The 57671-nt window shown below is 45.8% G+C and carries 55 protein-coding genes (1 of these 55 running past the window's edge); 16 read left to right on the forward strand and 39 right to left on the reverse strand.

Going from position 1 to position 57671, the window contains the following annotated elements; translation table 11 throughout:
- From AB4209_RS04410 to fkpA, 9 genes are all read right to left on the reverse strand, one after another.
- The coding region (locus AB4209_RS04410) for a GTP-binding protein (RefSeq protein ID WP_240798929.1) at window positions 1–143 on the reverse strand (143 nt) is incomplete at its 3' end.
- Window positions 144–290: 147 nt separating this feature from the next.
- Complete coding sequence (gene fusA, locus AB4209_RS04415) at window positions 291–2387, reverse strand: elongation factor G (protein WP_017061101.1); 2097 nt, start codon at window positions 2385–2387, stop codon at window positions 291–293.
- A gap of 166 nt (window positions 2388–2553) precedes the next feature.
- The gene (gene rpsG / locus AB4209_RS04420) at window positions 2554–3024 is read right to left on the reverse strand and encodes a 30S ribosomal protein S7 (RefSeq protein ID WP_010435163.1); all 471 of its coding nucleotides are present in this window, start codon (window positions 3022–3024) and stop codon (window positions 2554–2556) included.
- 107 nt (window positions 3025–3131) lie between these two features.
- Window positions 3132–3506, reverse strand: coding sequence for a 30S ribosomal protein S12 (rpsL, locus tag AB4209_RS04425; protein WP_004737194.1), 375 nt, complete (start codon window positions 3504–3506; stop codon window positions 3132–3134).
- Between the two features lie 182 nt (window positions 3507–3688).
- Window positions 3689–3964, reverse strand: a complete 276-nt coding sequence (gene tusB / locus AB4209_RS04430; RefSeq protein WP_017063711.1) for a sulfurtransferase complex subunit TusB — start codon at window positions 3962–3964, stop codon at window positions 3689–3691.
- A gap of 8 nt (window positions 3965–3972) precedes the next feature.
- Window positions 3973–4329 (reverse strand): sulfurtransferase complex subunit TusC, encoded by a 357-nt coding sequence (gene tusC, locus AB4209_RS04435; RefSeq protein WP_372054982.1) that lies wholly within the window; start codon window positions 4327–4329, stop codon window positions 3973–3975.
- A complete protein-coding gene (gene tusD, locus AB4209_RS04440) occupies window positions 4326–4715 on the reverse strand; it encodes a sulfurtransferase complex subunit TusD (protein ID WP_017063709.1) in 390 nt (129 codons plus the stop codon). Before tusD ends, tusC begins: the two co-directional genes overlap by 4 nt.
- The gene (locus AB4209_RS04445) at window positions 4709–5434 is read right to left on the reverse strand and encodes a transcriptional regulator (protein WP_004729851.1); all 726 of its coding nucleotides are present in this window, start codon (window positions 5432–5434) and stop codon (window positions 4709–4711) included. Before AB4209_RS04445 ends, tusD begins: the two co-directional genes overlap by 7 nt.
- A gap of 205 nt (window positions 5435–5639) precedes the next feature.
- A complete protein-coding gene (gene fkpA, locus AB4209_RS04450) occupies window positions 5640–6416 on the reverse strand; it encodes an FKBP-type peptidyl-prolyl cis-trans isomerase (protein ID WP_017068826.1) in 777 nt (258 codons plus the stop codon).
- Window positions 6417–6547: 131 nt separating this feature from the next.
- Here fkpA and AB4209_RS04455 point away from each other — a divergent pair, with 131 nt between their 5' ends.
- Together AB4209_RS04455 and AB4209_RS04460 are read left to right on the forward strand one after the other, a co-directional pair.
- Window positions 6548–7525 carry a WD40 repeat domain-containing protein gene (locus tag AB4209_RS04455; protein WP_017063707.1) on the forward strand — a complete coding sequence of 326 codons (978 nt, stop codon included), beginning with the start codon at window positions 6548–6550 and terminating at the stop codon, window positions 7523–7525.
- Between the two features lie 5 nt (window positions 7526–7530).
- The gene (locus tag AB4209_RS04460) at window positions 7531–7758 is read left to right on the forward strand and encodes a SlyX family protein (RefSeq protein WP_009848930.1); all 228 of its coding nucleotides are present in this window, start codon (window positions 7531–7533) and stop codon (window positions 7756–7758) included.
- A gap of 180 nt (window positions 7759–7938) precedes the next feature.
- On the opposite strand, the gene AB4209_RS04465 is transcribed toward AB4209_RS04460, so the two are convergent.
- The 5 genes from AB4209_RS04465 to kefG form a co-directional block, all read right to left on the reverse strand.
- Window positions 7939–8904 (reverse strand): isoaspartyl peptidase/L-asparaginase family protein, encoded by a 966-nt coding sequence (locus tag AB4209_RS04465; RefSeq protein WP_017061107.1) that lies wholly within the window; start codon window positions 8902–8904, stop codon window positions 7939–7941.
- Window positions 8905–9121: 217 nt separating this feature from the next.
- Window positions 9122–9712, reverse strand: a complete 591-nt coding sequence (gene slyD / locus AB4209_RS04470; protein WP_017061108.1) for a peptidylprolyl isomerase — start codon at window positions 9710–9712, stop codon at window positions 9122–9124.
- Window positions 9713–9806: 94 nt separating this feature from the next.
- Window positions 9807–10007: a YheV family putative zinc ribbon protein gene (locus tag AB4209_RS04475; RefSeq protein WP_029235422.1), complete on the reverse strand. Its 201-nt coding sequence runs from the start codon at window positions 10005–10007 to the stop codon at window positions 9807–9809.
- Window positions 10008–10163: 156 nt separating this feature from the next.
- The gene (gene kefB, locus AB4209_RS04480; RefSeq protein ID WP_171732721.1) at window positions 10164–11960 is read right to left on the reverse strand and encodes a glutathione-regulated potassium-efflux system protein KefB; all 1797 of its coding nucleotides are present in this window, start codon (window positions 11958–11960) and stop codon (window positions 10164–10166) included.
- Complete coding sequence (gene kefG, locus AB4209_RS04485; protein ID WP_372054985.1) at window positions 11947–12531, reverse strand: glutathione-regulated potassium-efflux system ancillary protein KefG; 585 nt, start codon at window positions 12529–12531, stop codon at window positions 11947–11949. Before kefG ends, kefB begins: the two co-directional genes overlap by 14 nt.
- Window positions 12532–12704: 173 nt before the next feature.
- On the opposite strand from kefG, the gene AB4209_RS04490 reads away from it, so the two are divergent.
- The 6 genes from AB4209_RS04490 (at window position 12705) to crp (ending at window position 18421) form a co-directional block, all read left to right on the forward strand.
- On the forward strand, window positions 12705–14627 hold the full coding sequence (locus tag AB4209_RS04490) for an ABC transporter ATP-binding protein (RefSeq protein ID WP_372054987.1): 1923 nt from the start codon (window positions 12705–12707) through the stop codon (window positions 14625–14627).
- Window positions 14624–15094 carry a TIGR02444 family protein gene (locus AB4209_RS04495; RefSeq protein ID WP_017066206.1) on the forward strand — a complete coding sequence of 157 codons (471 nt, stop codon included), beginning with the start codon at window positions 14624–14626 and terminating at the stop codon, window positions 15092–15094. Before AB4209_RS04490 ends, AB4209_RS04495 begins: the two co-directional genes overlap by 4 nt.
- A 207-nt stretch (window positions 15095–15301) precedes the next feature.
- Window positions 15302–16294, forward strand: coding sequence for a hydrolase (locus AB4209_RS04500; RefSeq protein WP_019825349.1), 993 nt, complete (start codon window positions 15302–15304; stop codon window positions 16292–16294).
- A gap of 95 nt (window positions 16295–16389) precedes the next feature.
- Window positions 16390–16602 carry a YheU family protein gene (locus AB4209_RS04505; RefSeq protein WP_215406500.1) on the forward strand — a complete coding sequence of 71 codons (213 nt, stop codon included), beginning with the start codon at window positions 16390–16392 and terminating at the stop codon, window positions 16600–16602.
- 77 nt (window positions 16603–16679) lie between these two features.
- Window positions 16680–17549 (forward strand): phosphoribulokinase, encoded by an 870-nt coding sequence (locus AB4209_RS04510; protein ID WP_010435210.1) that lies wholly within the window; start codon window positions 16680–16682, stop codon window positions 17547–17549.
- Between the two features lie 239 nt (window positions 17550–17788).
- Window positions 17789–18421: a cAMP-activated global transcriptional regulator CRP gene (gene crp, locus AB4209_RS04515; RefSeq protein ID WP_004729651.1), complete on the forward strand. Its 633-nt coding sequence runs from the start codon at window positions 17789–17791 to the stop codon at window positions 18419–18421.
- 183 nt (window positions 18422–18604) lie between these two features.
- Here the strand turns inward: crp and AB4209_RS04520 are convergent, their stop codons facing one another.
- The 18 genes from AB4209_RS04520 to pilM form a co-directional block, all read right to left on the reverse strand.
- A complete protein-coding gene (locus AB4209_RS04520) occupies window positions 18605–19396 on the reverse strand; it encodes a DUF1338 domain-containing protein (RefSeq protein WP_004729652.1) in 792 nt (263 codons plus the stop codon).
- Window positions 19397–19653: 257 nt separating this feature from the next.
- The gene (astD, locus tag AB4209_RS04525) at window positions 19654–21111 is read right to left on the reverse strand and encodes a succinylglutamate-semialdehyde dehydrogenase (RefSeq protein ID WP_017085988.1); all 1458 of its coding nucleotides are present in this window, start codon (window positions 21109–21111) and stop codon (window positions 19654–19656) included.
- A gap of 39 nt (window positions 21112–21150) precedes the next feature.
- A complete protein-coding gene (astA, locus tag AB4209_RS04530; protein WP_004729654.1) occupies window positions 21151–22170 on the reverse strand; it encodes an arginine N-succinyltransferase in 1020 nt (339 codons plus the stop codon).
- A 107-nt stretch (window positions 22171–22277) separates the two neighbouring features.
- On the reverse strand, window positions 22278–23489 hold the full coding sequence (locus AB4209_RS04535; RefSeq protein WP_004729655.1) for an aspartate aminotransferase family protein: 1212 nt from the start codon (window positions 23487–23489) through the stop codon (window positions 22278–22280).
- A gap of 465 nt (window positions 23490–23954) precedes the next feature.
- Complete coding sequence (locus AB4209_RS04540) at window positions 23955–24533, reverse strand: aminodeoxychorismate/anthranilate synthase component II (RefSeq protein ID WP_017068833.1); 579 nt, start codon at window positions 24531–24533, stop codon at window positions 23955–23957.
- A gap of 200 nt (window positions 24534–24733) precedes the next feature.
- Complete coding sequence (locus AB4209_RS04545; protein WP_372054990.1) at window positions 24734–27328, reverse strand: ExeM/NucH family extracellular endonuclease; 2595 nt, start codon at window positions 27326–27328, stop codon at window positions 24734–24736.
- A 385-nt stretch (window positions 27329–27713) separates the two neighbouring features.
- The gene (gene trpS / locus AB4209_RS04550) at window positions 27714–28730 is read right to left on the reverse strand and encodes a tryptophan--tRNA ligase (RefSeq protein WP_016796005.1); all 1017 of its coding nucleotides are present in this window, start codon (window positions 28728–28730) and stop codon (window positions 27714–27716) included.
- Between the two features lie 150 nt (window positions 28731–28880).
- Window positions 28881–29567, reverse strand: coding sequence for a phosphoglycolate phosphatase (locus tag AB4209_RS04555; protein ID WP_017061120.1), 687 nt, complete (start codon window positions 29565–29567; stop codon window positions 28881–28883).
- A 102-nt stretch (window positions 29568–29669) separates the two neighbouring features.
- Entirely contained in the window at window positions 29670–30344 is a 675-nt protein-coding gene (gene rpe, locus AB4209_RS04560; protein WP_010435263.1) for a ribulose-phosphate 3-epimerase, read from the reverse strand.
- Between the two features lie 200 nt (window positions 30345–30544).
- Window positions 30545–31393, reverse strand: a complete 849-nt coding sequence (locus tag AB4209_RS04565; protein WP_372054992.1) for a Dam family site-specific DNA-(adenine-N6)-methyltransferase — start codon at window positions 31391–31393, stop codon at window positions 30545–30547.
- Window positions 31394–31462: 69 nt separating this feature from the next.
- Window positions 31463–32980, reverse strand: a complete 1518-nt coding sequence (locus tag AB4209_RS04570; RefSeq protein ID WP_017068836.1) for an AAA family ATPase — start codon at window positions 32978–32980, stop codon at window positions 31463–31465.
- A 79-nt stretch (window positions 32981–33059) separates the two neighbouring features.
- Window positions 33060–34148 carry a 3-dehydroquinate synthase gene (gene aroB / locus AB4209_RS04575; RefSeq protein WP_372054994.1) on the reverse strand — a complete coding sequence of 363 codons (1089 nt, stop codon included), beginning with the start codon at window positions 34146–34148 and terminating at the stop codon, window positions 33060–33062.
- A gap of 25 nt (window positions 34149–34173) precedes the next feature.
- Entirely contained in the window at window positions 34174–34692 is a 519-nt protein-coding gene (gene aroK / locus AB4209_RS04580) for a shikimate kinase AroK (protein WP_017061125.1), read from the reverse strand.
- A 176-nt stretch (window positions 34693–34868) separates the two neighbouring features.
- Window positions 34869–36587, reverse strand: a complete 1719-nt coding sequence (locus AB4209_RS04585) for a type IV pilus secretin PilQ (RefSeq protein WP_372054996.1) — start codon at window positions 36585–36587, stop codon at window positions 34869–34871.
- Window positions 36588–36622: 35 nt separating this feature from the next.
- Window positions 36623–37141, reverse strand: a complete 519-nt coding sequence (locus AB4209_RS04590) for a pilus assembly protein PilP (RefSeq protein ID WP_017063694.1) — start codon at window positions 37139–37141, stop codon at window positions 36623–36625.
- A complete protein-coding gene (locus tag AB4209_RS04595) occupies window positions 37128–37757 on the reverse strand; it encodes a type 4a pilus biogenesis protein PilO (protein WP_017068838.1) in 630 nt (209 codons plus the stop codon). Before AB4209_RS04595 ends, AB4209_RS04590 begins: the two co-directional genes overlap by 14 nt.
- Window positions 37750–38349: a PilN domain-containing protein gene (locus AB4209_RS04600; RefSeq protein ID WP_017061129.1), complete on the reverse strand. Its 600-nt coding sequence runs from the start codon at window positions 38347–38349 to the stop codon at window positions 37750–37752. The genes AB4209_RS04595 and AB4209_RS04600 overlap by 8 nt, the downstream gene beginning before the upstream one ends.
- Window positions 38333–39358, reverse strand: a complete 1026-nt coding sequence (pilM, locus tag AB4209_RS04605; RefSeq protein WP_017061130.1) for a type IV pilus assembly protein PilM — start codon at window positions 39356–39358, stop codon at window positions 38333–38335. Before pilM ends, AB4209_RS04600 begins: the two co-directional genes overlap by 17 nt.
- A 151-nt stretch (window positions 39359–39509) precedes the next feature.
- Here pilM and AB4209_RS04610 point away from each other — a divergent pair, with 151 nt between their 5' ends.
- The gene (locus AB4209_RS04610; RefSeq protein ID WP_032546261.1) at window positions 39510–42071 is read left to right on the forward strand and encodes a penicillin-binding protein 1A; all 2562 of its coding nucleotides are present in this window, start codon (window positions 39510–39512) and stop codon (window positions 42069–42071) included.
- 111 nt (window positions 42072–42182) lie between these two features.
- On the opposite strand, the gene oxyR is transcribed toward AB4209_RS04610, so the two are convergent.
- The gene (gene oxyR, locus AB4209_RS04615) at window positions 42183–43076 is read right to left on the reverse strand and encodes a DNA-binding transcriptional regulator OxyR (protein ID WP_017061132.1); all 894 of its coding nucleotides are present in this window, start codon (window positions 43074–43076) and stop codon (window positions 42183–42185) included.
- Here oxyR and AB4209_RS04620 point away from each other — a divergent pair.
- From AB4209_RS04620 to AB4209_RS04630, 3 genes are all read left to right on the forward strand, one after another.
- Entirely contained in the window at window positions 43075–43254 is a 180-nt protein-coding gene (locus AB4209_RS04620; RefSeq protein ID WP_017096544.1) for a hypothetical protein, read from the forward strand. The two genes, oxyR and AB4209_RS04620, sit on opposite strands and share 2 nt — an antisense overlap.
- Before the next feature lie 44 nt (window positions 43255–43298).
- Window positions 43299–44027, forward strand: coding sequence for a glutathione peroxidase (locus AB4209_RS04625; protein ID WP_017061133.1), 729 nt, complete (start codon window positions 43299–43301; stop codon window positions 44025–44027).
- A gap of 324 nt (window positions 44028–44351) precedes the next feature.
- Window positions 44352–45818, forward strand: a complete 1467-nt coding sequence (locus AB4209_RS04630) for a dihydrolipoyl dehydrogenase (protein WP_017061134.1) — start codon at window positions 44352–44354, stop codon at window positions 45816–45818.
- Between the two features lie 324 nt (window positions 45819–46142).
- Here the strand turns inward: AB4209_RS04630 and AB4209_RS04635 are convergent, their stop codons facing one another.
- Window positions 46143–46490 (reverse strand): RidA family protein, encoded by a 348-nt coding sequence (locus tag AB4209_RS04635; RefSeq protein ID WP_004729674.1) that lies wholly within the window; start codon window positions 46488–46490, stop codon window positions 46143–46145.
- A gap of 87 nt (window positions 46491–46577) precedes the next feature.
- On the opposite strand from AB4209_RS04635, the gene AB4209_RS04640 reads away from it, so the two are divergent.
- On the forward strand, window positions 46578–46826 hold the full coding sequence (locus tag AB4209_RS04640) for a DUF3624 domain-containing protein (protein ID WP_050642919.1): 249 nt from the start codon (window positions 46578–46580) through the stop codon (window positions 46824–46826).
- 243 nt (window positions 46827–47069) lie between these two features.
- Here the strand turns inward: AB4209_RS04640 and argH are convergent, their stop codons facing one another.
- From argH to argC, 4 genes are all read right to left on the reverse strand, one after another.
- Complete coding sequence (gene argH, locus AB4209_RS04645; RefSeq protein ID WP_017061136.1) at window positions 47070–48944, reverse strand: argininosuccinate lyase; 1875 nt, start codon at window positions 48942–48944, stop codon at window positions 47070–47072.
- 347 nt (window positions 48945–49291) lie between these two features.
- Window positions 49292–50503 carry an argininosuccinate synthase gene (locus AB4209_RS04650; RefSeq protein WP_017061137.1) on the reverse strand — a complete coding sequence of 404 codons (1212 nt, stop codon included), beginning with the start codon at window positions 50501–50503 and terminating at the stop codon, window positions 49292–49294.
- 113 nt (window positions 50504–50616) lie between these two features.
- Complete coding sequence (argB, locus tag AB4209_RS04655; RefSeq protein WP_372054999.1) at window positions 50617–51405, reverse strand: acetylglutamate kinase; 789 nt, start codon at window positions 51403–51405, stop codon at window positions 50617–50619.
- Window positions 51406–51417: 12 nt separating this feature from the next.
- The gene (gene argC / locus AB4209_RS04660; protein WP_017061139.1) at window positions 51418–52422 is read right to left on the reverse strand and encodes an N-acetyl-gamma-glutamyl-phosphate reductase; all 1005 of its coding nucleotides are present in this window, start codon (window positions 52420–52422) and stop codon (window positions 51418–51420) included.
- Window positions 52423–52575: 153 nt separating this feature from the next.
- Here argC and argE point away from each other — a divergent pair, with 153 nt between their 5' ends.
- The 3 genes from argE (at window position 52576) to AB4209_RS04675 (ending at window position 57515) form a co-directional block, all read left to right on the forward strand.
- Entirely contained in the window at window positions 52576–53712 is a 1137-nt protein-coding gene (gene argE, locus AB4209_RS04665) for an acetylornithine deacetylase (RefSeq protein ID WP_009848891.1), read from the forward strand.
- Between the two features lie 253 nt (window positions 53713–53965).
- Entirely contained in the window at window positions 53966–56602 is a 2637-nt protein-coding gene (gene ppc / locus AB4209_RS04670; RefSeq protein ID WP_170791819.1) for a phosphoenolpyruvate carboxylase, read from the forward strand.
- Window positions 56603–56975: 373 nt separating this feature from the next.
- Window positions 56976–57515 (forward strand): PadR family transcriptional regulator, encoded by a 540-nt coding sequence (locus AB4209_RS04675; protein WP_372055001.1) that lies wholly within the window; start codon window positions 56976–56978, stop codon window positions 57513–57515.
- Window positions 57516–57639: 124 nt separating this feature from the next.
- Here AB4209_RS04675 and metF read toward each other — a convergent pair whose 3' ends face one another.
- Window positions 57640–57671, reverse strand: the final stretch of a protein-coding gene (gene metF / locus AB4209_RS04680) for a methylenetetrahydrofolate reductase (protein WP_004729683.1). 868 nt of this gene lie beyond the right edge of the window; only the last 32 of its 900 coding nucleotides appear in the window; the start codon falls outside the window, past its right edge; it ends in the stop codon at window positions 57640–57642.

Below are 57671 nucleotides of genomic sequence, written 5' to 3' on the forward strand. Positions count from 1 at the left end.
GCGAAATCTTTAGCAACACCGCCGTATACTTTTGCAAGAGTAGTACAGATAGCAGCAGTTAGAGTTGTTTTACCGTGGTCAACGTGGCCGATAGTACCAACGTTTACGTGCGGTTTCGTACGTTCAAATTTTTCTTTAGACACAATCGTGTTCCTTCCTAGTTATGATTCGCCACGTTCATTATTGAGCGAGACGCGCCAGAAATTGCTATTTTATGCGCCAACTCTCGTTAGCGCAATATTTGGACGCATTGTTCTTTCAAAAAATGAAAAAAAATGCCTTCCTTTTGTTTAACCACGCTCTGCAATGATTGCTTTTGCAACATTGTTAGGCACTTCAGCGTACTCACTAAACTCCATAGAGTAAGAAGCACGACCTTGTGTCGCAGAACGTAAATCAGTTGCGTAACCGAACATGACAGACAACGGAACTTGTGCACGAATTATCTTCAGGCCAGCTGTCCCCTCGTCCATACCTTCGATGATGCCGCGACGACGGTTAATATCGCCAACAACGTCACCCATCCAGTCTTCTGGAGTAGTTACTTCAACTTTCATCATAGGCTCAAGCAGAACCGGTTGCGCTTCAAGTGCACCCGTTCTGAAAGCCATAGAGGCAGCGATTGTAAACGCCATCTCACTTGAATCTGTTTCATGGTAAGAACCATCATATAGTGTAGCTTTGATATCCAAAACTGGATAGCCAGCAAGCACACCATTGTTCATCTGCTCTTCAACGCCTTTAGCAACTGAAGCGATAAACTCTTTCGGTACGATACCATTGGCAATTTCATCCACAAAGACAAAGCCTTCGCCAGCTTCTGATGGTTCTAGTTTCAGCCATACGTGACCGTACTGACCTTTACCACCATGTTCACGGATAAATTTACCTTCCGCTTTCGCTGTACCACGAATAGTCTCACGGTAAGCCACTTGCGGGTTACCAACGTTGCAGTTCACGCTAAATTCGCGCTTCATACGGTCAACGATGATATCTAAGTGTAGTTCACCCATACCAGAAATCAGAGTCTGGCCAGTTTCCGCATCCATATCAACGCGGAACGATGGGTCTTCCGCTGCTAGTTTACCTAGAGCGATAGTCATTTTATCTTGATCAGCTTGAGAGCTTGGCTCTACAACGATCTGAATAACTGGGTCTGGGAACTCCATGCGCTCAAGAACAATCTTATGGTTCTGGTCACAAAGGGTTTCACCAGTAGTCACATCTTTCAGGCCAATGATGGCTGCGATGTCACCTGCTCGTACTTCTTTTACTTCTTCTCGCTTGTTTGAGTGCATTTGAACAATGCGACCTAAGCGTTCACGTTGTTTCTTCACAGAGTTATAAGCTGTTTTACCGCTTTCAACAACACCAGAGTAAACACGGATGAAAGTTAAAGTACCAACGAATGGGTCTGTTGCAATCTTAAATGCTAGCGCTGAGAACGGTTCTTTGTCGTCTGCGTGACGCTCTGCTTCGTTCTCATCTTCATCGATACCTTTAATTGCAGGTACATCGACTGGAGAAGGAAGGAAATCAACAACTGCATCTAGAACAGCTTGTACACCTTTGTTTTTGAATGCACTACCACAAGTAGCAAGTACGATTTCATTATTAAGGGTACGAGTACGAAGACCTTGTTTGATTTCAGCTTCTGTTAGTTCACCTTCTTCAAGGTACTTATCCATCAGCTCTTCATTTGCTTCTGCAGCAGCTTCAACAAGTTCTGTACGATATTCTTCAGCCATTTCTTGCATGTCTGCAGGAATATCTTCGTACGTGAAAGTCATGCCTTGGTCAGCTTCATTCCAGTTAATTGCCTTCATCTTGATAAGATCGACAACGCCTTGGAAGTTTTCTTCAGCACCAATGTTCAGTTGAATTGGAACAGGAGTTGCGCCTAAGCGGTCCTTGATCTGTTCAACTACGCGCAAGAAGTCAGCGCCGGTACGGTCCATTTTATTAACGAAAACCATACGTGGAACTTGGTACTTATCAGCTTGACGCCATACTGTCTCTGACTGAGGTTCAACACCAGATGAGCCACAGAACACAACAACTGCACCATCAAGCACACGCAGAGAACGTTCTACTTCGATTGTGAAGTCAACGTGTCCAGGAGTGTCGATGATGTTAATACGGTGGTCCGAGAACTGAGCTTCCATACCACGCCAAAACGTAGTGGTTGCTGCTGAAGTGATCGTAATACCGCGCTCTTGCTCTTGCTCCATCCAGTCCATGGTTGCTGCACCATCGTGAACTTCGCCGATTTTGTGAGAAAGACCGGTATAGAACAGAATACGTTCACTTGTGGTTGTTTTACCTGCATCTACGTGAGCAACGATACCGATATTACGGTATTGCTCTATAGGAGTTTTACGAGCCACGGTTGAATCCTCTTATTAGAGACTTAGGGACTATTGCTATGTCTAGATTAGGCGTTAAAAGCGATGCTTCGCTAAAAATTGCTTGCCCTAGAAATAGCAATAGTTCCTAGCATAAGCATAGGAACTAAAGAAGTGCTGCAAGGAACCTTGCAGCACTAAAAAGGTATTACCAACGGTAATGTGCGAACGCTTTGTTTGCGTCAGCCATGCGGTGAACGTCTTCACGTTTCTTAACCGCAGTACCTTTGTTCTCAGACGCGTCTAGCATTTCAGCAGCTAGGCGTTGAGCCATAGATTTTTCACCACGCTTACGCGCAGCTTCAACTACCCAACGCATAGCAAGAGCGTTACGGCGAACCGGACGAACTTCTACAGGTACTTGGTAAGTTGAACCACCTACACGGCGAGATTTAACTTCTACCGCTGGGCGAACATTTTCAAGAGCTTCTTCAAATACAGCTAAGTGGTCTTTACCAGACTTCTCAGCCATTGAATCTAGTGCAGTGTAAACGATTTTTTCTGCAGTAGATTTCTTTCCGTCAACCATAAGGATGTTAACGAATTTTGCCAGCAATTCAGATTTGAACTTAGGATCTGGAAGGATCTTACGCTGACCTATTACGCGACGACGTGGCATGGATATTCTCCGTTGTCTTCTTCAGGTTTTTTCCAAAACTTTTCAGAATAATAAATAAAATAGTGTTTGGCCTTACTTAACGATTTCTTTTTAAAAAAGAGAATCAATTAAGACTTAGGACGTTTTACACCGTACTTAGAACGACCTTGTTTACGGTCGTTAACGCCAGCACAGTCAAGTGCGCCGCGAACAGTGTGGTAACGAACACCCGGAAGGTCTTTTACACGACCGCCACGGATTAGTACAACACTGTGCTCTTGTAGGTTGTGGCCTTCACCGCCGATGTACGAAGTTACTTCGAAACCGTTAGTTAGACGTACACGACATACTTTACGTAGTGCCGAGTTAGGTTTTTTAGGTGTAGTAGTGTAAACACGAGTACATACACCACGTTTTTGTGGGCACGCTTCTAGTGCAGGCACGTTGCTTTTAACAACTTGCTTTACACGAGGTTTGCGAACCAACTGGTTAATAGTTGCCATTAACTAGCTCCTGAAATTTACTTGAAAGTAAGCTTTGTGAAAAATCTATCCCTAATCACAAGTCGTAATTAGGGACGCAAAATTCTATTCAGCAGTGGGAGGTGTGTCAAGAAATATACAGATCTTTTTTAGCCGTCTAGAGCTCAGGATGGTCTACTTTTAACCAAACTGATAAAACACAGCTACCAAGTGACTGATTTGTCGTTCAAAACCGTCAGTTTAACGAAGCCATCGAAGTCAACTTGATCAATGGTACTTGAGACAAGTAGTTGTAAACCTCGGCTATCGAGATCTGGTTTTAACACCGACACCTGCTCTACTGCGCAGATTTGAGTGAATAACTCATGATTGGGAAGGCAAACATACACCGCATCTTCCACCAAAAGATACTGATCTTGTGGCTGAGAATAGGTCAATGCGAGTTTAAGTTTGTCGACTGATTTTACAATATGAAGCATAGCGTCCCCTAGAAAGTCAGTATCTGTTGGCACTGAGCTAACTTCTGCGTTAACTCGTCGGCTTCAACGGTGGTCACATCGATCAGCAGGTTGTCTGCTGAAAGACCAAACTGACTCAGACTACGCTGACACACATACACCTGTTCGATGTCGTACAGGTCCATAAGTTTGAATGCAGAGATGTAGTCACGCGATAGTGTTTCGTCGGGCTGCTGCGCTTTGAGAAGCTGTGTCACGCCATCGCCAACAAAGAACACGACAATGTCTTCACTATATGCGGACGCAGCAAGCAGGGCGTCTAACCCTTCTCTACCCGCAGCGGTCGTATGAGGGAAACTGTTAAATATAAAGGCTAACTTTCTCAAAACTGCACAACCCTATCTTGCGTTAGTAGCGCTTCCGATAAGCTCCCTAATCCGGCTTGAGTAAATCCAGTGGCTAGGTTAGAGGCACTTAGTTGATGTTGCTCTGCTTCTTCAGAGCTAATCACTCCGCGTCTTAGTGCAGCTGCCACACAGGTTTCAAGGCTAACATCGTGTTCATCAGCCAGCTTTTGCCAAGCAGAAGCTAAATCAAATTCATCGTTAGCCGGTACGGTAAGGTCTGAGCCGTTACTCACGCCATCTTGATAGAAGAACACACTGTGAAGTTTGTGGCCCTGTTTAATCAGAGCCACGGCAAACTGGTAGGCACTTCTTGCTGACTGTGAGCCATAGACTGGCCCATTCACTAGGAGTGTATAGCTTAGCAACCCTCTTCATCCTCTGTTTTACGTTGGCGGATGTATAGGTACACGGTGTGCTTAGAGATGTTCAGTCGCTCAGCAACGCGGTTGATCGCGTCTTTAATATCGAAAATACCTTTGTCGTACAGCTCCATCACGATCTGACGGTTCTTAGTATTGTTCGATACCGATTTGTCAGCGTTAATTTCTTCAATGGTGCGTTCAACCGTTTGGTCGACAAGTTCTTCAACGTCACTAGCGAAGTTAACCGATGATGCGGCTTCGTCTGCGTCTTGTGTAGGCATGAACGATTGCAGCACTTGTGAGAATGGCGCGTCTAGATTCACGTTAATACACAGTAGGCCAATCACTCGGTCTTCACCGTTGCGGATAGCAACCGTGATCGACTTCATCAACACTCCGCCTTTAGCGCGAGTGAAGTATGAACGTGAGAAGTTACGCTTAGAACCTTCAATATCTTTTAGCATCTTCAATGCAAGATCGGTGATCGGCGAGCCAACCTGACGACCTGTATTTTCGCCGTTGGCAATTTTAATCGCAGAAGTATTGAGGTCTTCTAAAGAGTGCAAAACGATTTCACAAAACGGACCAATAAGGCTCGCAATACCGTCAACAACGGCCTCATAAGATCTTAGAATGATTTTATCGTGTTCACTGAATGGCATAACGTGGACTGATTCCATTTCAAGTAACACATCTGCATTGACTGTTTCTGTAGTAGTCACTTATTCCTTACCTTCGTGTGAAAAATCAACAAATTTATGTAAGTTTATCAGAAAATTTTAATTGCACACCTAGCTAACATTGCAACTAGTGATTTAGAACAAGTTTAAAAATCAAATACTCATCTTCAAATCATAAAAAAAGCCTAACTCAAAGTTAGGCTTTTTATTCAATCAACGTATTTTAGTACGAGGCTTTTAACCGATATTACTGTGCAGGAGCTGCTTCAGCGTTATCGATGTTTAGTAGTTCTACTTCGAATACTAGCGTTGAGTTAGCAGGGATAGTCGGTGTGTCTTGCTCACCGTATGCTAGCTCTGGCGGGATAACGAACTTGTACTTAGAACCAACTTGCATCAGTTGTACGCCTTCAGTCCAGCCTGGGATTACGCGGTTAAGTGGGAATGTTGCTGGTTCACCACGGTCGTAAGAGCTGTCGAACTGAGTACCGTCTGTTAGCGTACCTTTGTAGTGAACTTGAACAGTATCAGTGTCTTTTGGAGAAGCGCCTTCGCCAGCTGTCATTACTTGGTAAAGTAGGCCAGATTCAGTTTGCTCTACGCCTTCAGTCTTTGCGAACTCAGCGCGGAAGTCATCACCTGCTTTCTTAGTTTCAGCTGATTTCTCTGCCGCTTGTGCTTGCATAGTTTCAGCAACACGCTTGTCTAGAGCTTCAAGAGCTGCGCGAGTTTCTTCTTCGTTCAGTGCAGTTTTCTCTGCGAATACGTCTTCGATACCTTGAAGAACCATATCTTTGTCTAGGTTAATACCTAGCTCGCTTGGCTTATCAATGCTTGTGCTTAGGTAGTTAGCGAAAGATACACCGATTGCGTAAGCCGCTTTGTCATCTTCTGTTTTAAAGTTTACTGCTTCAACTTTAACTTCTTCTACCTGTGGAGCTTCTGCCTTTGGTTCTTCTTTCTGACAACCAACTGCTAGCATAACCGTTGCGGCAAGCAGTGATACTTTTAAAACTGATTTCATTGAATTCTCCAATTAATGGCCAAGCCATTGGTTATTGTGCACAAATCTAATGATTAGATTGGTGTGAATACGTTAGTTATAACAATATACTAGTCATATGTCTTTCGACACAAACCGGATTATTAGATGTGATGCGAATATTTTTCCACTCATTGCTATGTACAATTGTCATCACCTTGTTAAATGGTTGCTTTTTCTTCCAAGATGATGAGCAGCGTTGGGAAATTGAGCCCAATGGTGCCACCAGCTTTGCACTCAGCAGAGATGGACGCTTCGCCCTGCTCTACTCTCAGCAAAAGCAACTGCTCCTTTGGGACCTCGCCGAAGACCAAGAGTTGGCTCAGCTTGGTCCACAAGACCAGTTAGAAAACCAAGTATCGCGTATCCGTATCTCGGACAATGGCCGTTTTGCCATTACCGCTAGCCAGATGAACTTCGCCGTTTGGGACTTATCTTGGACTCAAGCACAAGGGCTCTGGTCTATCTCCGACGGCTTGATTCGCGATGTCGATATCTCTAGCAATGGTGAAAAAGTACTGCTTGGCCTTTCTAATGGAAAAGCCATCTATGTGGACTTAGTCACCGGACGCCGTCTGGAGTTCCTTGCTCACCGAGAAAAAGTGAATTCAGTCTCCCTCTCTTCTAATGGCCGCTACGCATTATCAGGCGGCAACGACTACAAAGCTTACCTTTGGGATACCGAGTCGGGCTTGGTGTTGCGCACCTTTGAGCATGAACAAAGAGTAGTACGAGTCGCGCTACAACGCGATGGTGAACTGGCTTTTACCTCTGATGGCGGCAATCAAGCGATGATTTGGGATCTTGAAACGGGCGAACCTCAAGCGCAATTGCAAAGCTGGTCTCGACAGTTGATTTTTTCGAGTGCTCGTTTTTCTGATGACGGCAGCATGTTGGTGACGGGCACGCCATCCAGCCAAGTGAGTGTGTGGAATACTCAGGATGGCAAACGAATTTCTCGCCACGATGCTGAGCCACTAAAAGATGCTCGCCCTCCTCGTGCGGTAGTGTATGATGCAGCCTTTGATGATAAGAACCGTGTGATATCGGGCACCTCTGCGGGCATTGCCCAAGCTTGGAATGTGGATTAAGAACGATGACAGAAAAGCGAGTTGAACAACTAGAAAGCCGCGTAAATGACCTAGAGTGTCAGCTAGCTTTCCAAGAACAGACCATTGAAGAACTCAATGAAGCGCTTAGCCAACAACAAATGTTAATCACGAGAATGCAAGATCAGATGAAGTTCGTGGTTGGCAAAGTAAAAAATATGGATGGCTCTAATCTAGCTGACGCATCAGAAGAGACGCCACCTCCACACTATTAAGTGCGGTTCAAAATAACCAATTAAATCTAACGACGCATATCGTTAGTTTCTCGTCCTCAATGTGTAAACACATTTCAGGACGGGACATAGAAAACTAAAAGGGCGACAGATACTTATCTGTCGCCCTTTTGTTTATTTCATCTCAGTGAATAAGCTAAAGCCAATTAAGCCGATACCAACTTAGTCGTCGGCATAAATCTTCACTTCAACACGACCTTGAGTATCAACGCTTGCACGATACATTCCTGAGCTGTTCATACCAAAATGTATATCGCCTTGGCCATCGATAGCGATCAAGCCACCTTCTCCACCCATGGTTTTCAATTCACCTTGAATGATCGTTTCACAAGCGGTGTGCACATCTTCTTTCAGATAACGCATTCGTGCTGCGACATCACTGGCGACCATTTTACGTAGGAAGAACTCACCCATCCCGGTTGTTGAGACGGCAACATTGCCATTTTCAGCGATGGTTCCTGCACCAATGATCGGAGAGTCACCCACACGACCGTATTTCTTATTGGTCACGCCACCGGTACTGGTTGCTGCCGCTAAGTTACCCGCTTGGTCTAATGCGACCGCACCAACCGTGCCGTACTTTTTATCGTCAGGGTATTTCTCAGCTTGCTGTTCATCATATTTCGCTTCAGACAGAGCAAAGATGCCTTTCTCTTTCATCGACTGAAGTTGGTCATAGCGGCGCTCAGTAAAGAAGTAGTCTTGCTCGGTAAAGGTGTAGTCATGCTCAAACGCAAACTTCTCGGCACCTTCACCAATCAGCAACACATGGTCGCTTTTCCGCATCACATCACGTGCAAGCTCAATTGGGTTTTTGATATGGCGAACGCCTGCAATAGCACCTGCATCCATTTCGCGGCCATGCATCACAGAAGCGTCCATCTCAACAAATTCATCATGCGTCAAAACAGAGCCCCTACCGGCATTAAAGTGCGGGCTGTCTTCCATCACCTTAACCGATGCCACTACCGCATCCAGAGCATCACCACCCGATTGCAATATTTGATAACCAGCCAAAACCGATTTTTCCAAAGCCTCGGTAATACCCGCTTTTAATTCATAGCTCATTTGCTCGCGCAAGATGGTTCCTGCACCACCATGAATGGCAATTGAAAAAGGCTGTGACATACAAACTCTCCACTGACGTCGTCTTATAATGTTGTGCTATCAATACCACATCCATGGTTCGATGTCTGATAACGAAAACCAAACTTTTACGAATGCTTAGATTTGCGGACACTTAGTTTGGTAGAGAAAAGCGAGGTCAAAAAGCGAGACTCCTAAACGCAAAAAGCCTCCACAAGGGAGGCTTTCAAGATTCTTAAACTAAACCGTTAATTCGGTATTAGTGAGAACCACAGCTACCGCCGCCGCAGCAGCCGTCTTTTTTCTCTTCACCGTGGTCATGGCCTTCGCCACCACAGCAACCGCCTTCGTGGTCATGATCGTGGTCGTGACCGCCACAGCCGCCTTCTTGGTGTACGTGACCGTGTTGAACTTCTTCTTCAGTCGCTTCACGAACCGCTACAACTTCAACGTCAAACGTTAGAGTTTGGCCAGCTAGCATGTGGTTACCATCAACAACAACTTCGTCGCCATCTACTTCAGTAACTTCAACTGGGATTGGACCTTGGTCAGTATCCGCTAGGAAACGCATGCCAACTTCGATTTGCTCAACACCTTGGAATACGTCAGCAGGAACACGTTGAACTAGTGCGTCGTTGTGTTCGCCGTATGCATCTTCTGGAGTAACAGTTGCAGAGAACTTGTCGCCAGCTACTTTGCCTTCAAGCTCTTTTTCAAGACCTGTAATTAGGTTGTTGTGACCGTGAAGGTAATCTAGTGGAGCTTCTGCAGTTGATTGGTCAACTACTACGCCATCTTCAAGTTTCACTTGATATGCAACACTAACTACTACGTTCTTTTCAATTTTCATGAGAGCTCCAAGGAGGTTTGGACTAAGCTCGAACAGTTGAGCTTAGGAAAAATTCTGTACCGGGATATTATGGGGATCAATTAACGAAACTCAATCATTCTGGCTTAAAAATACCGATCATTTCTTGATTCGCGTGTTCAGATTTCTCTACAGTTTTCGGTTTACGCTGTTCTGTGAAGTCACAATCGACACATTCCACCAGCTCGATATTATTTTCAATCCACCAACGGAGTGTGTCTTGAGTGTTGCAACTTGGGCAGCTTGCCCCTGCGATAAAGCGTTTTTTCTGTTTCACGTTCATATCCTTTACTGCTCTGGATTCGCGGTTCTTCCCACTCACTTTATTGATAAGTTAAGCAGAGACCGCGTTTATTATTAGGTTAGTTCTATAGTCTGTTATTTCTATGCCCAAGCTCTATTTCTAAGCTCAAGCATGAGTTATCACTTCAAGCTACTGCCAATAGTTTCGAGATTGGTGATCGTTTTCCATCTCGTGTCCAAAGATCTCTTCAAGTTCTTTACGAGCCTCTTTCGCTCTTTGGGCTAACTCGGCATCTTCGTTATGCTGAGGCAGCAACTCTTTCAGCATACCATTATCCAACTTTCTAAAGTGTGCTTCTGCTCGCTTCGCTTTATATGGATGCATGCCAAGTTCAGTCAATGTTTGACGACCTAAATCCAATGCTCCAAGGAAGGTTTCACGCGAATAGTTACTCACACCGTGGTTAAGTAGTTGATACGCTTCAACACGGCTTCGTGCACGCGCCAAGATCTTTAAGCGTGGGAAGTGCTGCTTACATAAATCGACGGTTTTCATGATTTCATCAGGGGAGTCAGTACACAACACAATCGCCTCTGCTTTATCAGCACCGGCTGCGCGTAATAGCTCTAGGTGAGTCGAGTCTCCGTAAAAGACTTTGTAGCCAAACTTTCTAAGGATATGGATTTGGCTGGCATCACTTTCAAGGACAGTGATACGAATCTTATTAGCGTACATCAAGCGACCGATGATCTGACCGAAGCGACCAAAGCCAGCAATGATCACTCGAGGGCTGCGATCAACCACATCCGAAGACATCGCACTTTCGCTGATTTGGTTCAGTTGACGAGCAAAGAACTTATCTTGCAGCTTAAGCATTAGTGGCGTGGTCACCATAGACAGGCTCACTACTACCAGTAAGAACGACACCTGTTCGCCACTTAAGATGCCCTGCGCACTCGCCGCGGTAAAAATAACGAAAGCAAACTCACCACCTTGGCTAAGAATCATCGCCATTCGGCTACGCGCTTTTGCCTGTGTTCCAAAGATACGAGCTAGCGCGTACAGCACTAAACCTTTCAACACCACGAGGGCCATTACAGCTATTAGTATTGCGAATGGGCTTTCTGCCAATAAACCTAGATTTACCGCCATGCCAACCGAGATAAAGAACAGGCCGAGCAGTAACCCTTTGAATGGGTCAATCGCAATTTCAAGCTCGTGTCGATATTCACTTTCAGCCAGAAGGACGCCCGCCAAGAAAGTACCTAATGCCATCGATAAGCCAATCTGCTGCATGATGACGGCAATACCAATCACCAATAACAACGCTGCAACCGTGAAAAGCTCACGGACACCGCTCATCACTACGTATCGGAACAGTGGCCTCAACAAGAAGTGACCACCGACCAGCAGACCAATCACACCGCCTAGCATCCACAGCATGTCAGCCCAACTGCCGCCCGTATTGCCAGCGAGCAAAGGCAGCATCGCCAACATAGGGATAACAGCTATATCTTGGAAAAGCAGTACTGCAAAGCCTGACTGCCCGGCTTCTTTACCACCAAGTTCTCGCTCTTCAATAACGCGTAAAGCAATGGCTGTCGAAGACAACGCTAAACCCATACCTATTACCAGGCTGGTTTGCCAAGTTAATCCAAATAGACAGGCGATGGCGGTAATAATCAGAGTGGTGATCAGCACTTGTGCGCCACCGAGTCCTAGAATCGGCGCTCGCATCTGCCACAGTTTTTTCGGATTAAGTTCGAGACCAATCAAGAAGAGCAGCAGTACCACCCCGAATTCGGAGAAGTGCAGAATCGCCTCTACATCACTGATTAAGCCCAGCCCCCATGGGCCAATTGCCACACCTGCTAATAGGTAACCGAGGACTGAACCCAAACCAGCGCGCTGTGCGATAGGAACCGCAACCACAGCAGCCGCTAAAAATATAACGCTACTTTGTAGAAAATCATTAGTCAGAGCCATCATCTGCTCCTATATCTTGTAGCGGGTCTCGCAACCAATTTCGATACGCTTCGGCGTGTTGGTAACGCGTCATATCGGTGACATTTCGTGCCCAGTGTAAAACCAAAGGGGATATCCAGTTCATTTGACACAAAGCAGCGGTGAGCTCGAATGGTTGCAAGATCTCTTGTAATGGATATTTATTATAACCTGCGGCACCAAACGCCTCTTCTTTACCACCGGTAGTAATCACACTGCGCCAGTGTTTGCCTTTAAGCGCACTTTGCTCACCAAAAGCAAAGCCCTTGCCTAACACGCGATCAAACCACTCTTTTAACAATGAAGGACAGGAATACATGAACAGAGGATGCTGGAACACAATCACATCGTACTGCAGAAGCAGTTCATGCTCATAAGGCACATCAATAAAGAAGTCAGGATAGAGGGCATAAAGATCGTGGATTTTAACATTCCCAAGCGACTCTATCTTTTTAACCATGATCTGGTTAGCGATAGAGGTTTGCGGCTCTGGGTGCGCATAGATCACTAATACCTTTGGCACGGGTTTGTCTATCGAGGGAGTAATACTCATTCCTTTGAAACATTCCTTTAAGGGCTAAACGGTGGCAAGGCCACTAGAATTTAAATAAAAGTTATTAATATGTTATTGGCATCATAACGCAAATTGCATTGTGATCGACTTTTATCTGGATTCAGCCTACTATGCAGGCGTCTGTTCACCTCTAATTTCTATGCTACCTCTATATGATTACTTTCTCTGATATTCAATTGCTACGCGGCGGTAAGCCACTCCTCGACCAAGCATCTGCGACTTTTCATCCTGGCGACAAGATCGGTTTGGTTGGTAAAAACGGCTGTGGTAAATCTACGCTGTTCGCCTTAATTAAAGACGAGCTGTCTATTGATGCTGGCTCATTCAGTAAACCAGCCCATTGGGAAATGGCTTGGGTTGCTCAAGAAACGCCAGCACTAGAAAGAACAGCGATTGAATACGCGATTGATGGCGACCGTGAATATCGTGGCCTTGAAGATCAACTAGAGAAAGCTGAACAAGCCGACAACGGCACATTAGTAGCAGAGATCCACGGCAAAATTGAAACCATTGGTGGTTACAGCATCAAAGCACGTGCTGCTGAGCTATTGGATGGCTTAGGATTTCGCCAAGAACAAATGACATGGAACCTAACCCAGTTCTCGGGTGGTTGGCGTATGCGTTTGAACCTAGCGCAAGCCCTACTGTGTCGCAGTGACCTACTGCTACTCGATGAGCCTACCAACCACTTGGATTTAGACGCAGTAATGTGGCTAGAGCGTTGGTTACAAAGCTACCCTGGCACGCTAGTGCTTATCTCGCACGATAGAGACTTCTTAGACCCTATCGTCAACCGCATCGTGCACGTTGAAAACCAACAGCTCAATGAGTACACGGGTAACTACTCATCGTTCGAAACCCAACGAGCGCAAAAACTGATTCTGCAACAAGCGATGTACCAAAAGCAGCAGAAACAGATGTCTCACATGCAGAGCTACATTGACCGTTTCCGTTACAAAGCTTCAAAGGCTCGCCAAGCGCAAAGCCGTATTAAAGCGCTAGAGAAAATGGAACAAGTGCTGCCTGCTCAGTTTGATAATCCATTCAGCTTTGAGTTTAGAGAACCAGACGCGCTACCAAATCCAATCATGATGATGGATGAAGTATCAGCGGGCTATGATGACAATCTGATTCTAGAGAAAATTCGCCTGAACCTAGTACCGGGTAGCCGTATTGGTCTACTTGGTCGAAATGGTGCTGGTAAATCAACACTGATTAAACTGCTTTCTGGCGAACTTAAACAGCAAGGCGGTGAACTGAGTTATTCGCAAGGCGTTAAGATTGGTTACTTTGCACAGCACCAGTTAGAAACGTTGCACCCAGAAGAAACACCGCTGCAGCACATGATGCAGATTGCCCCTAAACACACCGAGCAACAATTGCGTGATTACCTAGGTAGCTTCGGTTTCCAAGGTGAAAAAGCACTTGATAAAGTAGCACCCTTCTCTGGTGGTGAAAAAGCGCGTTTAGTTCTGGCGCTACTGGTATGGCAAAAACCGAACCTGTTGCTACTCGATGAACCAACCAACCACTTGGATCTCGACATGCGTCAAGCGCTGACTTTTGCCCTGCAGACGTTTGAAGGCGCAATGGTTATCGTATCGCACGACCGTTACCTACTGCGTGCAACTACCGATGATTTATACCTTGTACACGACCGCCAAGTCGCACCGTTTGATGGTGACTTAAGCGATTACTACAAGTGGCTAACCGAGCAACAGAAAGTTGAGCGCAAAGAAGCACAAGCATTGGCACCAGCCAAAGACGGCGCCAACAGTGCAGCAGCGAAAAAAGAGCAGAAACGTAAAGAAGCCGAGTTCCGTAAACTGACGGCACCACTTCGTAAAAAGCTCACTCAATTTGAAAAGCAGATGGATAAATTAACGCAGGCTCTTGAAGAAGCTGAGCAAGAATTATCCGACACATCACTGTATGAAGCTGAAAATAAGGCTAAACTGAATAAAGTACTCGCTCTCCAAGCGAGCAGTAAGTCACAGCTAGAAGAAGTTGAAATGGATTGGATGTCCACTCAAGAAGAGCTTGAGCAGATGGAACAGGATATGGATAGCTTATGAGCCCAGAGCACGCCCCAATATCACTAACACTGGAACGACTATGGCAATTTAGCCTTCAGTATTACAGTGTGCGCGGTGTAAAGGATGCGTGCTTAGCTTTGCAAAACCAGTTCCACGGCAACGTCAATCTACTGCTGCTTCTCAAATGGCTTGATGAGCAGCAATTGTCTTTTGCTGAAGAAGAGTGGCATAAAGTTCAACAGTGTTTAAGCCGCTCTGAAACCCTGCTTCATAGCTATCGAGAGCTACGTAAACATCTCAAAGCACACGTTGTCGACTCTCTATACCGTGAAGCGCTAAAGTTTGAGTTACAGCTTGAAAAGCAACAACAGTCCGATCTGGTCGACTGTATAAACTCCCTACAACTGTACGCTAACCAGCAATCACCGCTCACTTTTCAGTACTGTCGTTTATTAGGGGCTGAAAACCTCTGCGACGCTTTTTCTGAACCAGCACCACAGCCCTAGCTCGTTCTCTTTCCCTTTTATTCAATCAAGATCCAAGCTTAACCTTGATATTATTCAAACGGTTACCCATAGTCTGTTTTTGTATCTCGTATAAGTGAAGCCTTGCGCTTATGCCGAGAATCAACCAAGCTCAAATAAAAACGTGGGCGTTTCGTTACAAACTCAACACGTTATCAAAACCCGTATAAAGAAGCATGGATCGTTTTTATGACAATATTTACCGCAGCTGCTGGTCTCTCTAATCCGCACTTACAAACCTTAGTGCCACGGTTTATTAGGAAGCAGGCGCTGTTTCATCCTCACTGGCAAACCTTAGAAACACCCGATGGTGACTTTCTTGATCTTGCTTGGAGCGAATCACCAGACGGTGACACCTCAAATAAAAATGATCGCAGTAGCAAGCCGATATTCGTTCTATTCCACGGTTTAGAAGGTAGCTTTGAGAGCCCTTATGCCAATGGATTAATGAATGCGTTTGCTAAAGATGGTTGGTTGTCCGTGATGATGCACTTCAGAGGCTGCAGCGGAAAACCCAATCGCCTGGCTCGCGCTTACCATTCAGGTGAAGTCGAAGATGCGCGCTTTTTTCTAAGACACCTGCACGCCCAGTTTCCGAATAACCCTAAGGTTGCGGTTGGCATATCTTTAGGTGGAAACATGCTGGCGAACTATTTGGCTGAGTACGCAGACGACCCATTGCTGTCGGCGGCGACCATCGTATCTGCTCCTTTTGACTTAGCGTGTTGCTCTAGTCGTATTGAGCGTGGTTTCTCCAAGCTCTATAAGAAGTACCTGCTCAACTCTCTAAAATCGAATGCGCTAAAAAAGGTTAACCTGCTGCAGGAAAAACTTGGCATCACCGCTGAAGCCATCAAGAACATCACCAAACTGTATGAGTTTGATGAACGAATCACTGCGCCTCTGCACGGCTTCAAAAATGCCCAAGATTATTATGCGCAATGTTCTGCGCTGCCTAAGCTCAATAAGATCAAACTACCAACTCAGATCATTCATGCCAAAGACGACCCTTTCATGACCGATGATGTGATCCCAAAATTCGTTCTGCCCGATAACATCGATTATCGACTGTTTCAAAAAGGCGGCCATGTTGGGTTTATTACTGGTAGCACACTCAAACCAAGGTTTTGGTTAGAAGAAGCCTTGCCTGCCTACTATGAAAGTATCCAAGATTCGGCATAATGACCGAGCCTTAGTAAATAGAATAAAAACATTACTAAGCACACGTATTTCTACATCAATAAACATATCTATGAACATAAAAGAGAGAAGTATTTATGATCATCCCATGGCAAGACATTGCGCCAGAGACACTGGAAAACCTCATCAAAGAGTTCGTGCTGCGTGAAGGCACAGACTACGGCGACGTAGAGGTTTCGCTGCAAAACAAGATTGATCAAGTGAAACATCAATTAGCTTCAGGAGAAGTCAACATCGTGTTTTCTGAGCTCCATGAAACCGTTGATATTCAAGTCACAAAACGCTTCTAAGCTGCGCTCATAAAGGAGCCGTGTTATAGTGGTAAACGATTGCTAACAAGTAAGTTACTCAAAAGACAAGGGTTGTCATGTCCGCTAAACATCCAATTATTGCGGTGACGGGTTCATCTGGAGCCGGCACCACCACCACCTCAGAAGCCTTCCGAAAAATGTTCAATATGATGGACGTGAAGGCCGCTTGGGTTGAAGGGGATAGTTTCCATCGCTTCACTCGCCCAGAGATGGATGTCGAGATCCGTAAGGCTCGCGAGCAAGGTAAGCACATCAGCTACTTTGGTCCACAAGCCAACGATTTTGGCGCATTAGAAGAGTTCTTCCGTAAATACGGTAACGAAGGTACAGGTAAAGTAAGAAGCTACCTACACACCTTCGATGAAGCCGTGCCTTACAATCAAATGCCGGGCACCTTCACGCCATGGCAAGAGATCCCTGAAAACTCCGATGTGATGTTTTACGAAGGCCTGCACGGCGGTGTGGTTGATGGCGACATTAACGTTTCTCAACACGTCGATTTGCTGATTGGCATGGTACCTATCGTAAACCTAGAGTGGATTCAAAAATTCGTTCGTGACACCCGCGATCGTGGCCACTCACGCGAAGCCGTAATGGATTCCATTGTTCGTTCGATGGATGATTACCTTAACTACATTACCCCGCAATTTTCGCGCACTCACATCAACTTTCAGCGTGTTCCAACCGTAGATACATCTAACCCTCTCAACGCCAAAGGGATTCCAAGTTTAGACGAAAGCTTCGTAGTTATACGTTTGCGTGGCATCAAAAACGTCGATTTCCCCTACCTTCTGGCTATGATAGATGGCTCATTTATGTCACGCCACAACACGCTTGTGGTGCCAGGCGGCAAGATGAGTTTTGCTATGGAGCTCATTGTAAGGCCCATCCTACAACAGCTCATCGAAACCGGAAAAATAGGCTAACAAGACGCCATTCTGGTTGATTACTTTTCATACCGTGATCATGTGCACAATTTTGCGTAAAAAATCGTAGCTTGGTCACGATTAAAATCAAGAAATAGTACCTGAAAAAGGATACTATTCTTAAACGAAACACAAGATAGCTTGCAGCGCTCAACGAGTGCTCTTATCCTACAAGTCAATCCAGGCTTAGCTAAAATACGGAAAGCGGCAAGCATACCCTGCAGAGGAAGTAAGATATTATGGTTCTAGGTAAACCCCAAACCGATCCAACATTAGAGTGGTTCCTTTCACACTGTCATATTCATAAGTACCCTTCAAAAAGTACTTTGATTCATGCTGGTGAAAAGGCAGAAACCTTGTACTACATCGTTAAAGGTTCTGTGGCAGTTCTTATCAAAGACGAAGAAGGTAAGGAAATGATTCTTTCTTACCTAAACCAAGGTGACTTCATTGGTGAACTTGGCCTCTTCGAAGAAGACCAAGAGCGTACTGCATGGGTTCGTGCAAAATCTCCTTGTGAAGTAGCTGAAATTTCTTTCAAGAAATTCCGTCAACTTATCCAAGTGAACCCAGATATCCTAATGCGCCTTTCAGCGCAAATGGCAAACCGTCTACAAGTAACTAGCCAAAAGGTTGGTGACTTAGCGTTCCTTGACGTAACAGGTCGTATCGCTCAAACGCTACTTAACCTAGCGAAACAGCCAGATGCAATGACTCACCCTGACGGCATGCAAATCAAGATCACTCGTCAAGAGATTGGCCAGATCGTTGGTTGTTCTCGTGAGACAGTAGGTCGTATTTTGAAGATGCTAGAAGAGCAGAACCTAATTTCTGCACACGGTAAAACTATCGTGGTATACGGCACTCGTTAATCTCGATTAACTGAGCCAAAAATTTGAAAGCCACCAAATGCAAATTTGATGGCTTTTTTGTTTTCTAAAGATCTAGAGAGCAGATGCGAGATACGAGAAGAACTCTCTGAATCCTATTTGTAAACTTCCTCGAAGCGAAGCGTACTCGCATCTTTAGGGTAAAGCCCGTGCTCATATCTTTCTTTAACCGTTGGTGCTCTCAAAGATCTTGTCAGCCGATGCTGCAACAAATCCTGTATAAAGCTCACCATTCGCCATCGCATAACGCTTAGCGAACTCGTAGAAGCCACCAGGAATCACCTCGTTGCCTTCAACAAATGAAACTGGGACTTTGTCTGCCATTGTAGATGATTGCTCTAATAAGACCTCTGGAGAGCCTTTAACCTGACCGCCAGATGCATTGATAGTGAAACCTGAATCACTCAAATAGTCATTCACAGTCTGTACTTCATCGAACTCATTGAGCTGGTTCACACTCACCGTAAAGTGGTTTGCACCGTAACCATGAGCCGCTAGCCAAGACGCGTATTCACTCTCTTTTGCTAGAACTTGGAAATCCGCGAAGCTCAGATCCCAAAGGCGACCACCAAATAAGAACTCATGACCTTGAAGCTTGCTTGCGTCCACTTGCTCAACCAACTTAGCAACGATCTGTTGTAAGTCACTTGAACACTCTTCTACCTTCAACTCACTAATGAACACTTTCGGTTGGTTTGGGTCTGGGTGCTCGTAGTGCTTAGCCACTAACTTCTTGCTCTCAAACAAGTAGTCGCCACAAGCCTTGTAGCCTAATTCAAGGAAAGGCTTAGCCAGTGTTTCAATACCCAGCGGCGCAACATTGAAAGTTCGCAGTGCAATGTGATCATTAATCAGGGCTTCGTCTTCTTTCAGCAGATGATGAACTTTCTCAGCCGATGGGCAAAGCCTGTGAATGTAATCGTCCCATAGTGATTTAAAGAGTAGATCGGGCGTCATGGTGACTCCTTGTCAGAGGTTCTAGCAAGCTAGTAATTTGGATTAGAGAGGGAGAGGCTGGACACAGAGTCAGCAGCCATCAGCCTGTGACATACTTGTTCTATTATTATCTACCGCCCAATCTAGGTGTCGGACGTGATGGAAAAAGGAAGCGATAACACCACTTCCTTATTACACAATTAACCAATGAACCTGTTATTCATGAACCTAGAGCTCATAAGCTTGTGATTCATCAAGTTATAGCTTAAAAGCCAAAACTACAGCTCAATACCTGGACTAAACGTAGCCGGCAGTTGAGTTTCACCACCTTCCATTGACGCCATAGGGTAAGCACAGTAATCAGCTGCATAGTACGCACTTGGACGCAGGTTACCTGAAGCACCTGGGCCACCAAATGGTGCATCACCACTTGCGCCTGTTAGCTGGCGGTTACGGTTAACAATGCCCGCACGGATATGGTCAACGAAGTATTCCCACTCTGAATCGTCTGTTGAAACTAAGCCTGCAGACAAACCAAAACGTGTGTCATTAGCCAGTTCAACCGCTTGCTCTAGTGACTGGTAACGAACCACTTGCAGCAATGGGCCGAAGTACTCTTCATCTGGCAGTTCAGCAATGTTGGTTGCATCGATAATACCCGGAGAAACAAACGCCGCTTGACCCGCTTTTGCTTCTACTAGGCTGACACCGCCTAACGATTGCAGATTCGCTTGCGCGTCCAGAATAAACTTAGCCGCAGCTTCAGAGATCTGTGGGCCCATGAAGGGTGCTGGCTCAGCGAATGGCTGATCAACACGAATCTTCAAGGTAGCCGCAACGAGCTTATCGAGCAGTTGATCGCCCTTCTCGCCAACAGGCACATACAAGCGACGTGCACATGTACAACGTTGGCCCGCACTGATGAAGGCCGACTGGATAATGGTATAAACCGTCGCGTCAGCATCACCAAATTGGTCAGTGATCACCATCGGGTTGTTGCCGCCCATCTCTAGCGCCAACATCTTGCCCGGTTGACCAGCAAACTGACGGTGAAGGATATGACCGGTATTAGCACTGCCCGTGAATAGCACGCCATCAAGACCTTTAGCATCAGCCAGTGCGATACCAGTTTCTTTAGCGCCTTGCACTAGGTTAATCACGCCAGCCGGAAGGCCTGCTTCTTGCCACAGTTTCATCGCAAACTCACCCGTCCAAGGTGTCTGCTCTGACGGCTTAAATACCACGGTATTACCCGATAGCAGTGCCGGAACAATATGACCGTTAGGTAGGTGACCAGGGAAGTTGTAAGGACCAAATACCGCCATAACGCCTAATGGACGATGACGCAGTACGATTTGGTTACCTGCCGCTTCACGCGAAGCTTCGCCCGTACGTTCGTGGTATGCACGAATAGAGATAGCGATCTTGCCCGCCATCGCACCCGCTTCAGTGCGAGTTTCCCAAATCGGTTTACCCGTCTCTTTTGCAATAATCTGTGCAATTTCTTCGCTGTTCTCTTTTACCTTCTCAGCAAAGTTCAATACGATCGCTTCACGCTCTGCAAAGCTCAATTTTTTCCAAACTAAGAAAGCGTCACGCGCCGCTGCTACTGCAGATTCAACCTGTGCTGGTGTTGCACTATCGCCTTGCCACACGACTTCATTATTGTATGGGCTTACTGATGTCATGGCGTCGCCTTGACCTGCCACCCACTGTCCTGCTATCCACTGAGTCATACTTCTATCCTTAAAATCTTCGACAGATAATCGCCGCTCTTATTGAGCCAACATGCGAACGAATTCGCCTTCTTTTACTTCAAGAGCGCTTGCTACTTCAGATGATAAAATCACTGTGTCGCTAGCTTGGTCATACGCGCCTTTCGCGGCTACTGCGCGGAAGTTCTCAAACGAGGTATTACCAATGAGGAAGTCTTTAGAGCTTGAATGCTCTGCAATTGTCACTTGAGCTCGAATCGCATGACGCACTGACTCGATATTTCTTAGATCACACTCAACCGTTGGGCCCCCATCAAAGATGTCAACATAGCCACGGTTGGTGAAACCTTCACGTTCCAGCAACTTAAGTGCAGGGCGCGTATTGTCATGAACCTCTCCAATCACCGCCTGAGCTTCTTTGCTCAGCAAGTTCACATAGATAGGTAACTTCGGCATTAGGTCAGCAATGAAGCCTTTCTTACCGATACCGGTTAGGTAATCTGCAAGCGTGAAATCAATTGAGAAGAAGTGCTCTTGCAGCCATTGCCAGAAAGGAGAGTTACCTTCCGCATCCGATACACCACGCATCTCAGCAAAAATCGTTTTCGAGAAACGCTCTGGGTGCTCAGACATGATCAAGAAGCGACACTTAGACATCAAACGACCATTCAATCCACCACGGAAAGCCGGGCGCAAGAACAGTGTGCAGATCTCACTGCATCCGGTGTAGTTATTGCCGAAAGTCAGTAGCTTCACGACGTTATTAACGCCAAGCTTCTGCGATGAGTGAACCACTTTGCTGATGTGGTAAGAGTAAAACGGAACATCCCAGCCAATTGAGGCTTCGATACCCGTAGTACCTGCGACTTCTCCGGTTTCGGTATCAAAGCCAACCATTAGGTAGCCTTCATCACCAGGTTCAGTCACGTCTTGTTTAGCAAAGCTGTATTCAGAATGAGTAATACGGTTGGTTAACAGTTCTTCGTTAACCGGAAGAGATGTGAATCCGTGACCAGATTCAACCGCGCAGGTATGCAACGCATCGTAATCAGATAATTTTATTGGGCGAACAACTAGCATCAATATTCCCTCCAGATGCAAAACAGGCCCAAAACGAGAATCTTGGGCCTTTAGCAGTACGTCATGGGATCGCTCTAATGGCGATCATTCCTATGACGCCGCTCAGGCTAAACTAGCGTAGCGATTGCTTTGTCTAGTTTTGATAAACCTTCTTCAATTTCTTGTGTAGTGATAACCAGTGATGGTGTGAAACGAACCACGTTTGCACCCGCAACCAGTACCATCAAGCCTTGTTCGCCTGCTGCCACTAATACATCACGAGCACGACCTTGCCATGCTTCATTAAGCGCCGCGCCTAGCAATAGGCCTTTACCGCGAACTTCACTGAATATTTGGTATTTGTCGTTAATCTTAGCTAAACCATCACGGAACATAGCTTCGCGTTCTTTCACGCCAGCCAACGTTTCAGGTTGGCTTACTACGTCAACAACTGCTTCAGCAACGGCACACGCCAGTGGGTTACCACCGTATGTAGAACCGTGCGTACCGACTTTTAGGTGTGTCGCGAGTTCGGTGGTCGTTAGCATTGCGCCGATTGGGAAACCGCCACCTAGTGATTTCGCTGTACTTAGGATATCAGGAGTCACACCTAGGCCTTGGTAAGCGTAAAAGTTACCCGTACGGCCATTACCTGTTTGCACTTCATCAAAGATAAGCAGCGCATTGTGTTTGTCACACAGTTCACGAACCGTGTTCACGAACTCAGATGTTGGAGAGATGATACCGCCCTCACCTTGCAGAGGTTCCATCATGATTGCACATGTGCGATCTGATATGTGCGCTTCTAGCGCGGCAATATCGTTGTAAGGCAAGTGAGTTACATCGCCCGGTTTAGGGCCGAAGCCATCAGAGTAAGCCTCTTGACCACCCACAGTTACAGTAAAGAAAGTACGACCGTGGAAACCTTGTTTGAATGCAATGATTTCAGACTTCTCAGGACCGTGCACATCCGCTGCCCAACGACGAGCTAGCTTCAATGCAGCTTCGTTCGCTTCTGCACCAGAGTTGGCAAAGAATACTTTTTCTGCAAAACATACGTCGGTTAGCTTCTTCGCTAGACGCAATGCAGGTTCGTTAGTCATCACATTACTTAAATGCCAAATCTTGTTTGCTTGCTCAGTAACTGCGTTAACCATTGCTGGGTGACAGTGACCCAAACAGCTCACAGCGATACCACCAGCAAAGTCGATATATTCTCGGCCTTGTTGGTCCCAAACGCGTGCGCCTTCCCCTTTTACCGGGATCATTTCCATTGGGTTATAACAAGGCACCATCACCTCATTAAACAGACTACGTTCTACTTTTTTTTCCACTGTCATCGTACATTCCTTTTCGATACCGCAAGCTTCGCAAATAAGCGTACTGGTTCATAAGTGAGACAAAGATATTTTCTCTCGCCATAATCCCGCTGCAGCATTATATTTACATTTAATTAACGTTTTCAATAGTAGATTATTCTTTAGCTATCCCTAACAACCAGCTAAACGTCACTACCTATGACTATTTATGCATCAATTAATCTGTTTTATGAAGCTTTTTTTACCTAAACGTATAACCTGCAACGGCAAAGCCTTACTGGCATTGCGGTATATTGGGTTCGAGACGAAATAACGCGAATAATTTTGCATAGGCTAAAAACTTAGCCTCAAGAGGGAGAAATGTTATAAAAAGTGATCAGCGTCAGAGGAGTAAGAGACGCGTAGCGCCCGAATTTAAACGCTTAACGAATGGACTAACAGGTTTAACTGGCTTATTTAGGCGGAGAAACGGTCGAATTTAAACAATCAACGCGCTAAGAAGTTAGCGAGAAGCTGGTGTCCTTGCTCTGTTTTAATCGACTCAGGGTGAAATTGCACCGCATCAATCGGCAAGGTTTTGTGTTGATAACCCATGATCTCATCCATGCTGCCATCTTCAAATTCCGTCCAAGACGTCAGTTCAAAGCAGTCAGGAAGCGTGCCATTTTTCACCACTAGGGAATGGTAACGTGTCACAGTTAGAGGGTTATTAAGCCCTTGAAAGACGCTCTTGCCATTGTGGCGTATTGGAGAGGTTTTACCGTGCATCACTTGTCTGGCTCGCACTACTTCACCACCAAACACTTGAGCAATGGCTTGATGACCAAGACACACACCTAAGATCGGCAGTTTACCCACGAAGTGTTCAATGACTTGTAGAGAGATTCCCGCATCATCAGGCGTACAAGGACCTGGCGAGATAACAAGATGGCTAGGATTCAGCGATTCAATACCCGCAATATCAATCTCATCGTTGCGAACAACTTTTACAGTGACCCCTAACTCACAGAAATACTGATACAAGTTATAGGTAAAAGAGTCGTAGTTATCGATGATAAGTAACATGGGTCGAAATCGTTTGCTAAATACTAAAGGATTGGGAGATATAGGGGCGGTATTGTGCAATACCCATGGCGAAAGGCAAGTGGAAACTGCATTTCGCCAATAATTAAGGCCAACCTAAGTTGACCTTAATTGTTTACAGATAGCCTTAAGTTATCTGAATTGGCCTGCTTGTATAGCAAGCCAATCTATTTGTGATTGAGCTACTTGCGACGACGCCACATTGCTAAACCAAATAGTGACATCAGAGCACCGAAGCCAAATGAACCACCTACTCGCAGTTCAAGAACAGCAGGATCATGATCCGATGAACGGAAGTGATCTTGGTACTTAGGTAGGTCACCTTTGAACTCTTCGTTGTAGTCAAACAACGTCGACTCACCACCATTGATGTGCCAATCGGTCGCATCGACAACCCTATCTTTCAGGCTGTCACTGATCAACAAATGATCCAAGGCACCAACTTCATCATTGTATGAGTAGCTCCAGCTGTCTGGGTGCTTTTGAGCCACAGCATTAATGTAGCCGTAGTTCTTAGTAATCACCGCACCGTTATCACCAAACTGCTCGACGCCGTCAATGTAAGTGTTACGCGCCGCTTTGATTTGCTTACCGTATTTCTCTTCAGAGTAATCCGTAAGCACCAGCATTGGATCTTCCATGCCGTACGAGTTCATATCCCCCAGAATCACTTTATGGCCTTTGATGCCGTCTAGCGCTTCACCCAAAGCAACTGCTGCAGCCACACGGAAGTTCTCACATGAGCCTTGCTTATCGGCGTCAACGCCACCTTGACCGCCCTGCTCGACCGGTGCAGCATCTTCCCAACACTTAGAACCTTTCGATTTAAAGTGGTTAATCGCAACGGTAAGTTTCTCTTTAGTGCCTTTAACTTTAAAGGTTGGCGCCAATGAGTCACGTTGGTAGTTCTTACCGTCTTCAATCACCTTGCCAGAATCGTCTAACACTTCTGGTGCTTGTTGGCTTGGCATAGCTATAACACGGCTGTCTTTAAGCTTAACTACTTTCTTACGGTAAATAACACCCGTTGTGATTACGTCAGTACCAATCGAGTCCATCTCGTCGGTTACGCCATCTTCATTTGAATCAACAGCGACAAACGTATAACGGTCTTTCTTACGCTCAATGCGATCATTCAGTTGGTTTACAAGTTGCTGAATGGCAGAGCCTTCACCAAAGCCATTGTTCTCAATTTCCATCAAGCCAATGATGTCTGCATCTAAGCGAAGAATCGCGTTCACAATCTTCTCTTGCTGCATCTCAAACTCAGTGATGGTGTTCGCGCCACGGTTATTGCCGTGCTGATTCGCGTCGCCACCAAATGGAGAGTTGAAGTAGTTCAATACGTTGAAGGTCGCAATACGTAGGTCGCCTTCATCCATGTCTGGTTTGTCGGTACGCGGATCGTTACGCACATAGTTTTCAGCCGAGATCTGGTTAGTCGCAATTAAACGGTACTCACCGTAGCTGTAAGTCAGCACGCCTTCTAGGCCAACAATGGTGTCATCAATGCGGATGTAATCTTCTGTTGAACCATCTTGGTCGATATCAGTGCGGCCAAAATCTGGGTAGAAAGGGACTTGTCCATCAGCCGCTTTTTGATCGGTTTCAACGAAAAGACGGCGGTCTGCGTTGTCTTCAGTTTGCTGCTTCGCTTCGTCAGATCCCGCGGCGAAAAGCTGGTTCGGCTGCATGTTAATACGCTCATGCGCCAGTACCATGTTGTTACGACGACCTGCGTAGTCATAACCAAAGGTACGCGTCACACGCATATCAAGCGCTTCGGTTGTTTTCACCAACATGCCTTCGTAGCGTTCAAGCGTTGCAGCGAAGTTCTCGTCACTGTCTAGCACTTCAATCGCCGTAGCTTCAGGTGCCTGCTGCTCGCCCTGTTTTAGCCATTGGTTGTTTTCTACTTTCAGCTGAGTGTGGCTGTAGTATTCTTGAACCTTGCCTTTCACACACACTACATCACCGGCTACTAGCTCTGAGCTCGACTGGTTGGTATGAATAAATAGCCCCTCAGAAGTGCTTGAGTTGAAATCATCCTCAAGTGCTTGCAGGTAGAAGCCTTTAGTTAGGCCTGTTGTTACCGCACTTACCACACCTTTTACGAAATATTCATCGTTGGTGATGTATGGGTAGCCATCGATGAATGGCGATGTAGCGCCCTCACCTTGGATTTCTTGAATGGTGGTGAATACTGGGTCAGAGCCATCTTGTGTACAAGTGAACGCTTCTGGCAGTTCAACGCTGTCTAGTGAACCTAGGCCTTCAATGCTGTCTTTTGGTAGCGATACCCATTGTGAAGCATCAAACGTCGCAGAAGGTGTTTGTGTCGCACGAACCAAAGTAACATCTTTGCCCCAGTCCACATCGCCCATCAAACCAACAACATCATGTACCGAGCCGTCTGAATTCAAGATAGCCAGCGGGTCGTCACCATTATGATTGGCGATAGAGGCATTAATGATGTCAGCTTGAGCTTTAATCTCATCACTCGCACTAGAATGTGCGACCACGAGTACTTCACCGGGTGCTAAAACGTGTCCATCTAAAGGTAAAGTGGCACCCCATGATCCGTTGCCATTGGCAGATTTCGCCAATGAGTAACCATCTAAACTAATGCTGCTATCGCCACTATTGGCAATCTCAACCGCTTTGTTATAGCTGCCGCCTTCCACATATTGTGAAATAAACAAATCAGCGTGTGCGCTTGTAGTTAACAAGCTACCAATTGCCACTGCTAGCAATGAAGGTTTGTGTAAAAGAGCCATCCGTTTCACCTGAGTTCATCGAGTTATAGTCACTGCCATCTATGGGCAGTCATGTATTTTGTGGTAACTATCAGGTTTATTTATGAAAGGAATAAGTCAGTTGGCAAGAAAATGAGGAACTTATCACTTTGGAATCATCAATTGTTTGGCACGTTATATATTTCCAACATATATAGAAACGAGTGTAATTTTATAAAGCTTGAGGGTACCAAATAAGATCATCTGCACAGCATTACAGCGATGGATATGCTAGCTAAATACTGGGTAAATTATCAATTCAAACAAGGGGGTTTCGAGGAAGGCAAATGGAATGGGCATGAAAAAGCCCAAAGTAAACAACAGCTACTTTGGGCTCAAATTCTCAAGCGAGTTGTGTTAGTTCACCCTATGGGCGAGTAACAAAACCTACTGCTTCGTATGCTTTTTTCAGTGTCACTGCAGCACGTTCAGAGGCTTTTTCAGCACCGGCTTTCATTACTGCGTCCATGTAGGCACGGTCAGCACGGATACGGTGATATTCAGCTTGAATCGGCTCAAGCATCTCAACCAATGCTGCGCCTACGTCTTTCTTGAACGGACCGTACATTTCAACGCCTTGGTACTGCGCTTCGATCTCTTCGAACGTTTTACCTGTCGCTGCAGAGTACAGACCCATTAGGTTAGAGATACCCGCTTTGTTTTCCCAATCGTGAGCAATGCGTGGTGGTGTTTCTGCATCGGTTTGCGCTTTGTTGATCTTCTTGATGATCGACTTAGGTTCTTCTAGCAAAGTAATCACGTTCTTACGGTTGTCGTCTGACTTAGACATCTTCTTCGTCGCATCTTGCAGGCTCATTACACGTGCATTCACTGTTGGAATGTAAGGTTCTGGTACTTGGAAGATTGGCGTTTCAGGACCGTAGATGTTGTTGAAGCGAGTTGCGATATCACGCGCTAACTCTAAGTGTTGTTTCTGGTCGCTACCTACAGGCACTTGATGAGCACCGTAAAGCAGGATGTCTGCAGCCATCAACACTGGGTAGTCGTATAGGCCTACGTTTACGTCATTTGAGTGGCGTGCAGACTTATCTTTAAACTGAGTCATACGGCTCAGTTCACCCATTTGCGTGTAACAGTTAAGAAGCCAACCAAGTTGAGCATGCTCTGGTACGTGTGACTGAACAAATAGCGTGCTCTTCTTTGGATCAACACCGACAGCAAGACAGATTGCTAGTGCGTCTAGAGTCGCTTCATGCAGTGCTTTCGGGTCTTGGCGAACCGTAATTGCGTGAAGGTCTACAACACAGTATTGGCAATCGTAATCATCTTGCATCTGTTGCCATTGACGTAGAGCACCCAAGTAGTTACCGATACTTAGTTCACCAGATGGTTGAACACCACTCAATACGATGGGCTTGCTCATGGTTTTAATTCCTTTGCTTATTCGCTAAGTTTATTGAACGCTTAGCTTCTTAACTTAAATATAGAAAAGCCGCACAGCTCTTCTGTACGGCTCATCCAGTGTACTCATTGATAAGTATTTTGCTAGTAGGTTAGCTAACTTTTGTCCGCTTTATGCTGAAACTAGAACGACATCTAGTAATTGCGCGACGTTATCCGCGACATAGTCAGGGTTTGATGCTGAAATCGGCTCGCCGTGGTTATAACCGTAAGTCAGACCAAACGAGTGACAACCTGCATTCTTAGCCGCTTTAATGTCGTTGCTTGAATCGCCAACCATCAACATCTCTTCCGCTTTTACATTGTGCTTTTCTAGCAACCAGTTCAGAGCGACTGGGTTCGGTTTTTTCTCTGGGAAAGAGTCGCCACCCAACACATCAACAAAGTACTTATCAATACCGTGTTGCGCCAGTACGTCTGGTACAAACTTCGATGGCTTGTTGGTAACCAGCGCCATAGTGAAGCCGGCTTTATCCAGCTCAGCCAGCGTCTCTTTAACCGATGGGTAAAGGTGACTTAGCTTGTGACCGCCCTGCTCATAGAAATCATCAAACAGGATGCGTGCTTTTTTCAGTAGCTCTGGCTCTAGGCTTGGGTCAACCGTCAAGTTACGGCTGAGTGAACGTCCGATAAGAACATCAGCACCATTACCTACGTAGTCGCGAACTTGTTCTTCGCTCACTGAAGGGAAGCCCAACTCCTGACAAGCTTGGTCAGCAGCAACGGCCAAATCAGGCACGCTGTCTAACAAGGTTCCATCCAAATCAAAGGCGATCAGTTTTATTGAGCTTAATGACATCTTACTTTCCTATTTATTATATTCGTCTTATGAGTTGAGCGATAAGACGTAAAAAAGGGGCAAATTAGCCCCTTAATATTCAATCTATCTGTAGTTTTACGATTATGCGTTTACTTTTGCAAGCTCTGCACGCATCTCATCAATCACTTCTTTGTAATCCGGTTGATTGAAGATAGCTGAACCCGCAACGAACATATCTGCGCCCGCTTCTGCGATTTCACGGATGTTATCAACCTTCACGCCGCCATCAATCTCAAGGCGAATGTCACGGCCTGACTCATCAATCAGCTTACGAACAGCACGTAGTTTATCTAGCGTGTGAGGAATGAAAGATTGACCGCCGAAGCCTGGGTTCACAGACATCAGTAGAATCATGTCTACTTTGTCTAGGATGTAATCTAAGCAAGAAAGCGGCGTTGCAGGGTTAAGAACCACACCCGCTTTACAGCCGTGCTCTTTGATTAGCTGTAGAGTGCGATCGATGTGCTCTGAAGCTTCAACGTGGAAGGTAATCATTGATGCGCCGGCTTTAGCAAACTCAGGCACGATGCTGTCTACTGGCTTAACCATAAGGTGAACATCGATAGGAGCCGTAATACCGTAGTCGCGCAGCGCTTTACAGATAGGCGCGCCAAAAGTCAGGTTAGGTACGTAGTGGTTGTCCATCACATCGAAGTGCACAACATCAGCACCAGCTGCGAGTACTTTTTCTACGTCTTCACCAAGACGAGCAAAATCTGCAGACAAAATCGATGGAGCGATTAGAAAATCTTTCATACCAAACCTCTTAAGAGTGAGTAAATTGCGAATATCACCGCCTTGTGACATCTCATATACAAATACAAGACTCAATTCCAAGACTATTTGGTGTGCAATTCTACCTAAGCAACTAAGCAGATCCTAGCAGTTCGAAAGATTAGTTTATGAAAGTACCCGTTGGTCACTCAATTTAATGAGTTCGAGGGTTATGTTGGCCGCTACAATTCTTCTGAAGCGTGTTGCTGGTTTTTCTCTTTATGAAAAAGTGCCAGTAACTCATCGACTTTATTGCGCCCTGCGCCATTACGGCTAATGGTGCGCTTAACCTTGACCACGTTCAGTTCTGCACCATGGTATAAACGGCGCGTTAAGGTGGTGTCATGGTTTGAGATCAAGACAGGGATGCCTCGTTCCATCGCTGCTTTTTCAGCAACATCCGCCAGTGCAGCTTGGTCATCTAAGCTAAAGCCATTACCTGCGTAAGAGGTAAAGTTTGCCGTGTTCGACAGTGGTGCGTATGGAGGATCGCAGTAAACCACACAGCCTTTGCGCGCGCGGCTAAAGGTTTCATGGTATCCCTCACAGACGAAGGTGGCTTTTTTCGCTTTCTCGGCAAAAAATTCCAGCTCAGCTTCTGGGAAGTAAGGTTTTTTATAAGAACCAAATGGAACGTTAAAACCGCCCTTCTTGTTGTAACGACATAGGCCATTGAAGCCAAATCGGTTCATATACAAGAAAGCCAATGAACGATACATGACGTTATCTGTACCATTGAACTCAGCGCGAATATCTAAGAAGGCTTCTTTACGGTTGTTCTCAGGACAGAACCAGCGCTTCGCTTCCATGATATAAGTTTCAGGATCGGTTTTAAGCAGGTTGTACAGGTTGATAAGATCGGGATTGATATCTGCAAGCAGGTACTGTTCAAAGTCAGTATTCAGAAATACTGAGCCGGCACCGACAAACGGTTCTACCAATTTACGAGCAGGTGGCAGGTGACGTTGGATGTCTTCAACTAGGCCATATTTACCACCAGCCCATTTTAGAAAGGCACGCTGCTTTTTCATTTACTGCTCTATCTATCAACTCAAAAATAAGGCTGCGGAATGTAACATATTTTGAGGCTAAGCTCAGGGTTATTTCGCACGTTCTATCTCTCGATGCACTTGATTCATCGATTTTGCCCAAGGTTCCAACTGTTGAAGGGGTTTTGATAACGCACTTACCGCGTCTCTCGCCACTTGAATCGTTGGGTAATCTTGATAAGTGATAATAAACCACTTGGTGTCGTTGCGAAGTGTTGGGTAAATACGAACCTTGTTCTCAAGGTCATACTCTTCAATGAAAGACTGTACGTCGTCCAATGAGGTCATCGCACTCAACTGCAAAGTATAAGCTCGCGGAGAGATAGCTTGTAACTCTTCGCGAGAAAATGAGAATGTAATTTTCTTAGTCGGTGGCGTGGACTGTGTTAGGTCTGTTGCTTCATCGGCTGAAGGCTGTGACTCCACTTTGTCTGCATCTGATTGCGAACTCACCGCGGCACCTGTGTTTTCTTCAACAGCAGCATCAATCGCACTGGTATCGGCACTTTCAGGTTTATCATCAAGCAAGGCATCAACCACATCAGAGGTGATCACAACACGCTGCTGATCTTGTTCGACTTCTCCAACACTCGCGGTATCTTCAACGACAGTCGGTGGCAAAGATGAGCTGTCGTCATCAGCACCTTGATAACTCATGTCAGCTTCGGCTTCAGAATCGTCCATTCCGTCGATTCCAGCTTGCTCGGTACCACTTTCCACTTCAAAAGTTGGGATAGCTGTCTGTTCAATCGGAGCGATAAGAGATTGCGCTTTATCGTCAGGGGTTGGTTGACTGAACATCCACCAATAACCACCACCAATTAAAATCAACAGCAAGGCCACCACAATCGCGATATTGATGGGTGAGCCAATAATTGAGCGAATAATAATCCTTTTTTCCACTTTCAATTCTCCTAAAGCCATTAACTCACCGGGCAGAGGTTGCGCTTTATTAAACGCACGTCGCACGCAAGTTTCAGACTCATCATCAACATATCGAATCACCAGTGATTCAAAGAAATGTTCAGCTTCTGGTTGCGAAAGGTCATCGATCTCAAGATCGATAGGTTTGTGTTGTTGACCGTAGCTCAAACGCGTTAATAACGTATCTAAGTGGCCAGGTTCCGAGAAGAGAACGATATTGATCGTCCATTGAGGGTTTGATTGAGCTTCCAGTACCAACATCCATAATTCGGATACCAATAGCTCAGAAAGTCGTTGGGCATCATCAACGACGATAACCACATTACACGGTTCTCCATCCAGTAACCTTGTTAGGCTATCCGATAAAGAATCATGTTGATTAAACAGGGGATCAGAAACAATTTGGCTAAGAATAAGCGCGCGGCGTTGTTGATCGTCTTGGCTTGGATGACAAAGCAGTAAACACTGATTTTTTTCTGTCGACCATGCTTCAAGATAACGCTGAGCCAACCAAGATCGGCCAGAGCCAGCTTTGCCAGCAACCGTCACAAGGTTTGAACCAAAGTTAGTCAAAAGCTGTAAGCGCTCTAGCAGCTCAACTTGAGATTCTAACTCTAATACTCTTAATTCATGAGCCAAACTCATTGGGGATCCCTACTGATAAGATCGATCAGTAAAACGCTTCAATTGCCTAGAGTTTAGCTAGGCAACCTCACAACCAAATTTAAAGAGTACGGCAGAAATCGATCGCTTGTTTAATGATGTCTTGAGGCACATCAGCAACCACTTCAGCAGTACCAATACTTGTTGGTAATACCAAACGCAACTGACCAGACAGCACTTTTTTATCGCGCATCATGTGCTTCATAAAGTCTTCAAAAGACATGCTTTCTGGCGTATGGATTGGTAGTTTCGCATTCTTGAGTATAGAAATAACTCGCTCAAGTTGCTGCTGAGAGATCAGTCCCTGTAATTGAGCTGTTTTAGCTGCTATTACAGTGCCTGACGACACAGCTTCACCATGTAGCCAATTACCATAGCCTAGTTCTGCTTCAATCGCATGACCAAATGTATGACCTAGGTTCAATAACGCTCTGATTCCTGACTCTTTTTCATCTAGAGCCACCACTTCAGCCTTAATTGCACAACAACGAGCAATCGCGGTAATCAGTGCTTCTTCATCAAGTTGATAAAGTTTCTCTAGATTCTGCTCCAACCAATCAAAGAAGGCTTCATCGTAAATGATGCCGTATTTGATCACCTCAGCAATGCCCGCTGCAAACTCACGCTCTGGAAGCGTTGATAAACAGTTGGTATCGATGATCACAGATTTCGGTTGGTAAAAAGCGCCGATCATATTCTTACCAAGAGGATGGTTTACTGCGGTTTTACCACCAACAGAAGAGTCCACTTGAGAAAGAAGGGTCGTCGGGATTTGAATGAAATCAATACCGCGCTGGTAACAAGAGGCAGCAAAACCGACCAAGTCACCGATAACACCACCTCCTAAAGCAATCACCACCACATCGCGGCTGTAATTTCCTTCAAGCATGTAGCTCATCACTGAATTGAACGTTTCAAGGGTTTTGTACTGTTCACCGTCTGGCAGCTCGAGAAGAGATGTCTGACAGCCGACTTGATCCAATAGCGATAAAATTTTATCAGCATAAAGAGGCGCTACTGTCACATTACTGATAACAACAACTTTCTGCTTACCTGATAAAAAAGAAAGGTACGCCGGGTCTTCAAATAACCCGGCGCCAATAGAGATAGGGTAGCTACGCTCAGCTAGATTGACCGTAATCCGTTCCATGGGTTTGCTCTCCGAAAAAATGAACTTAACGTTCTTCTAGCATTTTTACGATCTGGTTGGCTACCACTTTTGCACTTTGGTCGTCAGTACGAACTGTGTAGTCCGCCACTTCTTCGTATAGTGCGTTGCGAGATACAGCTAGATCTTCTAGCACATCACGCGGGTTGTCTGTTTGAAGTAGAGGGCGTTTCTTGTCGCGGTTAGTGCGAGCAAGTTGCTTTTCAATTGTTGTCTCTAGGTATACAACAATGCCTCGTGCAGATAGACGGTTACGGTTTTCTTTGCTCAACACTGAACCACCACCTGTCGCAAGAACAATACCTTGTTCTTCTGTCAGATCATTGATTACAGATTCTTCGCGCTTACGGAAACCTTCTTCGCCCTCAACATCAAAAACCCATGCGATGTCTGCGCCAGTGCGCTCTTCGATCACAGTGTCAGAGTCTAGAAACTCCATATGAAGTTGGGAAGCTAGGTGTCTACCAATTGTACTTTTGCCGGCGCCCATTGGGCCAACAAGAAAAATATTGCGTTTCTCAGCCATGTTTTTAGCAGTAATTTACAACGTTAATTCAATGACATCGCCACAAGGTAGGTCAGTACAAGTACTGAAATTAAAAGGCCCGTGGCACCGATTCCTCACAGATAATTCGTGATAAGACCCGAAATTATCAAGGTTAGGTGCCACTAATGCAACTTTATTTTTAATCTAATTGTTCATTACTGAATCACAACTTTGGGTGTGACAAAAATAAGTAGTTCACTTTTACCCACATTTTCATAGCTGCGACGGAACAATGCGCCCAAAACTGGCAGGTCCCCCAACAGAGGAACTTTATCCACTGTACTGCTCACGCTGTGCTGAAATATCCCGCCAAGCACGACAGTTTCACCATTATTAACAAGCACTTGCGTACCTATTCTTTGCGTATCAATGGCGACCGCTTCACCGGTTCCAGTTTTTACCACTTGCCCTGGCCTATCTTGAGTCACGCTCAAATCCAATACCAAACGATTATCGGGCGTGATCTGCGGTGTCACCTTAAGACTCAACACGGCTTTCTTAAATGCAACCGACGTAGCGCCACTTGAAGATGACTCTAAGTAAGGAATTTCAGTACCTTGCTCAATATAAGCCGGCTTTTTATTGGTGGTGATTAAGCGTGGACTAGAAATGATTTCAGCTTTTGACTCTTGTTGCAGTGCCGACAGTTCAAGATCGAGTAAGGTATCTGAACCCAGTTTGGCCACCTGAAACGCAATACTCGAGGCGTTCGGCGATGTTGCCCCTAAATTGACGTTGAGATAGTCATCAATCACGCTGCTGCCGCTATCGTCGTCATACGGCGTAATCGCTGATGGGTGGTTACCTTCGATTGAGCCACCAACGGTGAAGCTTCCGTTGGTTGAGGAAACGCCCCAGCGCACGCCAAGCTCATCAAGATTACCCTCAGTAACCGTGACAATACGTGCCTCTATCTGTACCTGCTTCACGGGAATGTCTAACGATTCAATGATGCCTCGGATCACGGCAATGTTTTCTTCCAATTCACGAATGAGCAGTGAGTTGGTGCGCTCATCAATGGTAATCGAACCACGATCGGACAACATGCTGACCGCACCTTCACCTCCAATCATGTCAGCGATGTCGGTGGCTTTAGCAAAGTTAATCTTGATGATTTCCGATTTAAGCTCCCCTAACTCCTCTTCTAAGCGCGATTTCTCTAACGCTTGTTGCTCTCGAAGGTCGAGCTCCGCTTTCGGCGCGACCAAGATAACATTGCCATCAACACGCTTATCCAAGCCTTTAACTTGCAAGATAATGTCGAGAACTTGCTGCCAAGGTACGCCATCTAAGCGTAACGTCAGGTTTCCGGCTACCGAATCAGACACCACGAGATTGAAGTCGTTGTAATCGGCAATCAGTTGCAGGACATTTCGTACCGGGATATCCTGGAAGTTAATCGATATCAGCTTGCCCTCTTTCTCTAGAACGCTTTTTTCTTTGGTCGCTTCATCGAGCACCGGTTTGCTGATCACCACCTCAATAAAGCGCCCCTTTAGGTTGTATTCATACTGATAGTCATTGCTAATCGTCGCTAGAAGCCGAGTGCTTGGTGTCTCTTTATAGACTTCAATGCCTTCAACCAAGGTAGCGAAATCCTTCACATCCAGCAGGTAGAGCTTGTCATCATCAACTTGAATATTGATTAGCTCGATACTTAACCCTTCCTGAGCTCGTTGAACATCCACCACTGCTGTGCTGGTCGCCAGCTCAATAATGATGACGGCGTCTTTATCCTTATTGACCCTAAAATCAATATTCTCCAATTTGTTCGGTAAGCTCTCGGCATGGCTGAGCACGCTAACAACCAACATCACAGACACAGCAAAACCTTGTAGAGCCTTGCTCACTAATCCACTTATTCCTTTAATCATATTTACATCTCATATCCACATCATGTGACATTGGTTTACTTCAGAGCCAGCCTAACGTTGCGCTTATGCCAACAACCTAAGCCATCTGGAAGAGTTTCATTAATCTGAACGTATTGGCTCGTCACCTTAGTAACTCGGCCATTGTTTAAGCCGATAAACTGGCCTTTCTTGACGTTTACCACGTTGCCTTTGGGTGTTTGCACTAAGCCAAACACGCTTGAGCCACTGCCCATCACGCCTCTTAAACGAAGCTTACTCAGCGGGTACTTCTCTAACTTGCCATTACGAGAACGGGCGCTGGGTTGCCAACAGTCTTTCTTAACCAAGGGTTGGTTTTGCACAATGGCTTCTTTAGGCAGTTCAAAGGGAGGACGCAAAGATCGGCGCTGATAAGTCGCCGCCGTGAATTCAGTTGCTGGGACAAGTTGCTCGACATCTTTTCTCGCCTTGGCTTCAACCTGCGCCACAAAATCTTGCAGTGAGTCTTGATTAGCTTTGCAGCCTGACAACGCAAGCATCAATACGATTGAGTAAAACGCGCTATTGGGTTTCATCATTAACCTCCGATTTAAACTGGTAGGTATAAGCTCGAACCCTAAAGTGCAGCGTGCTACTTTCTTGACTGACTCGCTGCCAATTCACATCATCAAAGCTAATAATACGCGGCAGCTTGGCGATGGCAGCAGAGAAGTCACCAATCTCGTGATAGTCACCTGTCAGCTCTATATTGAGAGGCAATCGATAGAGAAACTCCTTATTCTGCTTTTGCCCCCAATCGATTCGTGTGAAGGTCAGCGAGTTATCCAAGCCGAGCTCATTCACGGAGGCCAACATGCTCGCTAACTCCTTTTGAACGGGCAGTTGCTCTAATAGATAATCGTAGCGACTAGTTAGCTCATCCAACTGGCTCTGCAACTTAGGCAAGGCTGCAACCTTATTCGCCTTTATCCTCAAGGTCGTTTTTAAGGTCTGCTCCTGTTGCTTCATCTGTTGCAGTTCATCGTCGAGTGGCAACACATAAAGCCAAGTGCCTACACCTTGGATTAACACTATCAACACCAGAATCACGAGAAGCTGAGGCAGCAATGGCCATTCGGTGATCTCATCAACATCGAGATCTTGCAAGCTCATCCTGTTTTGCCTACTAATCCTATTTTGAAGGTTAGCCATGATGCGCCCCCTTATCTTTTCTGCTCGCGGTTGTGTTTTCTAAAGACACAGGGCTAAACACAAAAGAGACCTTGAAGGTCTGAAACTCTTTATTGAAGCGCTTGCGGTTATGAACGATAGAGTGCATCTCGACCCCTTTCAAAGAATCTGAACGTTCGAGGTTGTCCAACATGGTGGCGAGACGAGCAGTGCTGTCGCTGATGCCCGACATTTCAATCTCCTGACCATTCATCTTTATCTTGTCGACATACACACCCTCTGGAATCAGCTCCGGCATCAAGTTCATGAAGTCGGTGGTCTTATTACGGCCAAGCTGCAGCGACTCAACCACATCAAGTCGAGTCAGAATGGCTTTGTGTTCTTGCTCTGCGACTTTTAACGACTGAATTTGTCGGTCGAGCTCAGCAATGTACTGATTGAGGTAATTGAGGCGAGCTTGCTGCTTGGCTTGTTGATCGTGAAAATAGTGACCAACCGCCCATTGCCCTATAAGCGCAATGATGACGCCAAGAATGACCAGATGGATAAAACGCTTCTTGTGCTGAGCACGAATCTCATCACGCCACGGCAGCAGGTTAATTTGATGCAACATGCTTCTCTCCCTGCCACTTGAGCCCACTCATCGCCATACCCGCCGCGATACCAAAGTGTTGCCAGTCAATCGGCAGTCGGCGTCTCTTGGCGACCTTATTCTCAAATAAAGACAAAGGATTCAATGACTCGCAGCTCAACTGAAAATGGCGTTCTAGCTCTTCGGTTACCATAGGGATGCTGGCGCCCTCGCCCATCAACCAAATCCCTGAGATAGGTTGCTGCGCATTTCCCGATGAATAGAGCTGCAATTGACGCTTGAGCTTCTCAATCAGGTTAACAATGAATTGATGTGTCTCTTCCATAGTACCGAACACGCTCTCGATATCACTCGGGTCATCTGAGCTGCGAAGATCTTGAGTGCCAAAGGCGATGTCTTTATAGAAAGGCGCCGAATTCTGCGGGATAACCCCTAGCGAGGTTTGGTCGATTCCAACATCCACTAGCAACCAGTTTTTCTTATCGGGATACAGGCGCGAGGCCAATTGCCAGATATTAAGTAGCCCATGCGCCTGTGTATCCACCACCACAGGTTTGAAGCCAGCCTTGGTTAATGCATCCGCTCGGCTATCCACAACTTCTTTACGAGTGGCGTATACCTGATAACTGCTTGTCGAACCTTTACCAAATCGTTTGTCTTCCAGCTTTACAAAATCTAAACTCAGCTCCTCGATAGGAAAGGGAGATTGATGGGCGAAGGTTTGATAGATAGAAAACTCTTTTTCTCTGTCTTCTAACTCACTCTCTATTTGCAGTACTTTGCTGATCACCGTGTTATCAGGTACCGAAATGGCGACGTTGCGACAGCCAAAAGGCAGTCCTTTCCTAAGTTCTTTAAGTTTCTTAACAGTTTTCTGATACTCCAAAGTATGGTTAGCTGTAAAAATGTCGTCCGAAATCGGCAGCTCTTTGTATCCCACTAGGGCATACAACTCCCCCACGGGTTTTAGTACCACGGCTTTGATGCTGTGATGATTTATATCTATACCTGTAATTAATGATGAACCCATGTGACCTAGCTCCTGAAGTGCCAAGCATTTCGTTGATTATCTAGGGGTTGTGATTATTAGTTAAATAAGCGTTAATAAACGAAAGCTAAGTTTTTAGCCTAGAGTACAAGGGTTTGCTGCTTATCAGCCTTAACTAATCAGGGATTATCCGGTGAAGTTCATAAAGCGATTATTCATATTTACATTGATTTGCATGATTCTTGGAGTCAGTACAATTTTCGGGTTTTATTTTTACGTAAAACCAGAGTTGCCTGATGTTGCCACTTTGCGCGACGTAGAACTCCAAACGCCGATGCAAGTCTTCAGTCAAGACGGTAAGCTGATCTCTCAATTTGGTGAAAAGCGTCGTAATCCAGTCACTTATGACGAGATTCCTCGCCACTTAGTTGAGGCTCTGATTGCCACCGAAGATAGCCGTTTCTATGAACACCCAGGTATTGACCCAATCGGTATCACACGTGCAGCGCTCGTGGTTGCAATGTCGGGTTCAGCCAAACAAGGTGCGAGTACCATTACTCAGCAGCTTGCGCGTAACTTCTTCTTATCTAATGAGAAAAAGATTATGCGTAAGATCAAAGAGATCTTCATTGCGATCCACATTGAGCAACTTCTTAGTAAAGAAGAGATCATGGAGCTTTACGTCAACAAGATCTTCCTTGGTCACCGTTCGTATGGTTTTGGCGCGGCAGCACGTGTTTACTTCGGTAAAGATCTTCCTGATCTCACGCTGAGTGAAATTGCGACCCTTGCGGGTATGCCAAAAGCACCTTCGACAATGAACCCTATTTACTCTGTTGAGCGCGCGACTAACCGTCGTAACGTTGTATTGCGTCGTATGTTAGACGAGAAATACATCACTCAAGCAGAGTTCGATGACGCTCGTAGTGAAGAGCTTATCTCGAAATACCACGGTGCAGAGATCGAACTGAGCGCGCCATATGTTGCTGAAGTTGCACGTGCTTGGATGGTGGAACGCTATGGTGAAGAAGCTTATACATCAGGCATGAAGGTCTACACGACCGTTGATTCGAAACTGCAAAAAGCAGCGAACCAAGCCGCAATTAAGAACCTACTTGGCTACGATGAGCGTCACGGCTACCGTGGTGCTGAAAAAGTATTGTGGCAGACTGCGCAATCAGCGTGGGATCAAGAACAAATCGTTAAACACCTTAAGTCTCAACCAACCTATGGTGACCTAGTCCCTGCTGTTGTTACCGCGGTTGATTCGAAAAGTGCTCAAATTTGGGTTAAGAACCAAGGTGAAGGCACTATCGAATGGCAAGGCATGAACTGGGCGCGTAAATTCCTAACGGATAACCGCCAAGGACCAGCGCCTTCTCAAGCGAAAGAAATTCTGGCGGTTGGTGAACAAATCTGGGTTCGCCATGAAGCCGTTACCGGCGATGAAGTCTCTGAAGAGCCGACAGAAGAGTCAGCGACTGCAGAATCAGAAACACCGATTGTATGGCGACTAAGCCAAGTACCGAATGCGAACACAGCATTTGTTGCAATGAACCCGAACAACGGCGCGGTATTGTCGATGGTCGGTGGCTTTAACTTTGTCCACAACAAGTTCAACCGTGCAACGCAATCTATTCGTCAGGTGGGTTCTGGTATCAAACCCTTTATCTACTCAGCAGCGATTGAGAAAGGCTTAACGCTAGCCTCACTGATCAACGATGCACCGATTAACCAATGGGATAAGAGCCAAGGTACCGCATGGCGACCAAAGAACTCGCCACCGACTTACGTGGGTCCAACTCGTTTACGTATTGGCTTAGCTCAGTCTAAAAACGTAATGGCGGTACGTGTACTGCGCGAAGTAGGTCTAGATGATACTCGTAACTACCTAACTCGATTTGGCTTTGATATTGATGAAGTTCCGCGCTCTGAAACCATTGCTCTGGGTGCGGGTAGCTTAACGCCAATGAAAGTAGCTCAAGGTTACTCAGTATTCGCTAATGGCGGCTACTACGTTGAACCTTTCTACATCAGCCGCATTGAGACACCATTTGGTGAGACTGAATTTGAAGCGACACCAAAAGTGGTTTGTAAAGACGATTGCCAACAGCAAATGACCTCAGACCCAATGGCTGATGAGTTTGCAGAGCAAGATGTGGATGCCAAAGTACAATACGCACCTCAAGTTATCTCTGAACAGAACGCATTCCTTGTTCGTGAAATGATGTACAGCAACATCTGGGGTGGCGGTGATTGGAGCGCAGGTACGGGTTGGAACGGTACAGGTTGGCGTGCACAGCCGTTGAAGCGTCGTGACATTGGCGGAAAAACGGGTACCACCAACGATTCGAAAGATACTTGGTACAGCGGTTACGGCCCTGGCATGGTTGCAACGGTATGGGTTGGTTTTGATAACCACAACCGCAACCTAGGCAGAACCAAAGCGAACTCAAATCTTGGTAAGAACCAAATTACGGGTGCAGAAGCTGGCGCGAAAACAGCAGAACCTGCATGGGTTGATTTCATGGGTACGGCGTTAGCGGGTGTTCCTGCTGAGCGTAAAGAGATTCCTGAGAACATCGTCCGTGTTCGTATCGACCGTGAAACTGGCTTACTGACCAACAAGTTCGATAGCTCATCAATGTTCGAGTACTTCGAGAAAGGCACAGAGCCAACCGAGTACATCACTGAACGTTTCAATGATGACATCTACTCAACCTCATCAGGTGAAGCAGTAGAAGAACTGTTCTAACTAAGGTTTGTAGAACCTAGTAACATGAACCAACAAAAAGGGTTGATATGCATTCATATCAACCCTTTTTTTATATCTATATCTGACCAGACTAGGCTCTAAATTCAAGCGCTAAGCCGTCTTCTCCAGTTGAGTTCGAATCGTCTCAGCCAATTGCTCGAAACGTCCCTTCAATGGAGAGCCCGGACGGTAGGCAACAACAATGCGACGTGAAGGTGTTGGATTCACAGCAGGTACGTAACACACACCGTCTTTCTGCTTCTCTTTCGGCACCGATAGCTGAGGAAGCAAGGTAATCCCCGCCCCCGCCGCGACCATGTTACGCAGCGTTTCTAAGCTGGTTGCCTTAAAGCGCTCATCATCTTTGGCGCCCGCAGCAAAACAGAAGCCCAAGGCTTGGTCTCTCAAACAGTGACCGTCACCTAGCGCAAGTACGGTTTGTCCATTCAGCTGCAGCATATCGACAGTGTCTTGCTGAGCCCACTCGTGGTCACATGGAACGGCAACACTTAACGGCTCGTCATACACATCGATCTCTTTGAACACCGCCGTTTCATCAACCGCAGCCAGTACTAAGCAATCAAGCTTGCCATCTTCAAGTTGGCTCACTAACTGATGGGTCTGAGCTTCATGCAGGTAAAGCTCAAGATCTGGGAAGCTCTCTTTAAGATGAGGAACAATCTTAGGCAAGATGTAAGGACCCACGGTTGGAATAAAACCAATGTGCATTGGCCCCGTCATCGCTTCACCGTGTCCACTCGCCATATCTTTAAAAGTTTTCACTTCATTGAGAATACGCTTGGCTTGTTCAACAAGTTGTAACCCTGATTCTGTAAATATCACCTTCCTTGGACTACGCTCGGTTAACTGAAGTCCAATTTCATCTTCGAGTTTGCGTATTTGACCGCTTAGTGTCGGCTGACTGACAAAGCACGCTTCTGCCGCTTTTCGGAAGTGTTTATGCTCTGCGAGCGCCACCAAGTATTCAAAGTCACGAATGTTCATGATCAGTCTCTTACCTCAGGTTTTAATAAGAACAAGGGTTCTAATAGAAACATTTAAAAGAAAAATGCTCTTGATAGAATTTACCTATCAAAACCATAACATCAAACGATTAGAGCTATCAAAGGATTTATCTAATAATGGGCTCAACGAAACGAAACAGAGCGAAGAAAAACGTTAAGCTCTGATAGAACAAAATTAAAAATACTATTTAAGGAAATCAATATGTTTGCATCTAAAGAAGGTCAATCAATCCCTCAAGTAACATTCCCAACTCGCCAAGGTGATGCATGGGTTAACGTAACTACTGAAGAGCTATTCAAAGACAAGACAGTTATCGTATTCAGCCTACCAGGTGCGTTTACGCCAACATGTTCGTCAAGCCACCTACCTCGTTACAACGAGCTACATTCAGTGTTCAAAGAAAACGGTGTTGATGACATTCTGTGTGTTTCAGTAAACGACACATTCGTAATGAACGCTTGGAAAGCAGACCAAGAAGCGGAAAACATCACATTCATCCCAGATGGTAACGGTGATTTCACAGACGGCATGGGTATGCTAGTTGAGAAAAACGACATCGGCTTCGGCAAACGTTCATGGCGTTACAGCATGCTGGTTAAAAACGGCGTGGTAGAAAAAATGTTCATCGAAGAAGACGTACCAGGCGACCCGTTCAAGGTTTCTGATGCAGATACTATGCTTAACTACCTTGCTCCTGAGCACAAAGAGCAAGAGTCAATCACAGTATTCACTAAGCCAGGCTGTCCTTTCTGTATGAAAGCAAAACAGAACCTAATCGACAAAGGTCTGAACTACGAAGAAGTGGTTCTAGGTAAAGATGCAACAACAGTAAGCCTACGTGCAATCTCTGGTCGCACTACCGTTCCTCAAGTATTCATCGGTGGCAAACACATCGGTGGTAGTGAAGAACTAGAAACTTTCCTAGGTTAATCACTTAGTCGCTAATAAACGCTTAGCAATTAAATAACCTAAGTAATTAAATAGCTTAGTAATACCAGCTAACCCACCCTCTTGTGGGTTAGCTATTCCAAACCACTCTTATCTGAGCTTTGGAAAAAGATACAGCTTCTGACTCGCCAACTTTTAACTAACCTATAGTTAGTAACAAGAAGCAGTGAGTAACAAAAAGCTGAATCACAAGCTAAACCTAATAAAACAGAATCACAAAACTGACCCGCAATCCTGACTCTCAAAAAATAATCAGAGTTGGAGGGGTTCGTTCAAACCAAATTTAGCCATTGCGAGATAATTATTATGAAACAAGTCAATGTAGATGTAGCAGTTATCGGGGGCGGTACGGCAGGTTTAGGTTCTTACCGCGCTGCAAAAGCACACACTGACAGTGTCGTGATGATTGAAGGTGGCCCTTACGGTACAACCTGTGCTCGTGTTGGTTGTATGCCATCTAAACTGCTTATTGCAGCTGCGGAAAGCGTACACCAAATCGAGAAAGCTCCGGCTTTTGGCGTTCACCCACAAGGTGATATCGTGATTAACGGCCGTGAAGTGATGGACCGAGTGAAGTTTGAGCGTGACCGTTTTGTTGGTTTTGTTTTAGAAGGTGTTGATGAAATCCCAGAGCAAGACAAGATCTCTGGCTACGCAAAGTTCTTAGATGACAACACACTACAAATTGATGACCACACGGTTGTCACCGCTAAGCGTATTGTTATCGCGACCGGTTCTCGCCCTGCATACCCTGCCGTTTGGAATGAGCTTGGCGATCGCCTGATCATTAACGACGACGTGTTCAGCTGGGATGATTTACCAGAATCGGTTGCGGTATTTGGCCCTGGTGTTATTGGTCTTGAGCTTGGTCAGTCACTGCACCGCTTAGGTGTGAAGACCAAACTGTTCGGTTTGGGTGGTCAAGTTGGCCCAGTAACTGATCCAGAGATCATGGCTTATGCAGATAAAGCTTTCAATGAAGAGTTCTATCTCGATGCCGACGTGAAAATCGAAAGCATGAAGCGCATTACCACTGAATCGGGTGAGCCACGTGTCGAAATCCAGTTCATCAATAAACAAGGTGAATTAGAAACTAACGTCGTTGAATACGTACTAGCAGCAACAGGTCGTCGCCCTAACACTGACAAGCTTGGCTTAGAGAATACCTCTCTAGAGCTTGATGAACGTGGTGTGCCAATCGCAGACCACTACACGCTACAAACATCACTACCATCAATATTTATCGCTGGTGATGCGAGTAACCAACTGCCTCTACTGCATGAAGCAGCAGACCAAGCTCGTATTGCGGGTGACAATGCAGGTCGCTTCCCAGAGATTCGTGCAGGCCTACGCCGCTCTAAAATCTCGGCAGTATTCTCTGACCCGCAAATCGCGATGGTTGGTGAAACCTACAAAGAGATCACCACACGCTTAGGCACATGTGGCTGTTTCGCAACGGGTGAAGTGTCTTTCGAAAACCAAGGTCGTTCACGAGTGATGCTTCGCAACAAAGGTATTCTGCACGTATACGGCGAGCAAGGCACAGGCCGCTTCCTTGGTGCTGAGATGATGGGACCAAACGCAGAACACTTGGCTCACTTATTAGCATGGGCACACCAGAACAAGATGACGGTTTCTGAGATGCTAGACATGCCGTTCTACCACCCAGTAATCGAAGAGGGTGTACGAACTGCCCTACGTGACCTGAATGCGAAACTGCACCTAGGTCCAGAGATGGTGAAACACTGTCTGGATTGTGGCCCGGGCTGTTAATCTCAGACTAGCGCCAGTCAATTAGCAGTTAACAAACGTTAGATACTAAAAAGGAAAGCCATTGGCTTTCCTTTTTGTTTTTGGCAACGAGCAAACTATAGATTCCCGATTACGCTCCTTCGTCGCTAACGGGAATGACGTAACTTTTAACGCACATCTGAGCCGAAGCCAATCAGTGTGATGGTCGTTTTAAAAACGCATCTAAGCTGAAGCAGACCAAAGTGACGCATCAGCTAAACCAAAACTAAACTCGTCATTCCAGAACCGAGGGACGAGGTATCTGGAATTTCTTGAAGCCATTGCGTCACTAAAAGCTTTAAGCAATTACTTCTCAGCAGCAATCACAGAGATCTCAACAAGTAGCGCTTCGCGAGCCATGTCGCCTGTCACACATGCGCGAGCTGGAGCGTGACCTTCTGGTACCCATGCATCCCACACTGCATTCATTTCTTGGAAGTCTTTCATGTCTTTCAAGTAAATCGTTGCTGACAGCATGTGCTCTTTGTCGCTGCCTGCTTGCTCAAGTAGCGCTTCTACTTTATCTAACATGGTTTGAGTTTGTTCAGTGATGTCTTTAGTTGCATCAGCACAAACTTGGCCACATAGGTAGATAGTACCGTTGTGTTTAACAATACGGCTCATACGTTGCTTGGTTTCTTGGCGCTCAATCATCGACTTTCTCTCTCTGTGTCACCGTGATCCAATATCTTGTGACGTGTTATTATCAGGGCAACAAGCATAACGCGAATCAAACCCAAGATGACATGCATTCATTGCAATAAAAGTGAAAAAATCCGTAACAAGCTCGGTCGCTGCCAGCGTTGCATGAATCAGCTGATGGTGTTGTCGATTTTGAGTTGGGGAGTATGGTGGCTGTTTTTCAGAGAAGACCCAAAAACCATCAATGCCATCGCTTTGATGATGGCCGCTTTCGCATTCAGTGGCTTGTTGTCGTTGCATTGGATAATGAAGTTTGTCGTGCTGCCTTTAAGGAACAAAAAGCGTTAACAGAGAGACTTTGCTCGATAAGCGATAAAGGCTAGATGTCCAATTAAATGACTCGCCTTAGCAAGCCGTCATCATTTCCCAAACAGCAGATAGAAAAAAGCCCCAGAACCAATCGATTCTAGGGCTTTCTTAGAAAATTCTAAGAAAAAGCAGTGGTACTTTAATAGACCGGGCTTTTCTTAGTTTGTTCCCAAAAAAGATCATATTTTTGATCTTTTTTTTAGGAGCTATAAAATCAATGCCTTATGCAACATTAACCTTAGCAATTATCTGCTCTACCAAGTTCACTTCCAATGCCACTTCATCACACGCATGTTGACGAGGACACTGGTCACAATCTTTCAGTACCTTCTCAGGCAGCAGAGATTTCGATGTTGGTAAGAAATCATGCTTCATAAAGAACTCTGGAGTACGAGTCAGCACAAACACCTTCTTGATGGCCATTTGTCGCGCTTTCTCAACCAAGTGCTGCACAATTGCGGTACCCTGCCCTTGACCTTGCCAGCCAGCTTCGACACCCAGTGAACGGATTTCCGCTAGGCCAGAGTCATACACATAGAGTGATGCACAACCTGTCACCTCACCATGATGCTCTGCGACCGCAAACGAGCCAATATCACGCACCAGTTCATTACGAGAACGAGGTAGGTTTTCACCCATGTTCGCCCAGTAAGCGACCATACCTTCCAACGCTTCAATATCGGTCAGACGAGCAGGACGAACCTTGACGATGGACGTATCACGCTGTGATAAACGTTTCTCAGCTTGGTCAACCGCGTAAGCCACTTGCTGTGGAGATACACCGCCTAGCGCGCTACGTTTTTCAAGACACGATTCAATGGTCAGGATGTCATACACATCTTCCTCAATCACCTCAGAGAACTCTTTCATCTCTGCGATGGTTAATTCTTCTAATGCACAGCCTTTAGCAATCGCCGCCACTACCGTCACACCAACAATATGGTGAGCTTCACGGAAAGGAATCCCTTTCGCTACTAGGTAATCAGCCAATTCAGTTGAGTTCGCGTAGCCTTGTTTCGCGGCTTCAAGTGTACGTTCGCCGTTCACTTTAATGCCGTCAAAACAGAGTGCTGCCATTTCCATACAATCATTCCAAGTATCTAAAGCGTCGAACAGACCTTCTTTATCTTCTTGCATGTCTTTGTTGTACGCCAAAGGCAGAGCTTTTACTGTCATCATCATTGCCGCTAATGAACCGTAAACACGGCCAGTTTTGCCACGGATAAGCTCTAGCGCATCTGGGTTTTTCTTTTGTGGCATCAGAGATGAACCTGACGTCACGGTATCCGCTAACTCGATGAAGTTTGATTCACCTGAGTTGTAGAAAATCATATCTTCTGCAAGACGCGAAAGGTGAAGCATAGAGATAGAAGCAATCGACATTAGCTCCATCACATGGTCGCGGTCAGAAACTGAATCTAGAGAGTTGCGCGTTGCACGACGGAAACCTAAGTTGTGAGCTAACTCTTCACGGTCCATCGGGTAAGCTGTTCCAGCAAGGGCACCAGAACCCAGCGGACATGTGTCTAGACGCTTAATCGCATCATTCAAACGTGAATAATCACGCTCAAGCATTTCAACGTAAGCCAAGCACCAGTGAGCAAAAGTTACCGGCTGAGCACGTTGTAAGTGAGTGTAGCCAGGAAGCACGGTTTCTTGATGCTGAGAAGCCACATTCACCATTTGGCTTTGCAGGCGATCCAATGCTAGTAGCAGTTGATTACCTTGCTGACGACACCATAATTTCAGGTCGGTCGCCACTTGGTCATTACGAGAACGGCCAGTATGAAGTTTTTTGCCCAAGTCACCGACTTTGCCGATAAGTTGCTGCTCAACCCAGCTGTGAATATCTTCTGCATCAGAACGTAGAATCTGTTCAGGATCTTCCATCACCTCAAGTTTTAGCTCATTCAGCGCTAACTCAAGCTTCTGTTGCTCTTCTTCTGTTAATACGTTGACCGACAGTAGAGCTTTAGACCAGGCAATTGAGCCCACAATGTCTTGCTCAGCCAATCGGTAATCAAAACGAAGAGAATCGTTAAAATCTTTGAACCGGGTGTCTGCTGCTTGGGTAAATCTACCGCCCCATAATGCCATTGTGTATCTCCTAATTGCACAGTGCTCACTGTTTTTGCAAATGATAATTCTGATTAAGATTCAGTATTTTTCTGATGGTTTAAACTTACGGCAATTCAAAATGAAAATAAAGTATTAATTCATTATTTTCACATATTTATTCATCACTAGTTCAATCCATTGATTATTTTTAGCGTGGAGCGCGAATTATATGCCATCCGATAGGAAAAACCGAAGCTGATTTATTAGGCAAATAGAAAGTAAAAAGCCCACTCACTAATCAATAGTGAATGGGCTTTGCATAAAAATGTCTGTTTACTGGCCTTCAACCTTTCGCTAAAGACTAGCTCACTAACTCATTGTTAGGATTACTTTTGGCTATTCAGAGCACGGATACGGCTTGATAGCGAGTAAAGACGAATGAAGCCTTCAGCATGACTTTGGTCGTAAACTTCATCTTCACCAAAGGTTGCAAACTCTTCTGAGTACAGGCTGTTGTCAGAACGCTTCTGAGTCACCGTTGCATGGCCTTTGTAAAGTTTGATAACCACTTCACCATTCACGTCTTGTGCAAGCTCTTCTGTCGCAGCAAGAATTGACTTACATAGCGGAGTGAACCAACGACCATCGTATACAAGGTGAGAAGCCTTAACACCTAGCTCTTCACGGAATTCAAATGCTGCTTTATCAAGAACCAGTTGCTCTACTGCACGCAGTGCTTCCATCATGATTGTGCCACCCGGAGTTTCGTAACAACCACGAGACTTCATGCCAACAAGACGGTTTTCTACGATATCGATACGACCAACACCGTGCTTAGCACCCTTCTCGTTTAGGTAAACCAGTGCGTTGTATGGCGTCATTGTTTCGCCATCAACCGCAACCACTTCGCCTTTTTCAACTTTAAGCGTCACAGTTTCAGATTCGTTTGGCGCTTGCTCTGGGTCTACAGTCCAAGCCCAGCAATCTTCGTTAGGTGCATTCCATGTGTTTTCTAGAACGCCACCTTCTGTTGAGATGTGCCATGCGTTTGCATCACGCGAGTAAATCTTAGTAAGAGAAGCCGTACAAGGGATGTTACGCTCAGCTAGGTAATCTAGGCACTCTTCACGACTCACTAGATCCCATTCACGCCATGGTGCAATTACGTGTAGGTCTGGTGCTAGTGCAGCAAATGCGCCTTCAAAACGAACTTGGTCATTACCTTTACCAGTACAGCCGTGACACAGTGCGTCTGCACCTACTTTACGTGCGACTTCAACCTGTGCTTTCGCGATGATTGGACGCGCCATCGACGTACCTAGTAGGTATTTACCTTCGTAGTAAGCGCCCGTTTTCAGCGTTGGGTAGATGTAGTCAGCAACCATCTCTTCTTTAAGGTCTGCGATGTAACACTCAGATGCACCAGAAGCTTTTGCTTTCTCTTCGATACCAATCAACTCTTCGTCGCCTTGACCAACATCCGCAACAAACGCAACCACTTCACAGTCATAGTTCTCTTTCAACCATGGAATGATTACTGATGTGTCTAGACCGCCAGAGTAGGCTACTACAACTTTCTTTACGTTAACTTTGCTCATTTTCTTTCTCCTAGTTTCCATACTGCACATGGCGGTCAGCGTTGGAAATGACTTCATAATTATATGTTTATTTAATTTGTCTAAATTCTTTAAGTAGTGACTCGTTGTGAAACCTACTGAGGTAAAAACTGTGTTCCTATGCTTTTACCTGAAAACAGTTGTGTTAGCTTTTCTGGGTATCGCCAAGTGGCAACTTCGATTGGTCGTCCAAGGTCGTTAGCGGCTTCTAGTGCGGCTTGAACCTTAACGATCATGCCGTCGGTAATCACTTTGCCTGTAATAAGGTCATCAGCTTGTTGTTGATTAAGGCTTGGAATGAGGTGACCTTTGCCATCCAACACACCACTTACATCAGAAAGCAGTACCAGTTCAGCATCAAGTGCGCCTGCAACGGCAACCGCAGCTTGGTCGGCATTGACGTTCATCAGTTGGCCTTGCTCAGTCAGACCAATCGAGCTAATGATAGGCAGTGCGCCCGCATTAAGAATCGCTTGCAGAACGGTTGAGTCGCCCGGCTCCGCTTTTCCTACCGCCCCCAGTTCAGGGTTCAGTTCGCTCACTTTGCATAAACCACCGTCTGCTAGGCTTAAACCAACGGCATTGATACCGTCTTTAATCGCCTGACCTTGAAGTAATTTATTCGCCGTGCCCGCTAATGCACCAGCGATCACTGGGATCTGCTCATAAGGAGTAACACGTAGCCCTTCTTTCTTAACGGTTTCGAGGTTCAACTTATTCATCAAATCATCAACAAGGTAACCGCCACCGTGAACAATCACGATTGGTCGTTGTGCCTGTTGTTGGTAAGCAGAGATAGCACCAAATAACTTGCTAAGTGTTTCACCACAAGATAGCGCAGCGCCACCTAACTTTATGATTAATGGTTGATTATTAAGGCTCATATCTAGATTTCCTTACACTAACGCAGTTAATGGCGCAAAACCATAACGTAAATTCAAACACTGCATCGCTTGGCTAGATGCACCCTTTAATAAGTTATCAATCGCTGAAACAACGATGATGTGATGACCTTGAACCTTCCAACCTAAGTCGCAGAAAGGCGTCTGCTCTACATCTTGAATTCTTGGCAATGTCTCTTCGAGTAATCTCACCGCAGGTTTACCTTGGTAAGCTTGCTCGAAGGCATCTTGTATCTGTTGTTCTGTCACGCCTTCAGCCAATTTCATGGTAATGGTTGCCAAAATGCCACGCTTAAAGTTGCCGAGGTGCGGGGTAAAAATCACATCACATCCTAAATGTGCAGCCATTTCAGGTTGATGACGGTGATTGAATACACCATAAGCTTGCAAGCTCACTTCGCAGAAGCTGTTGACCATCGTCGCCTTGCGGCCTGCACCAGTCACACCGCTGGTTGCGTTAATCACTGGCCATTGGTTTTCATCCAGTAACTTGGCTTCAACCAAAGGCTTAATCGCCAGTTGTGATGCGGTTGGGTAACAACCCGCGACAGCGACAAGCTGAGCTTCTTTAATTTCTTGTTCGTTCCACTCAGCTAAACCGTAAGCCGCTTTGTCTAGCCATTGTTCGTGTTGATGTTCAAAACCGTAAAACTCTTGATAGAAGTTTTCGCCTTTAACTCTGAATGCACCCGATAGGTCGAAGACTTGGCAATCGTTCTCTAGAAAAATTGGCGCTAGGTCGTGACTAACCTCGTGTGCCGTTGCTAAGAAAATCACATCAGATTGTTTAGCTACTTCTTCCGGATTTGTTAAAGGTTGTACTGGCATATCAATCAAGCCAGCTAACTTACCGTGCAGTGCCGCAATAGGTTTACCTGCGTCTACACTATTGGCTGAGACATATAAACCTGATAGCGTGAGCTCAGGGTGTCTGTTTATCATTAGAGCCAGTTCTGCTCCTGTGTAGCCGCTTGCGCCAATGATCGTGGTTTTCAACATCTCAACACATCCATTTTTGAGGTAAGTTACATTTCAAATTTGACTATTCATACTTAATTTTTAGCTTTATTTGATTTCTTATGCATTAAATATGATTTAATATGTGTTTTACCGACTTATGGTTTTCCTGTCAATAGTAGAAGTGAAGTTATTATGCAATTACCGAGTTTTCTTGAGGTCTACAAAGGCCTAATTTCCACAGACTCTATTAGCTCGACCGATCCAAGCTGGGATCATGGCAACGAGAAAGTGATCGAAAAAATGGCTCAATGGTTTAAAGACGTAGGCTTTAGCGTTGAAGTCGTGGAAGTCGAACCCGGCAAGCATAATATGGTCGCTAAGATGGGATCGGGCGAAGGTGGCTTGCTACTCGCAGGACACAGCGACACAGTGCCATTTGATGAAGGACGTTGGAACTTCGACCCTCACGCACTAACAGAACACAACAATCGCTTCTATGGATTAGGCACAGCCGATATGAAAGGCTTTTTCGCTTTCGTTTATGAAGCGGCAAAGAAGATGGATTGGAGCAAACAGACCAAGCCGCTATATGTATTGGCAACCTGTGACGAAGAGACCACCATGCTGGGTGCGCGTCATTTCACTGAAAATGCACCGTTTAAACCGGATTACTGCATTATTGGTGAGCCAACCAGCCTTGTGCCGATTCGTGGCCATAAAGGCCATGTTGCTAACGCTGTGCGAGTAACGGGTAAATCAGGTCACTCTTCTGATCCTGCATTAGGTGTCAACGCCATCGAGATCATGCATGAAGTGTTGTTCGCTTTAATGCAACTGCGTGACAAGCTAGTCAAAGAGTATCACCACCCGGGTTTCGCAATTCCAAGCCCCACTCTAAACCTTGGCCATATCCACGGTGGCGACAGTGCCAACCGTATCTGTGGTTGCTGTGAGCTGCACTATGATGTGCGTCCTTTGCCAGGTATCAGCCTAGATGGCTTGGATAACATGCTGCGCAGCGCACTCAAAGAAGTAGAAGCAAAATGGCCGGGCAGAATTGAGATTACGCCACTGCACGAACCTATCCCGGGTTACGAGTGCCAACATGACCATCCATTTATCGGTGGCATGGAATCAGTTTGCGAAACTGAATCACAAACCGTCAACTACTGCACTGAGGCACCTTTCCTTCAAGAACTTTGCCCAACCTTAGTGCTGGGTCCAGGCTCAATCGACCAAGCTCACCAACCAGATGAGTTCCTAAGCTTCGATTTTATCGATCCAACGATTGATGTTCTGAGTAAGTCGATCCGCAAATATTGTTTCTAGTTATTACTTTTCTTCCAATATTTTCGTATAAAAGCTACCCGAAAAGGTGGCTTTTATTCTGTTATCCCAGCCACAGCCTGATCTTGTAATTAAATTTCACTTTAATTCCGAACTATTGGGGAAATTGACTTCTCCCGAATTTCGAAAACTAATAATTGCAAACTTAGAATGCTTTATTTGACTAGATACAGCACTTTTCGCTAGATTGTGTACTTAACAAGGAACAATGGATGTAATTTTTTTACGAGGCAGGATGACAATGAACGAGAAATACGCCGCTCTCAAGAGTAACGTAAGCATGCTGGGACGCTTGCTAGGTAACACAATCCAAGATGCACATGGTGACGTTATCTTAGAGAAAGTGGAGACTATCCGTAAACTTTCCAAATCCGCCCGCGCAGGCAACAAAGCTGACCGTGACAGCCTAGTTGAAGAAATCAAAAACCTGCCGAACGAACAACTCACTCCTGTTGCTCGTGCATTTAACCAATTTCTCAACCTCACCAACATGGCAGAGCAGTACCACACCATCTCTCGCCACTGTGAGGAGCATGTTTGTGAACCAGACGTGCTGCAATCTCTATTTTCCAAATTAAACCAGAATGACATCAGCAAGCTAGACGCGGCTCAAGCCGTTCGCGACCTGAACATTGAACTCGTTCTGACTGCACACCCAACAGAAATCACTCGTCGCACCATGATCAACAAGCTAGTTAAGATCAACGAGTGTCTGTCTAAATTAGAATTAAGCGACCTATCACACAAAGAGCGCGTGAAAACCGAACGCCGCCTAGAGCAACTGATCGCTCAAGGATGGCACTCAGATGTGATTCGTCAACAACGCCCAACGCCACTTGATGAAGCTAAGTGGGGCTTTGCGGTTGTAGAAAACTCTCTATGGGAAGCCGTTCCTGACTTCCTACGTGAAATGGATGGCCGACTAAAAGGTTATCTTGGTGAAGGCCTGCCGATCGATGCACGCCCAGTACACTTCTCATCTTGGATGGGCGGTGACCGCGATGGCAACCCATTCGTAACGCACACCATCACTAAGGAAGTTCTGCGCCTATCTCGTTGGAAAGCTGCCGATCTTTACTTAGGCGACGTAAACGAGCTGATTACCGAACTGTCGATGACTAAGTGTAATGATGCCGTTCGTGAGCTAGCAGGTGATGAACACGAAGCTTACCGTGCAATCCTGAAGAACCTACGCACTCTACTGAACAACACGCTAGAAGTGCTGGATGCAAAATTGCATGACACAGAGGTTCCGAAGAAAGAAACACTACAGAACATCGAGCAACTTTGGACACCGCTTTACGCATGTTACCAATCGCTGCACGAATGTGGCATGGGCGTAATCGCAGACGGTTCTCTGCTTGATACTCTGCGCCGCCTAAAAGCGTTCGGTGTACACCTAGTTCGTCTCGATGTTCGTCAAGAAAGTACTCGTCACTCAGATGTACTGTCTGAACTGACTCGCTACCTAGGCATTGGCGACTACGACCAATGGAACGAGCAAGACAAGATTGCTTTCTTAACCAATGAATTAAGCTCTAAGCGTCCGCTTCTTCCTCGCGATTGGGAGCCATCTGAACAGGTTAAAGAGGTTTTAGACACCTGCAAGGTTATTGCTGCTCAACCTCGTGAAGCCTTCGGTGCTTACGTAATTTCTATGGCTCGTACTGCATCGGATGTACTGGCTGTTCACTTACTACTGCAAGAATGTGGCTGCCCATACCGCATGGACGTATGTCCGCTGTTCGAAACGCTAGACGACTTGAACAACTCAGAAGCAGTAATGAAACAGCTAATGAGCATCGACTTGTACCGTGGCTTTATCCAGAACCACCAAATGGTGATGATCGGATACTCTGACTCAGCGAAAGATGCGGGCGTAATGTCTGCAGGTTGGGCTCAATATGATGCAATGGACAAACTGGTTAAGGTTTGTGATGAAGAAGGCATTGAACTGACTCTATTCCACGGTCGTGGCGGTACGGTTGGTCGTGGTGGTGCTCCGGCGCACGCTGCTCTTCTTTCTCAGCCACCTAAGAGCTTGAAAGGCGGTTTACGTGTAACAGAGCAAGGCGAAATGATCCGCTTTAAACTTGGCTTACCAGACGTTGCTGTAAACAGCTTCAACCTTTACGCAAGCGCGATTCTAGAGGCGAACCTTCTGCCGCCACCTGAGCCAAAACAAGAGTGGCGCGACCTAATGGAAGTGCTATCTCAAGTATCTTGTGAGGCTTACCGCAACGTGGTTCGTGGCGAAGAGAAATTCGTACCTTACTTCCGTCAAGCGACACCTGAACTGGAGCTAGGTAAACTGCCTCTTGGCTCTCGCCCTGCGAAACGTAACCCGAACGGCGGCGTAGAAAGCCTACGTGCGATTCCATGGATCTTCTCTTGGAGCCAAAACCGTTTGGTACTGCCTGCATGGTTAGGCGCTGGTGAAGCGATTCAGTACTCTGTAGATCAAGGCCATCAAGCCCTGCTCGAAGAGATGTGTCGCGAGTGGCCGTTCTTCTCTACCCGTCTCGGTATGTTGGAAATGGTGTACTCGAAGTGCAACATGGAAATTGCGAAGTACTACGACCAGCGTCTTGTTGACGAAGAGCTATTACCTCTGGGTGAGTTACTGCGTGAACAGCTACAAAAAGACATCAAAGCGGTACTGAATGTAGAAAATAATGAGAACTTGATGCAGAGCGACCCTTGGGGGCTTGAGTCAATTCGCCTACGTAACATCTACGTTGAGCCACTAAACATGCTTCAAGCAGAACTGCTTTACCGTACTCGTAAGTGTGAAACACCACCAGCAGAGCTAGAAGAAGCGCTAATGGTGACGATTGCAGGCATTGCAGCAGGTATGCGAAACACTGGTTAATTAGTGATTCCTACTATAACCTGATCAGCATTTATATCTAAAAAAAGAACAAAAGGTCGCCACGTGCGACCTTTTTATTTTGCAAAATAACCACTAGTGAGTGTTTTGCCAGTTTTTTGGGTTATTTTGTCCATGTATTCTACTTTATGCTTATTATTTAGATATACTACTGCTCCGCTGCGGAAACACTCCAAAAAAATAATCTGCAGCAACTTGACCAATAAACTGGTCAACCTAGGTGATAAACGGCTTTGTAAGGTGACATAACCAACCGATGAGTTGGTGCTACTTAGACATAACCAATATAACGTGCCATTAGAAGCACACTTGTTGTTTAAGTATTTGTTTACTGTTTACCATTTGGATTTCAGACATGTCATTACCACACGTAATTCTAACCGTTTTAAGTACACGCGATGCTACTGGTTACGATATCACAAAAGAATTCTCCGCAAGCATTGGTTACTTCTGGAAAGCTAGCCATCAACAAGTTTACCGCGAGCTAAATAAAATGGCTCAGAACGACCAGGTAACTTGCGTGCTTGAGCCTCAAGAAGGCAAACCTGATCGTAAAGTTTACTCTATCACTGATGCTGGCCGTGGCGCGCTAGGTGAATGGTTTGAACAACCAACTGCACACCCAACCGTTCGTGACGAGTTCTCAGCTAAGCTAATGGCTTGTGCTGTACAACCTTCTGACGCTTACCGTTTACAACTTGCTGAGCTAGTAGAAGAGTCTCGCAAACTGGTTTCTCACTACAAAGAAATCGAAGCAGCTTACTACGCAACGCCATCGACACTAGACAAGCAAGCACGCCTTGAGCGTCTAACACTTCGTCGTAACCTACTTATCCGTGAAGCATGGATTGTATGGGCTGAAGAAGTACTGCTTGAACTTGGCGCTCTAGCTTAAGTTAAGCTAGAAAAGCAAAAGGCTTGAACTCTATGAGTCCAAGCCTTTTTTGTATCTATAGGATTTGAAATGTTACTGCCAGAGGCTTTTTACAAGTGCTTAGGCTTTACTTCTTAGACTTTTCTTACAGCGCAGCGACTTGCGGACGAACACCTA

Source organism: Vibrio sp. 10N.286.48.C11, from assembly GCF_041469805.1.
GTDB lineage: Bacteria > Pseudomonadota > Gammaproteobacteria > Enterobacterales > Vibrionaceae > Vibrio > Vibrio crassostreae_C.

Excerpts from the sequence above, each read along its gene's own strand:
- aroK (WP_017061125.1), bottom strand. The coding sequence starts at position 34,692 with ATGGCTGAGAAACGCAATATTTTTCTTGTTGGCCCAATGGGCGCCGGC.
- kefG (WP_372054985.1), bottom strand. The coding sequence starts at position 12,531 with ATGAGTATTACTCCCTCGATAGACAAACCCGTGCCAAAGGTATTAGTG.
- crp (WP_004729651.1), top strand. The coding sequence starts at position 17,789 with ATGGTTCTAGGTAAACCCCAAACCGATCCAACATTAGAGTGGTTCCTT.
- AB4209_RS04455 (WP_017063707.1), top strand. The coding sequence starts at position 6,548 with ATGCGAATATTTTTCCACTCATTGCTATGTACAATTGTCATCACCTTG.
- AB4209_RS04635 (WP_004729674.1), bottom strand. The coding sequence starts at position 46,490 with ATGATTGAGCGCCAAGAAACCAAGCAACGTATGAGCCGTATTGTTAAA.
- rpe (WP_010435263.1), bottom strand. The coding sequence starts at position 30,344 with ATGAAAGATTTTCTAATCGCTCCATCGATTTTGTCTGCAGATTTTGCT.
- AB4209_RS04585 (WP_372054996.1), bottom strand. The coding sequence starts at position 36,587 with ATGATTAAAGGAATAAGTGGATTAGTGAGCAAGGCTCTACAAGGTTTT.
- AB4209_RS04570 (WP_017068836.1), bottom strand. The coding sequence starts at position 32,980 with ATGAGTTTGGCTCATGAATTAAGAGTATTAGAGTTAGAATCTCAAGTT.
- AB4209_RS04490 (WP_372054987.1), top strand. The coding sequence starts at position 12,705 with ATGATTACTTTCTCTGATATTCAATTGCTACGCGGCGGTAAGCCACTC.
- AB4209_RS04595 (WP_017068838.1), bottom strand. The coding sequence starts at position 37,757 with ATGGCTAACCTTCAAAATAGGATTAGTAGGCAAAACAGGATGAGCTTG.
- AB4209_RS04625 (WP_017061133.1), top strand. The coding sequence starts at position 43,299 with ATGTTTGCATCTAAAGAAGGTCAATCAATCCCTCAAGTAACATTCCCA.
- AB4209_RS04500 (WP_019825349.1), top strand. The coding sequence starts at position 15,302 with ATGACAATATTTACCGCAGCTGCTGGTCTCTCTAATCCGCACTTACAA.
- AB4209_RS04590 (WP_017063694.1), bottom strand. The coding sequence starts at position 37,141 with ATGAAACCCAATAGCGCGTTTTACTCAATCGTATTGATGCTTGCGTTG.
- AB4209_RS04555 (WP_017061120.1), bottom strand. The coding sequence starts at position 29,567 with ATGTCATTAAGCTCAATAAAACTGATCGCCTTTGATTTGGATGGAACC.
- argC (WP_017061139.1), bottom strand. The coding sequence starts at position 52,422 with ATGTTGAAAACCACGATCATTGGCGCAAGCGGCTACACAGGAGCAGAA.
- AB4209_RS04460 (WP_009848930.1), top strand. The coding sequence starts at position 7,531 with ATGACAGAAAAGCGAGTTGAACAACTAGAAAGCCGCGTAAATGACCTA.
- oxyR (WP_017061132.1), bottom strand. The coding sequence starts at position 43,076 with ATGAACATTCGTGACTTTGAATACTTGGTGGCGCTCGCAGAGCATAAA.
- AB4209_RS04620 (WP_017096544.1), top strand. The coding sequence starts at position 43,075 with ATGATCAGTCTCTTACCTCAGGTTTTAATAAGAACAAGGGTTCTAATA.
- AB4209_RS04600 (WP_017061129.1), bottom strand. The coding sequence starts at position 38,349 with ATGTTGCATCAAATTAACCTGCTGCCGTGGCGTGATGAGATTCGTGCT.
- ppc (WP_170791819.1), top strand. The coding sequence starts at position 53,966 with ATGACAATGAACGAGAAATACGCCGCTCTCAAGAGTAACGTAAGCATG.
- AB4209_RS04465 (WP_017061107.1), bottom strand. The coding sequence starts at position 8,904 with ATGTCACAGCCTTTTTCAATTGCCATTCATGGTGGTGCAGGAACCATC.
- AB4209_RS04505 (WP_215406500.1), top strand. The coding sequence starts at position 16,390 with ATGATCATCCCATGGCAAGACATTGCGCCAGAGACACTGGAAAACCTC.
- AB4209_RS04540 (WP_017068833.1), bottom strand. The coding sequence starts at position 24,533 with ATGTTACTTATCATCGATAACTACGACTCTTTTACCTATAACTTGTAT.
- trpS (WP_016796005.1), bottom strand. The coding sequence starts at position 28,730 with ATGAGCAAGCCCATCGTATTGAGTGGTGTTCAACCATCTGGTGAACTA.
- slyD (WP_017061108.1), bottom strand. The coding sequence starts at position 9,712 with ATGAAAATTGAAAAGAACGTAGTAGTTAGTGTTGCATATCAAGTGAAA.
- pilM (WP_017061130.1), bottom strand. The coding sequence starts at position 39,358 with ATGGGTTCATCATTAATTACAGGTATAGATATAAATCATCACAGCATC.
- AB4209_RS04545 (WP_372054990.1), bottom strand. The coding sequence starts at position 27,328 with ATGGCTCTTTTACACAAACCTTCATTGCTAGCAGTGGCAATTGGTAGC.
- AB4209_RS04675 (WP_372055001.1), top strand. The coding sequence starts at position 56,976 with ATGTCATTACCACACGTAATTCTAACCGTTTTAAGTACACGCGATGCT.
- AB4209_RS04650 (WP_017061137.1), bottom strand. The coding sequence starts at position 50,503 with ATGAGCAAAGTTAACGTAAAGAAAGTTGTAGTAGCCTACTCTGGCGGT.
- argE (WP_009848891.1), top strand. The coding sequence starts at position 52,576 with ATGCAATTACCGAGTTTTCTTGAGGTCTACAAAGGCCTAATTTCCACA.
- AB4209_RS04495 (WP_017066206.1), top strand. The coding sequence starts at position 14,624 with ATGAGCCCAGAGCACGCCCCAATATCACTAACACTGGAACGACTATGG.
- fkpA (WP_017068826.1), bottom strand. The coding sequence starts at position 6,416 with ATGAAATCAGTTTTAAAAGTATCACTGCTTGCCGCAACGGTTATGCTA.
- argH (WP_017061136.1), bottom strand. The coding sequence starts at position 48,944 with ATGGCATTATGGGGCGGTAGATTTACCCAAGCAGCAGACACCCGGTTC.
- astD (WP_017085988.1), bottom strand. The coding sequence starts at position 21,111 with ATGACTCAGTGGATAGCAGGACAGTGGGTGGCAGGTCAAGGCGACGCC.
- AB4209_RS04565 (WP_372054992.1), bottom strand. The coding sequence starts at position 31,393 with ATGAAAAAGCAGCGTGCCTTTCTAAAATGGGCTGGTGGTAAATATGGC.
- AB4209_RS04510 (WP_010435210.1), top strand. The coding sequence starts at position 16,680 with ATGTCCGCTAAACATCCAATTATTGCGGTGACGGGTTCATCTGGAGCC.
- AB4209_RS04630 (WP_017061134.1), top strand. The coding sequence starts at position 44,352 with ATGAAACAAGTCAATGTAGATGTAGCAGTTATCGGGGGCGGTACGGCA.
- AB4209_RS04535 (WP_004729655.1), bottom strand. The coding sequence starts at position 23,489 with ATGACAGTGGAAAAAAAAGTAGAACGTAGTCTGTTTAATGAGGTGATG.
- AB4209_RS04640 (WP_050642919.1), top strand. The coding sequence starts at position 46,578 with ATGACATGCATTCATTGCAATAAAAGTGAAAAAATCCGTAACAAGCTC.
- kefB (WP_171732721.1), bottom strand. The coding sequence starts at position 11,960 with ATGGCTCTGACTAATGATTTTCTACAAAGTAGCGTTATATTTTTAGCG.
- argB (WP_372054999.1), bottom strand. The coding sequence starts at position 51,405 with ATGAGCCTTAATAATCAACCATTAATCATAAAGTTAGGTGGCGCTGCG.
- tusB (WP_017063711.1), bottom strand. The coding sequence starts at position 3,964 with ATGCTTCATATTGTAAAATCAGTCGACAAACTTAAACTCGCATTGACC.
- aroB (WP_372054994.1), bottom strand. The coding sequence starts at position 34,148 with ATGGAACGGATTACGGTCAATCTAGCTGAGCGTAGCTACCCTATCTCT.
- rpsG (WP_010435163.1), bottom strand. The coding sequence starts at position 3,024 with ATGCCACGTCGTCGCGTAATAGGTCAGCGTAAGATCCTTCCAGATCCT.
- astA (WP_004729654.1), bottom strand. The coding sequence starts at position 22,170 with ATGCTAGTTGTTCGCCCAATAAAATTATCTGATTACGATGCGTTGCAT.
- rpsL (WP_004737194.1), bottom strand. The coding sequence starts at position 3,506 with ATGGCAACTATTAACCAGTTGGTTCGCAAACCTCGTGTAAAGCAAGTT.
- AB4209_RS04520 (WP_004729652.1), bottom strand. The coding sequence starts at position 19,396 with ATGACGCCCGATCTACTCTTTAAATCACTATGGGACGATTACATTCAC.